Source organism: Streptomyces sp. NRRL F-2580 (assembly GCF_000720115.1).
In the GTDB taxonomy this organism is placed as follows: domain Bacteria; phylum Actinomycetota; class Actinomycetes; order Streptomycetales; family Streptomycetaceae; genus Streptomyces.
The window spans coordinates 112979-170245 of sequence record NZ_JOIR01000009.1 but is presented as its reverse complement, the minus strand read 5'-3'; the positions used below and the strand labels follow the sequence as shown (position 1 = coordinate 170245).

The 57267-nt window shown below is 73.1% G+C and carries 51 protein-coding genes (2 of these 51 only partly in view); 35 read left to right on the top strand and 16 right to left on the bottom strand.

From position 1 onward, the window contains the following. Together IF88_RS0111650 and IF88_RS0111645 are read right to left on the bottom strand one after the other, a co-directional pair. Positions 1-480, bottom strand: the 5' portion of a protein-coding gene (locus tag IF88_RS0111650; RefSeq protein ID WP_030710017.1) for a hypothetical protein. The gene continues 36 nt to the left of window position 1, outside the view; 480 of the gene's 516 nt are visible here — the first part of the coding sequence; its start codon is at positions 478-480; its stop codon lies off the left edge, out of view. A 31-nt stretch (positions 481-511) separates the two neighbouring features. Continuing rightward, positions 512-1627 (bottom strand): magnesium and cobalt transport protein CorA, encoded by a 1116-nt coding sequence (locus IF88_RS0111645; protein ID WP_030710015.1) that lies wholly within the window; start codon positions 1625-1627, stop codon positions 512-514. A 374-nt stretch (positions 1628-2001) separates the two neighbouring features. On the opposite strand from IF88_RS0111645, the gene IF88_RS0111640 reads away from it, so the two are divergent. The 4 genes from IF88_RS0111640 to IF88_RS0111625 all read left to right on the top strand — a co-directional run bounded on the left by IF88_RS0111640 (position 2002) and on the right by IF88_RS0111625 (position 4916). Beyond that, on the top strand, positions 2002-2586 hold the full coding sequence (locus IF88_RS0111640; protein WP_030710013.1) for a suppressor of fused domain protein: 585 nt from the start codon (positions 2002-2004) through the stop codon (positions 2584-2586). 60 nt (positions 2587-2646) lie between these two features. Beyond that, entirely contained in the window at positions 2647-3291 is a 645-nt protein-coding gene (locus tag IF88_RS0111635) for a DUF6758 family protein (protein WP_030710010.1), read from the top strand. Between the two features lie 82 nt (positions 3292-3373). Beyond that, positions 3374-4237 carry a PHP domain-containing protein gene (locus tag IF88_RS0111630; RefSeq protein ID WP_030710004.1) on the top strand — a complete coding sequence of 288 codons (864 nt, stop codon included), beginning with the start codon at positions 3374-3376 and terminating at the stop codon, positions 4235-4237. Between the two features lie 73 nt (positions 4238-4310). Next, the gene (locus IF88_RS0111625) at positions 4311-4916 is read left to right on the top strand and encodes a MarC family protein (protein WP_030710003.1); all 606 of its coding nucleotides are present in this window, start codon (positions 4311-4313) and stop codon (positions 4914-4916) included. A 72-nt stretch (positions 4917-4988) separates the two neighbouring features. Here the strand turns inward: IF88_RS0111625 and IF88_RS47215 are convergent, their stop codons facing one another. The 3 genes from IF88_RS47215 to IF88_RS0111610 all read right to left on the bottom strand — a co-directional run bounded on the left by IF88_RS47215 (position 4989) and on the right by IF88_RS0111610 (position 8268). After that, positions 4989-5141 (bottom strand): hypothetical protein, encoded by a 153-nt coding sequence (locus IF88_RS47215; protein ID WP_199808063.1) that lies wholly within the window; start codon positions 5139-5141, stop codon positions 4989-4991. Positions 5142-5241: 100 nt separating this feature from the next. Continuing rightward, on the bottom strand, positions 5242-6096 hold the full coding sequence (locus IF88_RS0111615) for an alpha/beta fold hydrolase (RefSeq protein WP_030710001.1): 855 nt from the start codon (positions 6094-6096) through the stop codon (positions 5242-5244). Between the two features lie 120 nt (positions 6097-6216). Further along, the gene (locus tag IF88_RS0111610) at positions 6217-8268 is read right to left on the bottom strand and encodes a DEAD/DEAH box helicase (RefSeq protein ID WP_030709999.1); all 2052 of its coding nucleotides are present in this window, start codon (positions 8266-8268) and stop codon (positions 6217-6219) included. 447 nt (positions 8269-8715) lie between these two features. Here IF88_RS0111610 and IF88_RS0111605 point away from each other — a divergent pair, with 447 nt between their 5' ends. Next, positions 8716-9474, top strand: coding sequence for a ferritin-like fold-containing protein (locus tag IF88_RS0111605; RefSeq protein ID WP_030709997.1), 759 nt, complete (start codon positions 8716-8718; stop codon positions 9472-9474). A gap of 104 nt (positions 9475-9578) precedes the next feature. Here the strand turns inward: IF88_RS0111605 and IF88_RS0111600 are convergent, their stop codons facing one another. From IF88_RS0111600 to IF88_RS0111585, 4 genes are all read right to left on the bottom strand, one after another. Further along, on the bottom strand, positions 9579-9881 hold the full coding sequence (locus IF88_RS0111600; RefSeq protein WP_199808062.1) for a hypothetical protein: 303 nt from the start codon (positions 9879-9881) through the stop codon (positions 9579-9581). A gap of 109 nt (positions 9882-9990) precedes the next feature. After that, positions 9991-10218, bottom strand: a complete 228-nt coding sequence (locus IF88_RS0111595) for a DUF3107 domain-containing protein (protein ID WP_030709995.1) — start codon at positions 10216-10218, stop codon at positions 9991-9993. 142 nt (positions 10219-10360) lie between these two features. Next, on the bottom strand, positions 10361-11014 hold the full coding sequence (locus tag IF88_RS0111590) for a TetR/AcrR family transcriptional regulator (protein ID WP_030709994.1): 654 nt from the start codon (positions 11012-11014) through the stop codon (positions 10361-10363). Between the two features lie 149 nt (positions 11015-11163). Beyond that, positions 11164-11379: a hypothetical protein gene (locus IF88_RS0111585; protein WP_030709992.1), complete on the bottom strand. Its 216-nt coding sequence runs from the start codon at positions 11377-11379 to the stop codon at positions 11164-11166. A 144-nt stretch (positions 11380-11523) separates the two neighbouring features. On the opposite strand from IF88_RS0111585, the gene IF88_RS0111580 reads away from it, so the two are divergent. The 12 genes from IF88_RS0111580 to moeZ all read left to right on the top strand — a co-directional run bounded on the left by IF88_RS0111580 (position 11524) and on the right by moeZ (position 25973). After that, positions 11524-12525, top strand: a complete 1002-nt coding sequence (locus IF88_RS0111580; protein ID WP_030709991.1) for an alpha/beta fold hydrolase — start codon at positions 11524-11526, stop codon at positions 12523-12525. A 5-nt stretch (positions 12526-12530) separates the two neighbouring features. Continuing rightward, positions 12531-13907, top strand: a complete 1377-nt coding sequence (locus IF88_RS0111575; RefSeq protein ID WP_078892844.1) for a DUF3152 domain-containing protein — start codon at positions 12531-12533, stop codon at positions 13905-13907. 70 nt (positions 13908-13977) lie between these two features. Continuing rightward, a complete protein-coding gene (locus IF88_RS49320; RefSeq protein WP_319729120.1) occupies positions 13978-14073 on the top strand; it encodes an Ms4533A family Cys-rich leader peptide in 96 nt (31 codons plus the stop codon). Positions 14074-14251: 178 nt separating this feature from the next. After that, positions 14252-15991, top strand: coding sequence for an ABC transporter substrate-binding protein (locus IF88_RS0111565; protein WP_030709989.1), 1740 nt, complete (start codon positions 14252-14254; stop codon positions 15989-15991). Continuing rightward, positions 15988-16971: an ABC transporter permease gene (locus tag IF88_RS0111560; RefSeq protein WP_030709988.1), complete on the top strand. Its 984-nt coding sequence runs from the start codon at positions 15988-15990 to the stop codon at positions 16969-16971. The genes IF88_RS0111565 and IF88_RS0111560 overlap by 4 nt, the downstream gene beginning before the upstream one ends. Beyond that, on the top strand, positions 16968-17960 hold the full coding sequence (locus IF88_RS0111555; protein WP_030709987.1) for an ABC transporter permease: 993 nt from the start codon (positions 16968-16970) through the stop codon (positions 17958-17960). The genes IF88_RS0111560 and IF88_RS0111555 overlap by 4 nt, the downstream gene beginning before the upstream one ends. Further along, complete coding sequence (locus tag IF88_RS0111550; RefSeq protein ID WP_030709984.1) at positions 17957-19651, top strand: dipeptide ABC transporter ATP-binding protein; 1695 nt, start codon at positions 17957-17959, stop codon at positions 19649-19651. The genes IF88_RS0111555 and IF88_RS0111550 overlap by 4 nt, the downstream gene beginning before the upstream one ends. 184 nt (positions 19652-19835) lie before the next feature. Further along, a complete protein-coding gene (locus tag IF88_RS0111545) occupies positions 19836-21446 on the top strand; it encodes a DUF3492 domain-containing protein (protein WP_030709982.1) in 1611 nt (536 codons plus the stop codon). A gap of 500 nt (positions 21447-21946) precedes the next feature. Beyond that, complete coding sequence (locus IF88_RS0111540) at positions 21947-22846, top strand: hypothetical protein (protein WP_234323490.1); 900 nt, start codon at positions 21947-21949, stop codon at positions 22844-22846. A gap of 131 nt (positions 22847-22977) precedes the next feature. Further along, positions 22978-23988: an NAD-dependent epimerase/dehydratase gene (locus tag IF88_RS0111535; RefSeq protein WP_030709979.1), complete on the top strand. Its 1011-nt coding sequence runs from the start codon at positions 22978-22980 to the stop codon at positions 23986-23988. Further along, positions 23976-24731 carry a spherulation-specific family 4 protein gene (locus IF88_RS0111530; protein ID WP_030709978.1) on the top strand — a complete coding sequence of 252 codons (756 nt, stop codon included), beginning with the start codon at positions 23976-23978 and terminating at the stop codon, positions 24729-24731. The genes IF88_RS0111535 and IF88_RS0111530 overlap by 13 nt, the downstream gene beginning before the upstream one ends. A 63-nt stretch (positions 24732-24794) precedes the next feature. Continuing rightward, on the top strand, positions 24795-25973 hold the full coding sequence (gene moeZ, locus IF88_RS0111525) for an adenylyltransferase/sulfurtransferase MoeZ (protein ID WP_030709977.1): 1179 nt from the start codon (positions 24795-24797) through the stop codon (positions 25971-25973). An 88-nt stretch (positions 25974-26061) separates the two neighbouring features. Here the strand turns inward: moeZ and IF88_RS0111520 are convergent, their stop codons facing one another. Together IF88_RS0111520 and IF88_RS0111515 are read right to left on the bottom strand one after the other, a co-directional pair. Beyond that, a complete protein-coding gene (locus IF88_RS0111520; protein WP_107050519.1) occupies positions 26062-27666 on the bottom strand; it encodes an alpha/beta hydrolase in 1605 nt (534 codons plus the stop codon). Between the two features lie 169 nt (positions 27667-27835). Further along, positions 27836-30730, bottom strand: coding sequence for a lysylphosphatidylglycerol synthase transmembrane domain-containing protein (locus IF88_RS0111515; protein WP_078892842.1), 2895 nt, complete (start codon positions 30728-30730; stop codon positions 27836-27838). Positions 30731-30849: 119 nt separating this feature from the next. Here IF88_RS0111515 and IF88_RS0111510 point away from each other — a divergent pair, with 119 nt between their 5' ends. From IF88_RS0111510 to nudC, 5 genes are all read left to right on the top strand, one after another. Continuing rightward, entirely contained in the window at positions 30850-31209 is a 360-nt protein-coding gene (locus tag IF88_RS0111510) for an MGMT family protein (protein WP_051836735.1), read from the top strand. A 174-nt stretch (positions 31210-31383) separates the two neighbouring features. Beyond that, positions 31384-34929, top strand: coding sequence for an ATP-dependent helicase (locus IF88_RS0111505; RefSeq protein ID WP_063754786.1), 3546 nt, complete (start codon positions 31384-31386; stop codon positions 34927-34929). A 44-nt stretch (positions 34930-34973) separates the two neighbouring features. Then, on the top strand, positions 34974-38789 hold the full coding sequence (locus tag IF88_RS0111500) for an ATP-dependent DNA helicase (protein ID WP_030709967.1): 3816 nt from the start codon (positions 34974-34976) through the stop codon (positions 38787-38789). Positions 38790-38799: 10 nt separating this feature from the next. Then, complete coding sequence (locus IF88_RS0111495) at positions 38800-40206, top strand: dipeptidase (RefSeq protein ID WP_030709965.1); 1407 nt, start codon at positions 38800-38802, stop codon at positions 40204-40206. A gap of 39 nt (positions 40207-40245) precedes the next feature. Then, the gene (gene nudC, locus IF88_RS0111490) at positions 40246-41202 is read left to right on the top strand and encodes an NAD(+) diphosphatase (protein ID WP_199808061.1); all 957 of its coding nucleotides are present in this window, start codon (positions 40246-40248) and stop codon (positions 41200-41202) included. Between the two features lie 76 nt (positions 41203-41278). Here the strand turns inward: nudC and IF88_RS0111485 are convergent, their stop codons facing one another. Beyond that, entirely contained in the window at positions 41279-41539 is a 261-nt protein-coding gene (locus IF88_RS0111485; protein WP_030709961.1) for a mycoredoxin, read from the bottom strand. 170 nt (positions 41540-41709) lie between these two features. On the opposite strand from IF88_RS0111485, the gene IF88_RS0111480 reads away from it, so the two are divergent. From IF88_RS0111480 to IF88_RS0111460, 5 genes are all read left to right on the top strand, one after another. Then, the gene (locus IF88_RS0111480) at positions 41710-43884 is read left to right on the top strand and encodes an ATP-dependent DNA helicase UvrD2 (protein ID WP_199808060.1); all 2175 of its coding nucleotides are present in this window, start codon (positions 41710-41712) and stop codon (positions 43882-43884) included. 167 nt (positions 43885-44051) lie between these two features. Continuing rightward, on the top strand, positions 44052-44378 hold the full coding sequence (locus tag IF88_RS0111475) for a hypothetical protein (protein WP_107050518.1): 327 nt from the start codon (positions 44052-44054) through the stop codon (positions 44376-44378). Between the two features lie 186 nt (positions 44379-44564). Next, positions 44565-44936 carry a WhiB family transcriptional regulator gene (locus tag IF88_RS0111470; RefSeq protein ID WP_030709957.1) on the top strand — a complete coding sequence of 124 codons (372 nt, stop codon included), beginning with the start codon at positions 44565-44567 and terminating at the stop codon, positions 44934-44936. After that, on the top strand, positions 44933-45262 hold the full coding sequence (locus IF88_RS0111465; protein WP_030709956.1) for a hypothetical protein: 330 nt from the start codon (positions 44933-44935) through the stop codon (positions 45260-45262). The genes IF88_RS0111470 and IF88_RS0111465 overlap by 4 nt, the downstream gene beginning before the upstream one ends. A gap of 100 nt (positions 45263-45362) precedes the next feature. Beyond that, entirely contained in the window at positions 45363-45569 is a 207-nt protein-coding gene (locus IF88_RS0111460; protein WP_030709955.1) for a hypothetical protein, read from the top strand. 25 nt (positions 45570-45594) lie between these two features. On the opposite strand, the gene IF88_RS0111455 is transcribed toward IF88_RS0111460, so the two are convergent. Together IF88_RS0111455 and IF88_RS0111450 are read right to left on the bottom strand one after the other, a co-directional pair. Beyond that, the gene (locus tag IF88_RS0111455) at positions 45595-46923 is read right to left on the bottom strand and encodes an ABC1 kinase family protein (RefSeq protein ID WP_030709954.1); all 1329 of its coding nucleotides are present in this window, start codon (positions 46921-46923) and stop codon (positions 45595-45597) included. A gap of 55 nt (positions 46924-46978) precedes the next feature. Next, positions 46979-48121, bottom strand: a complete 1143-nt coding sequence (locus IF88_RS0111450; RefSeq protein ID WP_051836731.1) for a TOMM precursor leader peptide-binding protein — start codon at positions 48119-48121, stop codon at positions 46979-46981. Positions 48122-48248: 127 nt separating this feature from the next. Between IF88_RS0111450 and IF88_RS0111445 the strand changes: the two genes are divergently transcribed. The 4 genes from IF88_RS0111445 to IF88_RS0111430 all read left to right on the top strand — a co-directional run bounded on the left by IF88_RS0111445 (position 48249) and on the right by IF88_RS0111430 (position 52140). Then, on the top strand, positions 48249-48887 hold the full coding sequence (locus IF88_RS0111445) for a M48 family metallopeptidase (protein WP_030709950.1): 639 nt from the start codon (positions 48249-48251) through the stop codon (positions 48885-48887). 139 nt (positions 48888-49026) lie between these two features. Then, on the top strand, positions 49027-50667 hold the full coding sequence (locus IF88_RS0111440; RefSeq protein ID WP_030709948.1) for a TerD family protein: 1641 nt from the start codon (positions 49027-49029) through the stop codon (positions 50665-50667). A gap of 20 nt (positions 50668-50687) precedes the next feature. Next, positions 50688-51368, top strand: a complete 681-nt coding sequence (locus IF88_RS0111435; protein WP_030709946.1) for an AIM24 family protein — start codon at positions 50688-50690, stop codon at positions 51366-51368. A 16-nt stretch (positions 51369-51384) separates the two neighbouring features. Next, the gene (locus IF88_RS0111430; RefSeq protein ID WP_030709943.1) at positions 51385-52140 is read left to right on the top strand and encodes an AIM24 family protein; all 756 of its coding nucleotides are present in this window, start codon (positions 51385-51387) and stop codon (positions 52138-52140) included. A gap of 100 nt (positions 52141-52240) precedes the next feature. On the opposite strand, the gene IF88_RS0111425 is transcribed toward IF88_RS0111430, so the two are convergent. Both IF88_RS0111425 and IF88_RS0111420 read right to left on the bottom strand, forming a co-directional pair. Beyond that, positions 52241-52771 (bottom strand): NUDIX hydrolase, encoded by a 531-nt coding sequence (locus IF88_RS0111425; protein ID WP_030709941.1) that lies wholly within the window; start codon positions 52769-52771, stop codon positions 52241-52243. Next, positions 52768-54246 carry a zinc-dependent metalloprotease gene (locus IF88_RS0111420; protein WP_030709939.1) on the bottom strand — a complete coding sequence of 493 codons (1479 nt, stop codon included), beginning with the start codon at positions 54244-54246 and terminating at the stop codon, positions 52768-52770. The genes IF88_RS0111425 and IF88_RS0111420 overlap by 4 nt, the downstream gene beginning before the upstream one ends. Before the next feature lie 192 nt (positions 54247-54438). Between IF88_RS0111420 and IF88_RS0111415 the strand changes: the two genes are divergently transcribed. From IF88_RS0111415 to IF88_RS0111400, 4 genes are all read left to right on the top strand, one after another. Further along, positions 54439-55596 (top strand): SDR family oxidoreductase, encoded by a 1158-nt coding sequence (locus IF88_RS0111415; protein WP_030709937.1) that lies wholly within the window; start codon positions 54439-54441, stop codon positions 55594-55596. A gap of 206 nt (positions 55597-55802) precedes the next feature. Further along, complete coding sequence (locus IF88_RS0111410; protein ID WP_030709935.1) at positions 55803-56264, top strand: molybdenum cofactor biosynthesis protein MoaE; 462 nt, start codon at positions 55803-55805, stop codon at positions 56262-56264. A gap of 189 nt (positions 56265-56453) precedes the next feature. Beyond that, on the top strand, positions 56454-56651 hold the full coding sequence (locus tag IF88_RS0111405) for a hypothetical protein (RefSeq protein ID WP_030709934.1): 198 nt from the start codon (positions 56454-56456) through the stop codon (positions 56649-56651). A 98-nt stretch (positions 56652-56749) separates the two neighbouring features. Beyond that, positions 56750-57267: the start of a PDZ domain-containing protein gene (locus tag IF88_RS0111400; RefSeq protein WP_030709933.1), read on the top strand. 574 nt of this gene lie beyond the right edge of the window; 518 of the gene's 1092 nt are visible here — the first part of the coding sequence; its start codon is at positions 56750-56752; its stop codon lies off the right edge, out of view.

The following is a 57267-nucleotide window of genomic DNA, read 5'->3' as shown; positions in this document are numbered from 1 at the left end:
CTTCGGGAGGCCCGCCGGGATCGGCTTGCGCGTGGTCGCGGGGGAGGCGAGCGGGGCCGCGGCCAGCGAGCCGTCCGGCAGTTCGGACCGCGCCGACTCCGGCTCCAGCCGCAGCAGCCGGCACTCCCGCGCCCACCGCTCCGTCATGTCCTCGGAGTCGGGCGCGTTCAGCCGCTTGCCCTTGAGCTCCGCCACCGCCGCCGTCCACTCCTCGCCGCGCGGCGGGAGCTCGCGCACGGTCGCCGTCCAGGCCACCAGCCGGCCGCCCTTGTCCTTGCTCCGCACGGTCACCTCGGCCGCCGCGCCGTCCGCCAGCCCCGGGAACGGCTGCTCACCGGGCCCGTCGCCCACGACGTGCGCCGCGCCGTCCACCCAGGCGTGCCACAGGGCGCGGTCCGCCCCGGCGCCGCGGACCCAGATCAGGCCGGACTTCTTGGTGGCCTCCTCGACGAGGGCCAGGTCGAGCGTGCTGAGAGTCATGCGGACAGGGTAGGCGGTCCCTCCGCCCGCCCTACAGCCAGCCGTGGCGGCGCAGCGCGCGGTGGATGGTGAAGCAGGAGGCGGCGATCGTGGCCATGACCAACGGATAGCCGTAGCGCCAGTGCAGCTCGGGCATGTGGTCGAAGTTCATCCCGTACACCCCGCAGATCATCGTCGGCACGGCGATGATCGCCGCCCACGAGGTGATCTTGCGCATGTCCTCGTTCTGGGCGACGGTCGCCTGCGCGAGGTTGGCCTGAAGGATCGAGTTCAGCAGCTCGTCGAAGCCCATCACCTGCTCGTGCACCCGCGCCAGGTGGTCGGCGACGTCCCGGAAGTACTTCTGGATGTCCGGGTCCACCAGCCGCATCGGCCGTTCGCTCAGCAGCTCCATCGGGCGCAGCAGCGGCGATACCGCCCGCTTGAACTCCAGCACCTCGCGCTTGAGCTGGTAGATGCGGCCCGCGTCGCCGCCGCGCGTACTGCCCTTGGCGGGGGCGGCGAAGACGTCGCTCTCCACCTCGTCGATGTCGTCCTGCACGGCCGCCGCGACCGCGATGTACCCGTCGACGACGTGGTCGGCGATGGAGTGCAGGACCGACGAGGGGCCCTTGGCGAGGAGGTCGGGGTCGTCCTGGAGCCGGTGGCGCAGCCCCTTGAGGGAACCCTGGCCGCCGTGCCGCACCGTGATGACGAAGTCGGGGCCGGTGAAGCACATCACCTCGCCGGTCTCCACCACCTCGCTGGTGGCGGTCAGTTCGGCGTGCTCGACGTAGTGGATCGTCTTGAAGACGGTGAAGAGCGTGTCGTCGTAGCGTTCCAGCTTCGGCCGCTGGTGGGCGTGGACCGCGTCCTCCACGGCCAGCGGGTGCAGTCCGAAGGTGGCGGCGATCCCGGCGAACTCGGCCCCGGTGGGCTCGTGCAGGCCGATCCAGGCGAAACCGCCGTCCTCGCGGACCCGGCGGATCGCCTCACGCGGCGTCAGACACGCCGGCCCCAGCATCCGCCGGCCGTCGCGGTACACGGCGCAGTCGACCACCGCGCTGCTCGCCGACGGGTCACGGGTGGTGTCGTAGCCGGGCTGGGCGGGGCTGGACTTGCGCAGCGACGGGCGGACGGCCGCACGCAGGTAGGGCAGCATCGACATGGCAGGCTCCTTCGCACGCACGGCTGCGGACCGTACGGGTGGGAGACCCTCCACGACCGCGGGCGGGCACGCCCGGGCTCGGGGGAGGGAACAGGACGGGAGGACAAAGTTCTGCCGTCGCTCTTCTACTGATCAGGAGATCAAACGGAGCGGGAGGCGTCCGTCACAGATGCGGAAGAGCGATTGGTACTGCACGATCGACTTCGATCCACTGCAGCCCCACCTCCTCCGGCCGGTCCCCCGTGGGGGAGGTCCTGTCTCCGGGATGCCAGGCATGCTTCGGCATGCGGCCCCGAACAGCTGTCAACACTATCAGCCGACGGATGGTCAAGACCCGCCCTTTACCCGCCTGATACGAGTTCTATGCTCGCTCCATGGCAGAAATTCTGGCCCTCGTCGAGGCCCGGCTGCGCACCGCGTTCGGTGAACCCGACGCCCGCGCCGCCGTCACCTTCCTGGGCACCGACCGCATCGAGGTACTCCGTTTCGCCGAGGGCGACCTCGTGCGGTACGCGACCCTCGGGATGTCCGCGCACCCGATGACCGATCCGACCGCCGTGGTCGCCGACCCCGTACGGGGCCCGCGCGCCGAGCTCGTGCTGACCGTACGGGCAGGACTGGCGCCCACCGACAAACTGCTCAGGCCGCTCGCGGTGCTGGCCGCGTCCCCGCAGGTCGAGGGGCTCGTCGTGGCTCCCGGGGCCTCGCTGGACGTGGGCGATCCGCTCTGGGACGGGGCCCCCTTCAGCTCCGTCCTCGTGGCGGAACCCGGCGGTCTGGTGGAGGACCTTGAGCTCGACGAGCCCATGGATCCCGTGCAGTTCCTGCCCCTGCTCCCCATGACGGCGAACGAGGCCGCGTGGAAACGGGTCCACGGGGCGGCCGCCCTCCAGGAACGCTGGCTCGCGCGCGGGACGGACCTGAGGGACCCTTTGCGTACCGCCGTCGCGCTGGACTGACGGCCCGGACGGGTGACCGCGCCTTGACTGGCGGCCGGGCGGGGAGGAGCGTGGCTTCCTATGAGGGGTGAACCAAGTTGCCCGAAGTGCGGTGGCCGGGTCAGGGCGCCCGGACTCTTCTCCGACTCCTGGCATTGTGCGCTGCACGGCGCCGTCCACCCCCTCCAACCCGTCATCCCGCCCAGTGTCGAAGGCCTGGGCGTGGTGGTGCACCGGTCCCGGGTGCCGGTGTGGATGCCGTGGCCGCTGCCGGTGGGATGGCTGTTCACCGGGATCGCGTCCGCCGGTGACGACCGCAGCGGCGGCCGGGCGACGGCCGTGGCCTGTTCGGGCCCCGGCCCGCTGGGCGGCATCGGCGAGCTGGTGCTCGTCGCCGAGGAACTGGGCGTCGGACTCGGTGCGCGGTACGCGGGCATCGACGGACCCGACCCCGGCTCCCACATCGACGTCTCGTCGCAGCCGCACACCAAGGTCGTCGCCGCGGGCCGCCCGACCCCGCTGTGGCACCTGAACGGAGCCCCGGACGACCGGGCCGTCTTCGCGGGGGAGGCGAGGGGCCTGTGGCTCTGGGCCATCGTCTGGCCGGAGCAGTCCGGCCTCCTCATGTACGACGAGCTCGTCCTCACCGACCTCCGCGACGCGGGAGCGGAGGTCGAGCTCCTTCCTTGCGGGGCCCTGAGCCCGCGCATCCTGGGCCCGGCGTAGATCCCTCCGGGGAGGGGCGCCCCTTCCGCCCGGTTATCCTGGAGCGTCCCCCACCTGTCCGTACGACCTCTGGAGCTCGGCTGTGCGCATCGACCTGCACGCCCACTCCACGGCGTCCGACGGTACGGACACCCCCGCCGAGCTGGTGCGCAATGCCGCCGCCGCGGGGCTGGACGTGGTCGCGCTGACCGACCACGACACCGTGGGCGGATACGGGGAGGCCCTCGCGGCCCTTCCCGCCGGACTGACCCTCGTGACCGGGGCCGAGCTGTCCTGCCGGCTCGACGGGATCGGCGTGCACATGCTCGCGTACCTCTTCGATCCCGAGGAGCCCGAGCTGGCCCGCGAGCGGGAGCTCGTCAGGGATGACCGCACCCCCCGCGCCCGGACCATGGTCGACAAGCTGCGGGCGCTCGGCGTCGACGTCACCTGGGAGCAGGTGGCGCGGATCGCCGGGGAGGGCTCGGTCGGGCGGCCGCACGTCGCCACCGCCCTGGTCGAGCTGGGTGTCGTGCCCACCGTCTCGGACGCCTTCACGCCCGACTGGCTCGCCGACGGCGGCCGCGCCTACGCCGAGAAGCACGAGCTTGACCCCTTCGACGCCATCCGCCTGGTCAAGGCGGCCGGCGGCGTCACCGTCTTCGCGCACCCCGCCGCCGTCAAGCGCGGCCGCTGCGTGCCCGAGTCCGCGATAGCCGAGCTGGCGGCCGCGGGCCTGGACGGCATCGAGGTGGACCACATGGACCACGACGCCGGCACCCGCGCGCGGCTGCGCGGCCTGGCGGCCGACCTCGGCCTGCTGGCCACCGGGTCCAGCGACTACCACGGCAGCCGCAAGACCTGCCGCCTCGGGGAGTGCACGACCGACCCCGAGATCTACGGCGAGATCACGCGCCGCGCGACCGGGGCCTTCCCCGTGCCCGGCGCCGGCGGACGCGAGCGCTGACCGGCCCCTCCCGGCCCGCTCCACCCGTCCCCGCCTTTCTTCGCGACACCCCTCTCTCCTGCAAGGCATCACTGTGTTTGATTTCGCCGTCTTCGGATCCCTTTTTCTCACGCTTTTTGTGATTATGGACCCCCCGGGGATCACGCCGATCTTCCTCGCCCTGACCTCCGGCCGCCCCGTCAAGGTGCAGCGCCGGATGGCCTGGCAGGCCGTGTGCGTGGCCTTCGGTGTCATCGCCGTCTTCGGCATCTGCGGTCAGCAGATCCTGGACTACCTGCACGTCTCCGTCCCGGCGCTGATGATCGCCGGTGGTCTGCTGCTCCTGCTCATCGCCTTGGACCTGCTCACCGGCAAGACCGACGAGCCGAAGCAGACCAAGGACGTGAACGTGGCCCTGGTGCCGCTGGGCATGCCGCTGCTCGCCGGGCCCGGTGCGATCGTGTCGGTGATCCTGGCCGTGCAGAAGGCGGACGGGGCCGTCGGCCAGGTCTCCGTCTGGGCCGCGATCATCGCCATGCACGTCGTGCTGTGGATCACCATGCGCTACTCGCTGGTGATCATCCGGGTCATCAAGGACGGCGGCGTCGTCCTCGTGACGCGGCTCGCCGGCATGATGCTCTCGGCGATCGCCGTCCAGCAGATCATCAACGGCGTGCTCCAGGTCGTACGGGGCGCCTGACCCGACGGCCCCGCGCATGCGAACGCCCCCGCACCGGATCGGTGCGGGGGCGCGAACGGTTTCGTGCGGGCGTCAGATGGACGCGCTCTCGGCCGGTCGGATCAGAATGCGCTGGCCGACGGCTGCGGCCTGCTGCACGATCCGGTTGACGGAGGCCGCGTCCACGACGGTGCTGTCCACGGCGGATCCGTCGACGTCGTCCAGGCGCAGAATCTCGAAGCGCATGGGGCTTCTCCCTTCGTCAGTGTTCTCCTTGCAGAGGGTTCAACGAAGTGTAGGCCGCAATCATTCCCTACGCTAAGGAAATTTTTTCACTGGCTAAGTACTAGCCGGTGCAGGTGTCCCAGAAGGCGGCCAGCGCGGCGGCCGTGACGGCCGGATCCTCGGCGTTCGGCGAGTGCCCCGTCCCGGGGACGACCACCCGCTCGGCGCCCAGGCGCCGGGCCATCTCGTCCAGCAGCGGGACCGGCCACGCGTCGTCGACGGCCCCCGACAGGACCAGCTTCGGCAGCCCGGTCCGGCTCAGCTCCGCCACCCGGTCGGGCTCGGAGATCAGCACCCGGCCCGTGACGATCAACTGCTCGGGAACGGTCGCCACCCACCGCCCCCGCAGGAACTCCGCCAGCTCGGCGGAGTCCGCGGCCGCGTCCTGCGGGTCGTGGGCGCGCATCGCCGCCCAGATGGCCGGCATGTCGCCACCCATCGCCTCCAACGCCGCCACCAGCAGCTTCGTACGCGCCTGCTGCTCCTCGGTGATCGCGGCGGGGCCGCTGCTCAGCAGGGTGAGCGAGGCGAAGGGCGCGGGGTCGCGGAGCACCGCGGCGCGCGAGATCAGCCCGCCGAGCGAGTGCCCGACCAGGTGCACGCGGTCCGAACCCAGGGCGCGGGCCTGCGCGAGCACGTCCTGCGCCAGCTCCTCCAGGGCGTACGGCGCCTCCTCGCGCGGACCCGGGCTCTCGTACTGGCCGCGTCCGTCGACGGCGACCACCCGGTATCCGGCCGCGGCCAGCGGCTCCAGGAGGCCGATGAAGTCCTCCTTGCTGCCCGTGAAACCGGGGACCAGCAGGGCGGTGCCGCGGACGGGCTCACCGGCTTCGTGTACGGCGAAGGCGCCGCGATCGGTGGTGAGGAGGTACGCGCGGGCGGCGGAGGGCAGGGTCAGGCGCGGCGGCTTGCTCATGCGCCAGAGGTTACCGGCCCGTAGATTCCGGGCGCAGCCTCCCCCGGGCGACCCCGGGTACGCCGACGGCCCCGGCCCCCTCGGAAGGGGGACGGGGCCGTCGGTGCGGTGCTCGGGTGCTTACGCCTCCGGGGCGGCCGCGACCTTGCGGGTCCGGGTGCGCTTCGGCTTGACCGGCGCCTCCTCGGCCACGGCGGCGGCCTCGGCGACCGGAGCGGCCTCGGCGACCTTGCGCGTACGGGTCCGCTTCGGCTTGGCCGGAGCCTCCTCCGCCACGGCCACCGCGCCGGCCTCGGCGGCGACCGGAGCCGCCTCCGCGACCTTGCGGGTCCGGGTGCGCTTCGGCTTGACCGGCGCCTCCTCGGCCACGACGGCGGCCTCGGCGACCGGGGTCACCGGGGCGGCCGCGACCTTGCGGGTGCGCCGCGCCTTGACCGGCTCGACGGGCGGGGCCATCTGGAAGTCCGGCTCGGGGGCGCTCGCCACGATCTTGCGCGGGCGGCGCGCCCGGACGGGCGCGGGCTCGACGGGCGCGGCCGTCTGGAAGTCCGGCTCCGGTGCGCTCTCCACGACCTTGCGGGTGCGGGCGCGCCGCGGCTGGGCCGGGGCCTCCTCGACGACCGGGGTCACCGCGGCCACGGGAGCCTCGACCACGGAGGCCGGGGCGGCCTCCACGACCTGAGCGGTCTCCACGGCCTGAGCGGCCTCCACGGCCTGGGCCGGCACCGCGCCCACACGGGTGCGGCGGCGGCGCGGCCGGCGCGGCTCGTCGGCGGCCGGAGCGGCCGGCGCGTCCACCACGGGGGTGACGGCGGCGGCCTCGGCGCCCTCGGCCGGCTCCGCACCACCACGGGTGCGGCGGCGCTGACGCGGCGTACGGGTGCGCGCGGGGCGCTCCTCGGTCACCACGGCGGCAGCGGCCGGACCGGAGCGCCCGCCACGGCCACCGCGGCCGCCGGTCTCGCCCAGGTCTTCCAGGTTCTCGGCCTTCAGGCCGGCCCGCGTGCGCTCGGCGCGCGGCAGGATGCCCTTGGTGCCGGCCGGGATGTTCATCTGCTCGAACAGGTGCGGGGACGTGGAGTACGTCTCCACCGGGTCGTGGAAGTCCAGCTCCAGCGCCTTGTTGATCAGCTGCCAGCGCGGGATGTCGTCCCAGTCGACCAGGGTGACGGCGATGCCCTTGTTGCCCGCGCGGCCGGTGCGGCCCACGCGGTGCAGGAAGGTCTTCTCGTCCTCGGGCGTCTGGTAGTTGATGACGTGGGTCACGCCCTCGACGTCGATGCCGCGCGCGGCGACGTCGGTGCACACCAGCACGTCGACCTTGCCGTTGCGGAACGCGCGCAGCGCCTGCTCGCGCGCACCCTGGCCCAGGTCGCCGTGGACGGCGCCCGAGGCGAAGCCGCGCTTCTCCAGCTGCTCGGCGATGTCGGCCGCCGTGCGCTTGGTACGGCAGAAGATCATGGCCAGGCCACGGCCCTCGGCCTGGAGGATGCGGGAGACCAGCTCCGGCTTGTCCATGTTGTGCGCGCGGAAGACGTGCTGCTTGATGTTGGCGACGGTCACGCCCTCGCCCTCGGGCGAGGTGGCGCGGATGTGTGTCGGCTGCGTCATGTACCGGCGGGCGAGGCCGATGACCGCGCCCGGCATGGTCGCCGAGAACAGCATCGTCTGGCGCTTCGCCGGCAGGTAGTTCATGATCTTCTCGACGTCGGGCAGGAAGCCCAGGTCGAGCATCTCGTCGGCCTCGTCCAGGACGAGGGCCCGGACGTGCGAGAGGTCGAGCTTCTTCTGGCCGGCCAGGTCGAGCAGGCGGCCCGGGGTGCCGACGATGATGTCGACGCCCTTCTTGAGCGCCTCGACCTGGGGCTCGTACGCGCGGCCGCCGTATATGGCGAGCACACGGACGTTGCGGACCTTGCCCGCGGTCAGGAGGTCGTTGGTGACCTGGGTGCACAGCTCGCGGGTCGGAACCACCACGAGGGCCTGCGGGGCGTCGGTCAGCTGCCCGGGCGTGGCCCGGCCCGCCTCGACGTCCGCGGGGACGGTGACCCGCTCCAGCAGGGGAAGGCCGAAACCGAGCGTCTTGCCGGTTCCGGTCTTGGCCTGGCCGATGACGTCCGTGCCGGAAAGGGCGACGGGGAGGGTCATCTCCTGGATCGGGAAGGGGGACACGATGCCGACGGCCTCAAGGGCTTCGGCGGTTTCGGGAAGGATCCCGAGGTCTCGGAACGTAGTCAGGGTGCTGCCTCTTCTGTGAGACGCGGCGCGAGGCGGCGAGGGGGGTCGTACCGTGCCGTGCTTGCAGTACTGCTACGTACGAAGCTGCGCGGGACCACTAGCCTTCGCTCAGGCGCATCTGCCGCTGAGGGGGCCCCTCGTGGGAGGCGGTACGCATGAACGTACGCACCACACCGAGGGCGGTCGGTTGGAGCCGATCGGGCCACCGACCGGGCATCCTCATTCGGATGGCCCGCCGAGTATCCGGCAGGCGCTTTACCACTGTACCCCGGAATCGCGCAGGTGTGTCGGGTGAATTCACCGGGTAGACGCGTTTAGCTGGACGGGCGGTCAACCGGTGTGGTGCCTTGGAGGGCCATTCGGCGGGCTATTGTGCGGAGCATGTCGACCGTAGAAAACGCCTCGCCCGCCGACGACAGCGCACCCGACGAAGCCGTCGGCATCGCTTCCCAGGACTGGGCGACCGCCTCTGCCTCGCCGCAGTACCGGGCCGCCGTCGTGGACCTGCTCGGCGCGCTCGCGTACGGAGAGCTCGCGGCCTTCGAGCGCCTCGCGGAGGACGCGAAGCTCGCGCCCACCCTGGACGACAAGGCCGAGCTCGCCGCGATGGCATCCGCCGAGTTCCACCACTTCGAGCGCCTGCGGGACCGGCTCACGGCCATCGAGGTCGAGCCCACCGCCGCCATGCAGCCCTTCGCCAAGGGCGTCGACGACTTCCACCGCCAGACCGCTCCCTCGGACTGGCTGGAGGGCCTGGTCAAGGCGTACGTCGGCGACTCCATCGCCAGCGACTTCTACCGCGAGGTCGCCTCCCACCTGGACACCGACACCCGCGCGCTCGTGCTCGGCGTGCTCGACGACACCGGCCACGGCAACTTCGCCGTCGAGAAGGTGCGCGCCGCGATCGAGGCGGACCCGCGCTGCGGCGGCCGGCTCGCGCTGTGGGCCCGCCGGCTGATGGGCGAGGCCCTCTCGCAGGCGCAGCGCGTGGTCGCCGAGCGTGACGCCCTCTCGACCATGCTGGTCGGCGGCGTCGACGGAATGGCGGCCGGTTTCGACCTGGCGGCCGTCGGCGAGATGTTCACCCGGATCACCAAGGCGCACACCAAGCGGATGGCGGCCCTCGGCCTCGCCGCCTGATCGGACGGCCCCCTCCGCAGAGCCCGATGGGGCTTCGTACACCGGCCCCGGCGCGCACGATGCGCGCCGGGGCCGGTGTACGTCCGTCAGGAGATCCTCAGGGGTCAGCCTTGTGACGGGAGTGAAAACGGAGTCCTGCGGGCGGGCCTGCGGGGCCCGGCGGCCGGACGGAGCAACAGGGACAGGACCACCGCCGACACGAGCACCCCGCCGACGAAGGTCGCGGTCAGGGTGTTGTGCCCGGGACCCAGCGCGAAGTGGGTGAGATACGCCCCGAACAACGCCCCCAGCACACCGCTGACCAGCACCACTCTCCGGGACGGCAGGCGGCGTGCGAGCACTCGGGCGGCTGTTGCGGACAGGGCGAGGCCCAACAGAGCGGAGCCGAGCACTTCCATCAGCAGCATGAGGTCTCTCCCATACGTCAGGGCAAACCGGGTCACTGCCGTCCTACCCGAAGCGGAAGAAAGGGAAACGGCCCGGTGGAGGCAACCACCGGGCCGTTCGCGACAGTTCTCAGAGCGCGCCGAAGCCGACCTTGCGCACGCTCGGCTCACCCAGGTCGACGTACGACAGGCGGTCGGACGGCACCAGGACCTTGCGGCCCTTGTTGTCGGTGAGGCTCAGCAGCGGCTCGTTGCCGGACAGCGCCGCGGTGACGATGCTCTCCAGCTCCTCGGCGCTCAGGTCGCTCTCCAGCACGATCTCCCGGGGTGCGTGCTGCACGCCGATCTTGACCTCCACGGCTTTGTCCCTCCGACGATCCGGTTCGCGCGATCAGCCGCGCCGTACGCGGTCCACATTAGCCCGGTGAGGGGATGGGGACCGCGCGGAACGGACACGCTGGCAGCGAACAACGGCAGGTACGGGCCGTGGGCCGGTCGGCTCAGCCCAGTTCGGCACTCGGCTCGGCGCCGTGCAGCGGGAAGCCGGCGATACCGCGCCAGGCGAGCGAGGTCAGCAGGCCGACCGCCGTGTCACGGGCGACCGGGCTCTCGCTGGACAGCCAGTAGCGGGCCACGACCTGCGAGACCCCGCCCAGGCCCACGGCCAGCAGCATCGACTCGTCCCGGGACAGCCCGGTGTCCTCGGCGATGACCTCGCAGATGGCCTCGGCGCACTGGAGCGAGACGCGGTCCACGCGCTCGCGCACCGCCGGCTCGTTCGTCAGGTCGGACTCGAAGACCAGCCGGAAGGCGCCGCCCTCCTCCTCCACGTACGCGAAGTACGCGTCCATCGTGGCGGCCACGCGCAGCTTGTTGTCCGTCGTCGACGCGAGCGCGGTGCGCACGGCCAGCAACAGGGCCTCGCAGTGCTGGTCCAGCAGCGCCAGGTACAGGTCGAGCTTGCCGGGGAAGTGCTGGTACAGCACCGGCTTGCTCACTCCGGCACGCTCGGCGATGTCGTCCATCGCCGCCGCGTGGTAACCCTGCGCGACGAAAACCTCCTGCGCCGCGCCCAGGAGCTGGTTGCGTCGGGCTCGGCGCGGCAGTCGCGTGCCCCGCGGACGCGCTGCCTCGGTCTGCTCGATGGCTGTCACGCCGCCTCCCACTTTCTCTAAGAACACAGTGCGCTCTGCGCCGCGCCCGCCATCGTACTTTTCGGTAACCGAATCTGGAGGGTTCAAGCCGAGTTTTCTCGCGGTACGGACGGCCCGGAGGCGCTGGTCAGCGGTCGGTCGGAGGTCGGTCAGCGGTAGTCGTCCTCGTCGAGCGGCACCACCCGCGCCTGCTCGGCCGCATCCCCGTCCGCGGCCTCGCCCACCTCCGCACCGGTCATCGGGTCGTCCTCGTCCGGCCGGAGGTCGGCCTGCTGCTCCGCCACATCCGCCTCGGGCGCCTCAGGGTCGAGGGTTTCCGGGAATGGCTCCCGGAAGGTGTCCGGCTCCGCAGGGTCGACAGTCATGCCGCTCCCCTCGCTTCCTTGCTCTCACCTATGAGCCTAGGAGGATCGAGGATGCACCGCTATGCGGATCCGGATCCGGATCCGCATGTGTCTGTGACCGCGAACACAGGAAGTGGAGCGTGATCGTCTCGTAACATTGCCCGCATGTCTTCGACCGAGCTGCCGGGCGTACGGTCCACCGCCGAGCCGTCCTCCCTGGTGGGAGCCGTCCGGGTGGCCGAGGGAGAGCAGGTGGTCACCGCCGCGCTGCCCGGGCTGGAACTGGCCGTGCGGGTGCGCCCGCCCCTGCGCACGGGGCTGCCGCCGGCGCTCTTCGTGCACGGACTGGGCGGTTCCTCGCAGAACTGGTCGGACCTCATGGCGCAGCTGGCCGACACCGTCGACGGCGAGGCCCTGGACCTGCCCGGCTTCGGCTGGTCCCCGCCGCCCGCCGACCGCGACTACTCCGTCACCGCGTTCGCCCGCGCCGTCATCCGTCACCTCGACGCCGCCGGGCGCGGTCCCGTCCACCTGTTCGGGAACTCCCTGGGCGGCGCCGTCTCCACCCGGGTCGCGGCCGTCCGGCCCGACCTCGTGCGCACCCTCACGCTGGTCTCGCCCGCCCTGCCCGAACTGCGCGTGCAGAAGTCGGCCGTGCCGACCGCGCTGCTCGCCGTACCGGGGGTGGCGGGGCTCTTCAGCCGGTTGACGCGGGGCCTCAGCGCCGAGCAGCGCACCCGTGGGGTGACGGACCTCTGTTACGGAGACCCCTCCCGGGTGACACCCGAGGGATTCCGCCACGCCGTGGAGGAGATGGAGAGGCGCATGGCCCTTCCGTACTTCTGGGAGGCGATGACCCGCTCCTCGCGCGGCATCGTCGACGCCTACACCCTCGGCGGCCAGCACGGGCTGTGGCGCCAGGCGCAGCGGGTTCTCGCGCCGTCTCTGCTGGTCTACGGTGGCCGGGACCAACTGGTCTCGTACCGTATGGCGCACAGGGCCGCCGCCGCCTTCCGGGGTTCGCGGCTGCTGACCCTTCCCGAGGCCGGGCACGTGGCGATGATGGAGTACCCCGAGGTGGTCGCCGCCGCCTTCCGGGAGCTGCTGCACGACACCGGCACGGGCGAGGGCGAGACCGACCGAGATACCGAAGACGGCAGAGGCTGAGGACCGTGGGACGACATAGTCGCAAGGGCCCGAGCCCGGCCACGGCTCCTGCCGCGGCCCCCGCTCCCGCCCCGCCGCAGGCGGAGTACGAGTCGTGGCCGTACGAGGAACAGGCCGCCGCGCACCGGCCCGAACCCACCGTGAACCACCAGGGGTACGTCTCCCAGGACCCGCCGTTCGCCGGCGCCCGGGCCGGGGGGCACCCCCAGCAGTACGAGCCCGGCGGCGCCTGGGGGGCCCGCCCCGACTCCGTGTACGGGGACTGGCGCGGGGTCCCGCGCCCCCGCCGCGCCACCGGCGGCACGGCCCCGGCTGCGCCCGCCGCGGGCGCGGCCCTCCTGGACTGCGACACCCCGGCCTTCGGCACTCCCGCGGTGGGCTTCCCCCAGGTGGTCCTGGAGCAGCCGGCCCCGGCCCCGGCGCCTGCCCCGGCCCCGTCCCGGGCTCCCGAGCCCGACCCCTTCACCTCCACGGGCTCGCACCGCCGCGTGCCCGGGCCGCGCACACCGGTCGATCCGGTCGAGGAGCCGCCGCCCGGCTCCGGCCGCGGCCAGAAGGTCCGTACGTACACCGGCATGGCCGCCGCGGCCGTCACCACCGTCCTCGCCGTCGTCGTCGCGGGCCAGGTGATCGCGGACGGAGACGGCGCCAAGACCGGTACCGCGGCCGCCCCCGGCGAGGGCCGGTCCGACACGGCCGCCTCCCGCTCGGACGGCCGCCCCACCCCGGGCGCGGCGGCGGCCGCGCCCGCGGCGCCCTCCGCCGCACCCGCACCGGAGCTGACGTACGAGCAGCAGATGGCCCAGCAGCTGCCGATCGACGCGAAGCTCACCGGCCCCGGGACCTTCGACACCGTGCCCGGTGTGGCCAAGGCCCCCGGCAAGGGCAGGCTCGTGCGCTACCGCGTCGACGTCGAGCAGGGCCTGGGCCTGGACCCGCAGCTGTTCGCCGAGGCGGTCCAGCGCACCCTCAACGACCCGCGCAGCTGGGCCCACGGGGGCACGATGACCTTCGAGCGGGTGCCGGGCGGCGAGGCCGATTTCGTGATCACGCTGGCCAGCCCCGGGACCACCGGGGTCTGGTGCGCCAAGTCCGACCTCGACACCACCGTGGACAACGTCTCCTGCGACTCCGCGTCGACCTCCCGGGTCATGATCAACGCGTTCCGCTGGGCGCAGGGATCCGCGACCTACGGTCCGGACCAGATGTTCGCCTACCGCCAGATGCTCATCAACCACGAGGTCGGCCACCGGCTCGGACACGGGCACGTGAACTGCCAGACCCCGGGCGCGCTCGCGCCGATCATGCAGCAGCAGACGAAGTCCCTCGACATCGGCGGAATCCAGTGCAAGGCCAACCCCTGGGTGTACCCCGGTAGTTGATGTCGTCAGGCAGCATCGGGGCCGGAACCCGCGTTGACAATCCGTCCGATCATCGGCGATGGTTCTCCGCATGTCGCAGCACCACACCATGACCGCGAGCGCCGCCATTGAGCTGGCGCTGCTTGGTGTGACCGCGCACAGCGTGGCCGACATCTTCTGTCGCTGACGCTCGCCTGAAGCGCCGCGACCCTTTTCCGTATTTCGCCGCGCCCGGGTGTACGCATGCCCGCAGGCGCGGCTCTTTTCGTCATCGGTGACCCCTCTCCGGCGCCGATCGCTGCCCCTGGCGTGGCCTTCTCCCGCTTCTCCTCCTTTCCTCCTTCACGCCGAGAGGTCCTTCTCCGATGTTGCGTCAGTCCCACATATCGCGCCGCGTGGCCGCGGTCGCCGTCAGCCTCGTACTGGCCGGGGGCGCCGCCGCCTGCGGGCCCAAGGACGGCGCGGACAAGGCCGGTTCGGGCGACAAGCCGGGCGCCGCCGGGGGTGCGCCGCAGAAGGGCGGCACCCTGACCGTCCTCAACTCCGAGCCGCAGAGCGACTTCGACCCGGCCCGCCTCTACACCTCGGGCGGCGGAAACGTTCCCTCGCTGGTCTTCCGCACGCTGACCACCCGCAACCGCGAAGCCGGGGCGGCCGGCACCAAGGTCGTGCCCGACCTGGCCACCGACACGGGCAGGCCCAACGCCGACGCCACCGAGTGGACGTACACGCTCAAGGACGGGCTGAAGTACGAGGACGGCTCCCCGATCACCACCGCCGACATCAAGTACGGTATCGAGCGGTCCTTCGCCGGCGAGCTGTCGGGCGGCGCCCCCTACCTGCGCGACTGGCTGGTCGGCGGGGAGACGTACGAGGGCCCCTACAAGGACGGCGGCAAGGGCCTCGACTCGATCGTCGTGCCCGACGCGAAGACGATCGTCTTCAAACTGCGCAAGCCCGAGGGCGAGTTCCCCTTCGTCGCCACCCAGACGCAGTTCGCGCCCGTCCCCAAGGCCAAGGACACCGGGGTCAAGTACGAGGAGCATCCCGTCTCCTCCGGCCCGTACAAGGTCGTCAAGAACGACAACGACGGCGAGCACCTCACCCTGGAGCGCAACGAGCACTGGGACGAGAAGACCGACGAGGAGCGCAAGGCCTACCCGGACAAGATCGACGTCCGCTCCGGACTGGACTCCGCCGTCATCAACCAGCGCCTGTCCACCAGCTCCGGCCCCGACGCGGCGGCCATCACCACCGACACCAACCTCGGGCCCGCCGAACTCGCGCAGATCGGCAGCAACAAGGAGCTGGAGGGGCGCATCGGCACCGGCCACTTCGGCTACGTCAACTACCTGGCCTTCAACCCGAAGGTGGCCCCCTTCGACAACCCGAAGGTGCGCCAGGCCGTCTCCTACGCCATCAACCGCACCAGCGTGATCAACGCCGCCGGCGGCTCCGCGCTCGCCGAGCCCGCCACCACCTTCCTGCCCGAGCGCGAGGCCTTCGGCTTCACCCCGTACGACCACTTCCCGGCGGGCAAGACCGGCGACCCGGCCAAGGCCAAGCAGCTGCTGGCGGAGGCGGGCTTCCCCGACGGCCTCACCGTCACCCTGACCCACTCCACCGCGCAGAACCGCCAGACCAGCCCCGAGGTCGCCACCGCCGTCCAGCAGTCCCTCGCCGCCGCCGGCATCACCGTCAAGCTGGAGGGACTGGAGAACAACGCCTTCAACGAGAAGCGCTGGGACGCCAAGGACACCCCCGGCTTCTTCCTCTCCCGCTGGGGCGCCGACTGGCCGTCCGGCGGCCCCTTCCTCGCCCCGATCTTCGACGGCCGGCAGATCGTGACCAACGGCTCCAACTACAACCACGCGCAGCTGAACGACCCGGCCGTCAACGCCGAGATCGACGAGATCGCCAAGCTGACCGACCTCGCGGCGGCAGGCAAGCGCTGGGGCGCCCTCGACAAGAAGATCGGTGAGCAGGCCCTCGACGTGCCGCTCTTCCACCCGGTCTACAAGCGGCTCGTCGGCAAGGACGTCAAGAACGTCGTGATCAGCGACTGGACGGGCGTCCTCGACATCTCGCAGGTCTCCGTCAAATGACCGTCACCGCCGAACGATCGGTGCCCGCGCCCGGGATCGTCACCTCGGGCGCGGGCGCCGGCCGCCAGATCGGGCGGCGCCTGCGCCGGCGCCCCGCGGCCCTCGCGGCCGGCGGCGTCCTCGCCCTCCTCGTCGTGGTCGCCCTCACCGCACCCCTGCTCGCCCAGCTCACCGGCCAGGACCCGAACGCGTACCACGACGACCTCGTCGACTCCGCGCGCGGCGGCGTCCCGTACGGCTCCTTCGGCGGGATCTCCGCAGACCACTGGCTCGGCGTCGAACCGGGCACCGGCCGCGACCTGTTCACCCGGCTCGCCTACGGCGCCCGGGTCTCCCTGCTCGTCGCCCTCGGCGCCACCGTCGTACAGACCGCCGTCGGGGTGGCCGCCGGGCTCGCCGCCGCGCTCGGCAACCGCTTCGTGGGACAGCTCATCGGCCGGTTCACCGATGTGATGATCGCCCTGCCCATGCTGGTGCTCGGCATCGCCCTCACCGCCGTGGTCCCGCCCGACTTCCCGCGGCCGCTACTGCTGATCCTGATCATCGGACTGCTCGACTGGGGCGGCGTCGCCCGGATGGTGCGTGCCCAGACCCTCGCCCTGCGCGGCCTGGACTTCGTGGACGCCGCCCGGCTCTCCGGCAACAGCACGCTGCGCATCGCCCGCCGCGAACTGCTGCCCTCGCTGGCCGCGCCCGTCATCACCTACGCCGCGATCAAGGTCCCCACCGCCATGGTGGCCGAGGCCTCGCTGTCCTTCCTCGGCGTCGGCGTGAAACCGCCCACCCCCTCCTGGGGACAGATGCTGTCCAGCGCCCAGACCTGGTTCCGCGCCGACCCCGCCTACGTCCTCCTCCCCGCCGGGCTGCTCTTCGTCACCGTGCTCGCCTTCACCGTGCTCGGCGACGCCGTCCGCACGGCCCTCGACCCGCGCGAAGGCTCCCGCCTGCGGGTCGGCACCAGAAAGGAGCGCGAGCAGTGACCCGGTTCGTACTCAAACGGACCGGCGGCGCACTGCTCGTGCTGCTCACCCTGTCCGTCCTCATCTACGCCCTCTTCTACCTCGCCCCCGGCGACCCCGCCCGGCTCGCCTGCGGGGAGCGCTGCAACCCGGCGCAGATCGCCCAGGTGCGCGAACAGCTCGGACTGAACGAGTCGGCGCTCACCCAGTACCTGCACTTCCTCCAGGGACTGCTGGTGGGCCGTGACTACTCCGGCGGCGCCGGGCTCGTCCTGCACTGCGACGCGCCCTGCCTGGGATTCTCGTACCAGAACGACCAGCAGGTCACCGAGCTCATCCTGGAACGGCTGCCCGCCACCCTCTCCCTCGCGCTGGGCGCGCTGGTGATCTGGCTGGTGGTCGGCGTCGGCACCGGACTGCTGTCCGCGCTGCGCCGCGGCGGCATCACCGAACGGGCCCTGACCGTCCTCACGCTCGCCGGGACCGGCACCCCCGTCTTCATCCTGGGCCTGCTGCTGCTCATGAGCGTCTGCGCCTACCTCCAGTGGCTGCCCTTCCCGACGTACGTGCCGTTGACCGAGGACCCCGAGCAGTGGGCCTGGAACCTGCTCCTGCCGTGGGTGACGCTCGGCCTCTTCGAGAGCGCCAAGTACGCCCGGCTCACCCGAAGTTCGACCCTGGAGACACTCGCCGAGGATCACATCCGCACCTTCCGTGCCTACGGGGTGGGGGAGCGGGCCGTCGTCACCCGGCACGCGGTGCGCGGCGCCGTGGCCCCCGTGATCGCGCTCAGCGCCGTGGACTTCGGCACGATGATCGGCGGCGCCGTGCTCACCGAGTCGCTCTTCGGGATCCCCGGCCTCGGCAAGACCCTCATCGACGGGGTACGGGTCGTGGACCTGCCCGTCGTGGTCGGCGTCGTCCTGGCCATCGGCACCGCCGTGGTCCTCGCCGGCGCCATCGCCGACCTGTTGTACGCCGCCGCGGACCGAAGGGTGACCCTCGCATGACGGAACCACTGGTGGAGGTCGACGGCCTCGTGGTCGACTTCCCGGTCGGCGGCGCGGGGGAGTACGTACGGGCCGTGGACGCGCTCTCCTTCACCCTGGACGCGGGACGCGCCCTGGGCCTCGTGGGCGAATCCGGCAGCGGCAAGTCCACCGTGGCCGCGGCCCTGCTGGGACTGCACCGCGGCACGGGCGCACGGCTGACCGGCACCGTCCGGGTGGACGGCACCGACGTGGCCGCGGCCCCCGCCGCGGAGCTGCGCCGGCTGCGGGGCGGGACCGCCGCGATGGTCTTCCAGGACCCGCTGAGCTCCCTCGACCCGTACTACGCCATCGGCGACCAGATCGCCGAGGTGTACCGGGTCCACGCGGACGTCACCCGGCGGGCCGCGCGGGCGCGGGCCGTCGAGGTGCTGGACCGGGTCGGCATCCCGGACGCGGTACGCCGCTCCCGCGCGCGGCCGCACGAGTTCAGCGGCGGCATGCGGCAGCGGGCCCTCATCGCGATGGCGCTGGCCTGCGAGCCGCGGCTGCTGATCGCCGACGAGCCGACCACCGCGCTGGACGTCACCGTCCAGGCGCAGATCCTGGACCTGCTGCACGGGCTGCGGGAGGAGCGGGGGCTCGGGCTGCTGCTGGTCACCCACGACGTGGGGGTGGCGGCGGAGAGCGTGGACGAACTGCTGGTCATGCGGGGTGGCCACGCCGTGGAGCGGGGGGCGGTGGCTTCCGTGCTGGCCGCACCGGCGGAGCCGTACACGCGGGCCTTGCTGGCGGCGGTGCCGAGGCTGGACGGGCCGCGGGCCTCCCGGGCTCTGCCCGGACCCGCGCCTCAATCGCCGGCGGGGCTGGGTTTGGCTGCGGCGGGGCCGGGTTCGGCGTCGGCGGGGCTGAAGGATGCCGGAGAGCCCGTTGTCGAAGTGTTCGGGCTGCGGCGGGAGTTCGGGCGGGGGAAGCGGCGGGTCGTGGCCGTGGACGGGGTGTCGCTGGCCGTGCGGGCCGGGGAGACGCTGGGGATCGTGGGGGAGAGCGGCAGCGGCAAGAGCACGCTCGGGCGGATGCTCGTCGGACTGCTGCAGCCCAGTTCCGGGCAGGTGCGCCGGGACGGCGCCGAGGCCGTCGGGATCACCGACGGCGTGCAGATGGTGTTCCAGGACCCGGTGTCCTCCCTCAACCCGCGCCGCTCCGTCGGCGAGTCCATCGCCGACCCGCTGCGCGCGGCCGGGGAGCGGGACGAGGCGGCCGTGCGCGCCCGGGTCGGGGAGCTGCTGTTGCGCGTCGGGCTGGAGCCGGGGCACTACGACCGCTACCCGCACGAGTTCAGCGGCGGCCAGCGCCAGCGGGTCGGCATCGCCCGGGCCCTGGCGCCCCGCCCCCGGCTGATCGTCTGCGACGAGCCGGTCTCCGCCCTCGACGTGACCACGCAGGCGCAGGTCACCGCCCTGCTGGCGGAGCTCCAGCGGGAGCTCGGCATCGCCCTGGTCTTCATCGCGCACGACCTGGCGGTGGTCCGGCAGGTCAGCGACCGGGTGGCCGTCATGCGGGCCGGCGAGATCGTGGAGGAGGGCCCGGTGGACGAGGTCTACGACCGCCCGGTCCACGCGTACACCCGCCGGCTGCTGGCCGCGGTCCCGGCACTGGACCCCGTACTCGCCGCCGAGCGCCGCACCTCGCGACAGGAGGCCTTCGCCTAGTCGTCAGGCCGTACTTCTAGCGTGCTCGAACGCGAACCGTACGGGAAAGTTACGACTCTTCACCCCTTCCGGTGGCGCGACGGACAACCGTCCGTCGCGCCTTCGGCATATCCGCTTGAGTTCTCCCGCGGCGGGTCGCCTGACCGACGGCGACCGCCTGAACGGGAGATCGGGGGTGCCACTCGTGCGGATCGGACTGGTCACGGAAGGTGGTTATCCGTATGCGACGGGAGAGGCGAGGCTGTGGTGCGACCGGCTCGTGCGCGGGCTCCCGCAGCACGAGTTCGAGCTCTACGCACTGAGCCGCACCGCCGAGCAGGAACGCGCACGGGTCCCGCTGCCCGAGCACGTCACCAGCGTCCGGACGGCCCCCCTGTGGGCCCCCGCCGACGACGGGCGCAGCTACTCCCGGCGCGAGCGCCGACGGTTCGGCGAATGCTTCCGGGAGCTGGTCCAGGGGATCTGCGCCGGCGCGCCCGACCCCTTCGCCTCCGGGCTGTACGGACTCGCCGAACTCGCCCGCGAACGGGGCGGGCTGTATGCGGCACTGCGCTCCGAGTCCGCGGTGCGCGCGCTGGAGTCCGCCTGCCGGGCGCCGGGCGCGAGCGGCACCGTACGGGCGGCGCAGGTGACCGACCTGCTGGAGTTCGTGGACGAACTGGAGCGACTGCTGCGGCCGTTGTCCCTCGACTGGTACGAGGACCCCGGCGGTCTCGGCGCGGCCGACATCTGCCACGCGGCGGCGGGCGGGGTGGCGGCCCTCCCGGGCCTGCTGGCCAAACGCTTCTGCGGAGTCCCGCTGCTGGTGACCGAGTACGGCGTCCAGCTCCGGGCCCACTACCTCGCCCAGCTCGACGCACGGCGCGAGCCGGCCGACCGCCCCGCCGTACGGGCCCTGCTCGCTGCCTTCCACCTGCGGCTGGCCGTCGAGATCTACGCCCGGGCCGACTTCCTGACCCCCGGCAACGCGCACGCCCGGCGCTGGCAGGAGAAGTGCGGGGCCACCCGCGAACGGCTGCGCACCGTCTATCCGGGAATGGAGGCGGACCGATTCGCCTCCGTCGGGGAGGCCGCGGACTGCGGGGATCCCGACACGCTCGTGTGGGTCGGCCGGGTAGAGCCCACCAAGGACCTCATCGCCCTGCTGCACGCCTTCGCCGAGGTCCGCCGGGCCGCGCCCGGCACCCGGCTGCGGATCTTCGCCACCGCCGCGGCCCCCGGCTACCTCGCCGACTGCCGCTCGCTGGCCGCGCAGCTCTTCCCCGACGAGGCCGCCGACGCGGTCACGGTCGGGGAGAACCCCGTCACCTTCGAGGAGATCGGCGGGCCCGACGCGCCGTCCCCGGCCGAGGCGTACGGCGCCGGGCGAGTCGTCGTGCTGTCCTCCGTCATCGAGGGCTTCCCGGTGACCCTGGCCGAGGCGATGTTGTGCGGCCGGGCCACCGTCTCCACCGACGTGGGCGCGGTGTTCGAGGTCATCGGCGGCACCGGGCTCGTCGTGCCGCCGCGCAACCCGCGGGCGCTGGCCGACGCCTGCCTGTCGCTGCTGCGCGATCCCGAGCGCGCGCAGCGGCTCGGCGCCGCCGCGCGGGCGCGGGCCCTTGAGCTCTTCACCGTCGAGCAGAACGTGGCCGCCTTCCAGGAGATCTACCTGCGGCTGTTGGCGAAGGGCTCCGCCCGGCCGGCCGGGGAGGTCCCCTTCGCCCGGCCCCCGGAGGCGCGCGTCCCGGGCCACTGGACCAGCCCGACCTGGGCCGAGCCCCTCCCGGACCCCAGCTCGGAGGCCGCCGTATGACCACCGTCGACCCGCAGACCGCCCCCCCGGCACATCCGGCTCCCCTGACGCCCCCCGAGCCCTGGCCCCTCGCAACCTCGCCGACGGCACCTGCGGTCTGGCACCTCGCAGCCTCGCCTCTTCCAGCCCCGTCGGCGGCACTTCCGGCCGGGGATCTCGCAGCCTTGGCCGCGCCAAATCCAGCCTCGCCGATGGCACCTTCGGCCCGAGATCTCGCAGCCTTGGCTGCGCCAACTCCAGCCTGGCCGGCGGCACCCCCGGCCCGGGATCTCGCAGCCCTGGCCGCGCCAGAATCAGCCCCGCCGGCGTTTGAGGCGCGGGGTCCGGGGCGGCGCCCCGGCAGCGGCGCCGCAGGTGCGATGCCGTCCTCTGGTGCACGGTCCGGCGCGGCGCCGTCGCCGGGGGCGCTGCCCCCGGACCCCCGCGCCTCAAACGCCGACGAGGCTGGATTGGCCCCCGGCGAAGCCGGAAGTGGCGAGGCTGAGTTCGCCCTCGGCAGGGTGGGAGACGGGGCCGGGCCGCGCGCAGCCGGGGCGGACGCGACGCCCGGGCGGCGGCGGGCCGGTGGGGATCCGGTCAAGGCGTTGCTGCACCGGCACCGGGAGCTGTGCGAGCGGGCCGTGGACCCGCTGGAGATCGCCGCCGGCCTGGAGGCGCACGGCATCACCGACCGCACCGCCGCCCGCTTCCGCCACCGCGACGTCTTCTCCCTCGCCGAGGAGCTGTACGCCCGGAGCCCGCGCGGGGAGCACCCCGCCGGCCGGCCCGGCCGAGCCCCCGCAGGGGCCCCGGCCTTCCGGGGCTTCGGCTACGCGCTGCTGCCCGGGGCCCTCGCCTTCGGCGCGGCCGCCGTCGGGCCGGCGTGGGCCGGGCCCGTCGCCGTGGCCGTCACCGTCGCCGCCCTGGTGTGGCCGGGGCGGAGCGCCGGGGGCCGGTTCCCGTACACCGCGCACCTGCTGGCCGCGGCCCTCGTGGGCTGGGCCGCGCACCGGCACGGCGCCGCCCTCGCGGTCGGCCTCGCGCTGGCCGTCGCCCCCGGGCACCTGGCCGCCGCCGCGTTCGCCGCGGGGGCCCGGGCCCGGCTCGGCGGGAGCCGCGCCCTGGAGGACTTCGCGGACCGGGCCCGGCCCCTGCTCTTCGCGGCCGTCGCCCTGTTCACCGCGGCCGCCGCGGGGGCGGCCGCGCTCGCCGGCACCGCGCTCCCGGTGGCCGTGCCGCTCGCCCTGCTGCTGTTCCTGACGAGGCTCCTGCTCCGGCACGGCGCCCACCGCGGCCCCGTCGGCGCCGCCCTCGCCCTCGCCCTGATCCCGGTCCCGGCGGCGGCGATCGCCGCCGCGGCCGGACTCCTCGTACACGCCCTCCTCGCCCTGTCCCGTGCATCCGCGCACGCGCGGCCCTGACGGGGCAGGGACGACCACCGACCTTCGGAGCCGACGCCGAGGCGCTGTACCCGTACCCCGCCCCATCCACCCACCCGTCCGCAAGGAGAAACAGACATGACCGGCCAGCCAACCAACCAAGGGGTCTCGCCATGAGGGTGCTGCTGATCGGAGCCAACGGATACCTCGGCCGCTACGTCGCCGACCGGCTGCTCGCCGACCCCGCCGTCCAGCTCACCGCGCTCGGCCGCGGCGACGACGCCGACGTCCGCTTCGACCTCGCCACCGGCAGCCCCGGCGCGCTCACCCGCTTCCTCGACGCCGTCCACCCGGGCGTCGTCATCAACTGCGCCGGCGCCACCCGGGGCGGGGCCCGGGAACTGACCCGGCACAACACCGTCGCCGTCGCCACGATCTGCGAGTCGCTGCGCCGCAGCGGCTGCGGGGCGCGGCTCGTGCAGCTCGGCTGCGCCGCCGAGTACGGGCCCAGTCAGCCCGGGTCCTCCACGGCCGAGGACGCCGTGCCGAGACCCGGCGGGCCGTACGGCGTCAGCAAACTGGCCGCCACCGAGCTGGTGCTCGGCTCCGGCCTGGACGCCGTCGTCCTGCGGATCTTCTCGCCCGTCGGCCCCGGCACCCCCGCCGGATCCCCGCTCGGCCGGCTCGCCGAGGCAATGCGCCGCGCGATGCAGTCGGGCGACGGCGAGCTCAAGCTCAGCGGGCTCGGCGTGCAGCGCGACTTCGTGGACGTACGGGACGTGGCCCGGGCCGTGCACGCCGCCTCCCTGTCGGCCGCCCAGGGCGTCGTCAACATCGGCACCGGCCGCGCGGTCCGGCTGCGCGACGCGGCCGCCGTCCTGGCCCGGGTCGCCGGGTACGGGGGCGCCCTGCACGAGCTGGACGTCCCGCACGGCGGAGCCCAGCAGGGCCATCCGCACCCGGGCCGGCCGGGCGGGCTGGCCTCCATCGGAGCCCCCCGCTCCGAGGCCACCGCGGAGCAGCTGTCCGGCGCGGCCCCCCAGCCGTACCCGTACCCCGACGGCTGCGGGACCTGGCAGCAGGCGGACGTCCGTACCGCCCGCGACCGGCTCGGCTGGCGGCCCCGGATCAACCTGGAGGAATCCCTCGCGGACATCTGGATGGAGGCGGCGTGCCGCATCTGACCACGCCGCCGGGGCCGGTGACCGCCGCCGCGGCCGAGGCCGGCCGCCTCGGCCTCGGCATCCCCGGCTACGCGCACCCGCTGCTCGCCCCCGTCGAGTGGGCCGAGCTGACCCGCCCCGGCACCCCGCTGCACTGGGCCGTGCTCAACGTCACGGACGGCCCCGGCGGGCGGCCCGACCCGCACTGCACGGAAGCGGCGGCGAAGCTGCGGGGCGCGGGCGGCACGGTCCTCGGCCATCTCGCGATGCGGGACGGATCGCGGTCGTTCGGGGAGCTGGTCTCCGACGCCCACCGCTTCCGCGACTGGTACGGGGTCGGCGGTTTCTACCTCGCCGAGACCCCGGCCGACAAGGCGGACCTGGCCTCCGTGTGCCGGGTCGTCGAGACCCTGCGCGGTCTGGGGGAGGACCTGCGGATCGTGCTCGGGCACGGGACGCACCCGTACGAGGGCTACGCGGAGGCCGCCGACCAACTGGTCACCTTCTCCGGGCCCTGGGCCGACTACCGCTGGTCGCAGGTGGCGGAGTGGACCGCGGACCATCCCCCGGAGCGGTTCTGCCACCTGGTCCACGGGGTGCCGCGCACGCACCTGGAGGAGGCGATGCGGATCGCCCGCTGGCAGGGCGCGGGCACGATCTGGTTCACGGACCGGCGCGCCGTCGGGGACTGTGAGCCGTGGGCCTCGATGCCCGGGTACTGGGACGAAATCGTCTCAAGAATTGGGACAGGTGTCTTGGAATGAAGACGGGCGTGGCAGTGTTACGGAGAGAACCACCGTTAAGACGTCACCATCTACGGAGTCCCCGTGTCGCTGCCACCCCTGGTCGAGCCAGCTGCTGAGCTCACCGTTGACGAGGTCCGTCGGTACTCCCGCCACCTGATCATCCCCGATGTCGGGATGGACGGCCAGAAGCGCCTGAAGAACGCCAAGGTGCTGGCCGTGGGCGCGGGCGGCCTCGGCTCGCCCGCCCTCATGTACCTGGCCGCGGCCGGCGTCGGCACCCTGGGCATCGTGGAGTTCGACGAGGTCGACGAGTCGAACCTGCAGCGCCAGATCATCCACAGCCAGGCGGACATCGGCCGTTCCAAGGCCGAGTCGGCCCGCGACAGCGTGCTGGGCATCAACCCGTACGTGAACGTGGTCCTGCACGAAGAGCGGCTCGAAGCCGAGAACGTGATGGAGATCTTCAGCCAGTACGACCTCATCGTCGACGGCACGGACAACTTCGCCACGCGCTACCTGGTCAACGACGCCTGCGTACTGCTGAACAAGCCGTACGTGTGGGGCTCGATCTACCGGTTCGACGGCCAGGCCTCGGTCTTCTGGTCCGAGCACGGCCCGTGCTACCGCTGCCTCTACCCGGAGCCCCCGCCGCCGGGCATGGTCCCGAGCTGCGCCGAGGGCGGCGTGCTGGGCGTGCTCTGCGCGTCCATCGGGTCCATCCAGGTCACCGAGGCCATCAAGGTGCTCACGGGCGTCGGCGAGCCGCTGGTCGGCCGCCTGATGATCTACGACGCCCTGGAGATGCAGTACCGCCAGGTCAAGGTCCGCAAGGACCCCGACTGCGCGGTCTGCGGTCCGAACGCGACCGTCACCGAGCTCATCGACTACGAAGCCTTCTGCGGCGTCGTGTCGGAGGAGGCCCAGGAGGCCGCGCTCGGTTCGACGATCACCCCCAAGCAGCTCAAGGAGTGGATCGACAACGACGAGCCCATCGAGATCATCGACGTCCGCGAGATCAACGAGTACGAGATCGTCTCGATCCCCGGCGCGAAGCTGATCCCCAAGGGCGAGTTCCTGATGGGCACCGCCCTGCAGGACCTGCCGCAGGACAAGCGCATCGTCTTGCACTGCAAGACGGGTGTCCGCAGTGCGGAAGTCCTCGCGGTCCTGAAGTCCGCGGGCTTCGCGGACGCCGTGCACGTCGGCGGCGGCGTCATCGGCTGGGTCCACCAGATCGAGCCCGAGAAGCCGGTCTACTGAGACGTAGCGGTCTGAAGAAGGGGTGTCCCGTACGGGGCACCCCTTCTTCATGGCCCTACGATCACGCCGTCGGCCCGGCGGGCCGGGGTTAGGCTCCGAGGGGTTCCGTCGGGGCCGACGGTTGCGCGGGGGGCTGCGAGGCGTCCGGTGTCGGGGCGCAGACGGTGTTGGCGCCCGGCACCTTCCCGTCCAGCAGGTAGGAGTTCACGGCCTCCTGCACGCAGGTGTCACCGCTGTTGTACGCGCCGTGGCCCTCGCCCTTGTACGTGAGCTCCACGCCCACCCCGGGGCCGAGCCGCTCGACCATCTTGCGGGCGCCCTCGTACGGGGTGGCCGGGTCGCCGGTGTTGCCGATCACCAGGATCGGGGCGGAGCCGGGGGCGGACACGTCCGGGGTCTCCCAGGTGCCGGGCACCGGCCAGTCGGTGCAGCTCATCATCGCCCAGCCGAGGAAGTCCCCGAAGACGGGCGAGGCCGAACGGAACGCCGGCAGGCCGGCCTTGGTCTCCTCCAGGGTGTAACGGTCCTTGGAGTCCACGCAGTTGATGGCGGTGTTCGCGGCGCCGATGTTGCTGTAACGCCCCTGCTGGTCACGGCCGTTGAGTGCGTCGGACAGGGCCATCAGCAGCTGCCCCTGCCCGCCCTCCGCCTCGTCGAGGCCCTGCTCCAGCAGCGGCCACAGCTCCTTGGAGTACAGGGCCTGCGCGATGCCGTTGGTGGCGGCGCTCTCGGTGAGCTGCCGGGCCCCGCTGCCCGGGATGGGCTTCGCGGCCAGCTCCTTCTGGAGCTTGATGATGTTGGCCTCGATCTCCTTGGGCGTGCTGCCCTGGAGCCGGCACTCGTCGCCGCGGTCCACGCAGTCCTGGGCGAAGTTGTCGAGGGCGAGCTGGAAGCCCTTGGCCTGGCCCATCGCCCCCTCTTCGGAGTTCTTGGTCGGGTCCACGACGGCGTCGAAGACGGCCCGGCCGACGTTCTTGGGGAAGAGGTGGGCGTAGACCCCGCCGAGCTCGGTGCCGTAGGAGACACCGAAGTAGTTCAGCTTCTCGTCGCCGAGGGCCTGGCGGATGCGGTCCAGGTCGCGGGCGGCGTCGGGGGTGCCGACGTGGGGGAGGAGCTTGGCGGAGTTCTTCTTGCAGGCCTCCTGGTACTTCCTGATGTTGTCGACGTAGGCCTTCTCCTCCTGCGGGGTGTCCGGTGAGGAGTCCTGGGAGTAGTACACGTCGAGCTGCTTGTCGTCCTCGCAGCGGACGGGGGCGCTGGCGCCCACCCCGCGGGGGTCGAAGCTGACCAGGTCGTAGCGGGCGCGCAGGGCCTCGTACTCCTTGGCGGCGCCGGGGAGGGTGGCGACGCCGGAGCCGCCGGGGCCGCCGAAGTTGAAGACCAGGGAGCCGAGACGATTCTTCTGGTCGCGGGCCTTGGCGCGGATCAAGGCGATCGGGATGGTCTCGCCGCCCGGGTCGGCGTAGTCGCGGGGAACGTCGAGGGTGGCGCACTGCCAGTCCTTGGGCGGGACCGGGCCGCTGCCCTGGGCCGGGGTGGGGGCGTCGCAGTCGCCCCACTTCAGGGGCTTGGCCGGCTTGGTGCCGTCGGCTTTCGGCTGGCTCCCTTCGCCGTCGTCGGAGCACGCGGCCGTGGTGAGCAGGGAGGCGGCGAGCGCGGCGGCGGCGGTGACCCGCCAGGCGTTTCTCGGCATGCCTCCATCCTGGGCGCCCTCCGCCACCCCCGCCCCCGCGCTGACCCAAACGGGTCCCCCGCCGCGGCTGCGCCATTCCAGCCCCGCCGGCGTTTGAGGCGCGGGCGCGGAGCACCGTAGGGGGTGCGGGGTGCACCCCGCACCCGGAACCCGCATTCCGAGCCGGAGGCTAAATGGCCTCTTTGCGGGTCAAGAAGTTGAACGAGATCCACCCCGGCAGCACCGGCAGCCAGAAGGTCATCAGCCGGAACAACAGCACCGCCGAGATCGCGACCTCCTTCTCCAGCCCGGCCGCGATCAGTCCCAGCGTCAGCGTGGTCTCCACCGCGCCCATGCCGCCCGGCGTCGGCGCCGCCGAACCCAGCGCGTTGCCCGCCAGGAAGACCACCGCGATGCTCGCGTAGCTGATGGCCTCGCCGCCCCCGAACGCGCGGATCGACGCGTCCAGGCACATCACGAAGCAGCCCGTCAGCAGCAACATCCCGCCGATGCCGGTCACCAGCTTCTTCGGCCGCTGCAACACGTCCAGCATGCGCGGCACCACACCCGCGAACAGCGCCCGTACCCGCGTCACGACGAACTTCCGCATGAACGGGACCGCCGTCACCACCAGCACCAGCACGGCCACCGTCAGCAGCCCCGCGATGACCGCCCGGGACGGGGTCATCTCGGGGGTCTTCTCCGTCCCGGTCAGGTAGCCGAAGGACAGCAGCAGCAGGATGTGGCTGGCCAGTCCGAAGAGCTGGGAGGCGCCCACGCTCGCGACCGCGAGCCCGGGCCGGACCCCCGCCCGCTGCAGGAAGCGCGTGTTCAGCGCGACACCGCCGACCGCCGCCGGAGCCACCAGCTTCACGAACGATCCGGCCACCTGCGCGATCACCGTCCGCAGGAAGGGCACCCGCTCCGGTACGAAGCCCAGCAGGCTCATCGCCGCCGCGAAGTACGTCAGCGCCGAGAAGGCGAGGGCCGCACCGACCCAGCCCCACTGCGCGTCGCCGACGATGGTCGCGAAGTCCACGTGGGCGAGCTGGGTGAGCAGGTAGTACGCACCGAACGCGCCCGCGATGAACGACACGAGCGTGCGCGGCCGGATCCGCTCCAGCCGGGCCGGCTCCACCGGCGCCTGCGGGCGGATCAGCAGCACCTGCTGGCGGATCTGGCTCAGCAGATCCTCCTCGCGGGCCCCGTCGAGCGCGTCGTCCAGGGCCTTCTTCTCCGCCTTCCGGTCGGCGGCCGCCGAGGAGGCGGCGGGCGTGGCGGCCGGGCCGGCCGCGGCCGCGGACTCCGCCTCGCGCGCCGCCTTCGCCGCCCGCGAGGACTCCAGTACGGCCTCCCGCTGCCGCTCCGCCCGCTCGCGGGCCAGCCTGCGCAGCGTCGCCCGGGTGGAACGGCTCAGCGCGATCGGCTGGAGCAGCGGCAGACAGTCCGCCACCGCGTCCGGGCCGAGCACCGACACCGCCGAGGCCACCGCCCGCTCCGCGCCGACCCGCAGGCCGAGCGTGGTGAGCATCTGGGCGATGTCCATCCGGAGCACCAGATCGCCCGCGGCGATCTCGCCGCCCCGCAGGTCGGTGAGGATGACGTTGCCGGAACGATCCACCACCAGGGCGTCCCCGGTGAGCCGCCGGTGCGCGATCCGCCGCGACTGGAGGGCCCGTACCTGCTCCCACGCGTTGCGGATCAGCTCGTCGGTGATCTCCTCGTCGGGGACCGAGTCCATGGTCCGGCCGTCCAGGTGCTCGTACACGAGCATCACGGCGTCCGGACCGAGCTCGGAGGTGGCGATCAGCTTCTGCGCGTTGGCCCCGGCCGCGATGGCCGCGTACGCGAGGAGCGCCTCCTGCTCCAGCGCCTGGCGCAGCGACAGCAGGCTGCGTCCCGTGGTGATGCCGCGCAGGGTGAGCCGGCGCCAGACCCGGTAGAAGAAGCCCTGGGCCTGCTGCTCGCGGTCGACGACGGTCACGTCGAGCGGCGGGCCGTCCTCCAGGGTGACGTGGTAGCGCCGGCCCCGGTCGCTCACCTCGGACGCCTCGGGGCCCTCGGGCATCTCGGCGCGCATCGCGCTGACCGGCTGGAAGCCGACCCGGCGCAGCCCGGCGAGGAGGTTCTGCCCGGTGGGGCGCACGTTGGGCGAGCCGACGGCGTAGAGGGTGCCGTAGGCGACGCTCCAGCCGATCAGCACGGTGAGGATGATCGAGAAGGGCGTGGTGTACCCGTTGACCAGCATGGTGAGGGCGTTGAGCAGCAGGACCACCCACAGCGCCACGCGCCAGTGGGGTCTGCGGGTCATGCCGACTGCGGTCATGTACGCGATGACGGGCGCGAGGTAGCCGTGCACCGGGTCGGTGAGGGCCCCACCGCCCGCCGACCGGGTGAGGGCGTCCTGGATGGTGCCGGGGGCCGCCTGGGAGACCCACAGGTCGGTGGCGAGGGTGACGCCGTGCGCGAGGACGGCGGCGAGCACGCCGTCGGCGATGCGCAGCCCGTCGCGTTTGATCAGCCGCTCGATGGCGAAGGCGACCGGCAGCAGCAGCACCGCGATGCTGGACACCAGCGCCGCGACCTTGATCAGCAGGTCCGGTGCCTGGCCGGTGCCCTTGTTGATGTCCTCCTCGAGACCGACCGTGGTGCCGTGGGCGAAGGCGGCGATGGCGAGCAGGACGGCGATGCCGAGGATGCCGACGAGGAGGCGTACGAGGTCGGACGGCCGGTGCACGCGGGCGGCGAGCAGCGGCTCGTCGACCTCGACGCGGTCGGCCGCCGTGGGCGCGTGGCCGTGCGGCCCCTCCGCGTCGCCGCCGCTCGCGCCGTCCGTACCGCAGCCGCCGGCGGTGCCGGGGGCACCCTCGGCGCGCGGGGTCTTCGGCGGGACATCCGGCGTGGCCTTCGGTGCGGCCTCCGGCGGGGTCTCCGGTGCGGCCTCCGGGCGGGTCGCCGGAACGGGTTCGGGGCGGGAGGCGGCGCCGTCGTCTGGGCGCGCGCCGTCGTCCGTCGCCGCGCCGTTCGGAGGGCTCACACCCTGCTCCTTCGTCGTCACATCCGTCTCTTCTTGATCACGTATCACCAGTCACCGCCCGGAAGATGGTGGCACGGACCGACGGGCCAGCGGGGCATCAGGGTGCGCGCCGGTCCGGAACCCCGACTTCCGCCGGCGGGCCTCCGGCGTACTGCACCATGTGCTGAATGAGTGAGGAGCTGCCCGCGTACGCGGAGCACGTGCTTGAGGTGGCCGAGCGTATTCCGCCCGGCCGGGTGATGACATACGGCGACGTCGCCGAATGGCTGGGCGAGGGAGGTCCGCGCCAAGTCGGGCGTGTCATGGCCCTGTACGGGGGAGCCGTGCCCTGGTGGCGCGTGGTGCGGGCGGACGGCGTACCACTGCCCGGCCACGAGCTGCGCGCCCTGGAGCACTACCGTGCCGAGGCCACCCCGCTGCGCCTGACGGCGGGCGGCGAACCGCGGCTGGACATGCGCCGGGCGCGCTGGGACGGGGCCCCGGGAGACCCCGGACGGGACGGCACGCGCGACGAGGCTCACACCTGACAGCTTCGGCCATGTGCGGCCCGGACGGGCGATCGGGCAGCCGTGCGAACGTCCGTACGGGGTACCCGGGGGGACTGCGCGGCGTCGGCCGGTTGCCGTAGCGTTGCCTCTTCGGCTTCTCCGCGAGCCGTCACGGCAACACCCGCAGACCCACCAGGACCGGCACCCCACGTGATCACCTCTTCCTCCGAAAGCCACCGCGCCGAGCGGCGGCGTACGCGGACCCCCGACGCGTACCGCCTGGTGCGCACCGGGCCGGAACGGGTGGATCCCCCTGTGCTGGACGCAGCGCAACGGGCGGTGGTTGACCACACCGGCGGACCACTCCTCGTCCTGGCCGGGCCGGGCACCGGCAAGACGACCACGCTGGTCGAGGCGGTCGCCGCCCGGGTGGAGGCGGGGGCGGACCCCGCCCGCGTCCTCATCCTCACCTTCAGCCGCAAGGCGGCGGTGGAACTGCGCGACCGGGCCGCCCTGCGGCTCGGCGGTGCGCGGGCTCCGCAGGCCACCACCTTCCACTCGTTCTGCTACGGCCTGGTCCGCGCCCACCAGGACACCGACCTCTTCGCCGACCCGCTGCGGCTGCTGTCCGGCCCGGAGCAGGACGTGATGGTCCGCACCCTGCTGGACGGCCAGCGCCGGAGCCGCTCCATCCGCTGGCCCGACGACCTGCGGGCGGCGCTGACCACGCGCGGCTTCGCCGACGAGGTCCGTGCGGTGCTGGCCCGCGCCCGTGAACTGGGCCTCGGCCCGCAGGCCCTCTCCTCCTTCGCCGACCGCATCGGCCGCCCGGACTGGAAGGCCGCGGCCGCCTTCCTCTCCGAGTACCTGGACGTCCTGGACCTGCAGGGCACGCTGGACTACGCGGAACTCCTCCACCGTGCGGTCCTCCTGGCGGAAGGCACCCCCGCCCTGGCCTCGGCCTACGACGCGATCTTCGTGGACGAGTACCAGGACACGGACGCCTCGCAGCTGCGGCTGCTGCGGGCCCTGACCGGCCGGGGCGGCACGCTCGTCGCCTTCGGCGACCCCGACCAGTCGATCTACGCCTTCCGCGGCGCGGACATCAACAACATCCTCGACTTCGAGTCCGCCTTCCCGGGCGCGCGGGTCAAGGCCCTGACCGTCGGCCGCCGCTCCGGCGCGGCCCTGCTGACGGCGACCCGTCTCCTCACCACCCGGATGCCGGTCCCGCGCCTGCCGTCCGAGGCGGTCCGCGCGCACCGCAACCTCGCACCCGTGCGGGAGGGCGGCCGGGTGGAGGTCTTCACGTACCCGACGGCGGGCGCCGAGCTGGACAACATCGCCGACATCCTGCGCCGGGCCCACCTGGAGGACGGCGTCCCGTGGCAGGACATGGCCGTCCTGGTCCGCGCCGGCGGCCGCACCCTCCCGGCGATGCGCCGCGCCCTGATCTCCGCCGGCGTCCCCACCGAAACCGACGGCACGGACACCCCCCTGCGCCACGAACCCGCCGTCACCCCCCTCCTGACCGCCCTCCGCCTCATCGCCACGGCGACCCTGCCCCCGACGGCCGAAGCGGAAGCCGCAGACGCCGCCGCAGGCGACGCGGGACCGGGGCCGGGCCCCGACCCCGCCGGAGGCGTGACGTCGGGGCCGAGCCTCGCCGAGGCCGTCCCCGGCCCCGGAGCCGGCGACGCCCGCACGGGTGCCGCCGTGAACGGCGAGGAGTCGAGGCCCGGTGCGCCCGACGGGGCGGCCGCAGGTGATGAGCAGGGCGAGCCTGCTCGCGGCTTCGGGGTGGGCGGGCGGGAAACATCCCCCCACGCCGACGCGGACCCCGCAGGCGAGGCGGGACCGGGGCCCGGTCCCGACACCGCTGACCCCGCCGGAGGCGTAGAGGCGGCGATCGCGCTGCTCACCTCCCCCCTCGGCGGCATGGACGCCGCCGACCTGCGGCGGCTCGGCCGGGCCCTGCGGGACGAGGAGCGCGCCGCCGGCGTCAAGGTGCCCGCGCCCTCCGACGTACTGCTCGCGCGCGCCCTCGCCGAGCCGGAGCGGCTCACCGCGCACGACCCCGTCTACGCCCGCGGAGCGCAGCGCCTCGGCCTGCTCCTGCGCAAGGCCCGCGAGCTGCTCCAGGGCGGCGGCACCGCCGAAGAGGCCCTGTGGATCCTCTGGGACGGCACCCCCTGGCCCCAGCGGCTGGAGCGCAGCGCCCGCCGCGGCGGCGCCGCCGGCCGCAACGCCGACCGCGACCTCGACGCCGTCTGCGCCCTCTTCGACACCGCTGCCCGCGCCGAGGAACGCACCGGCGGCCGCGGCGCGCTCAACTTCCTCGAACAACTGGAGGCGGAGGACATCGCCGCCGACACGTTGACGGCCCGCGCCACCCGCTCCGAAGCCGTCCGCCTGATGACCGCCCACCGTTCCAAGGGCCTGGAATGGTCCCTCGTCGTCGTCGCCGGCGTCCAGGAGGGCCTGTGGCCCGACCTCCGCCGCCGCGGCTCCCTCCTGGAGGCCGACCGCATCGGCCGCGACGGCCTCGCCGAGCCCCTCACCCCCGGCGCCCTCCTCGCCGAGGAGCGCCGGCTCTTCTACGTCGCCGCCACCCGCGCCCGCGACCGCCTCGTCGTCACCGCCGTCAAGGCCCCCGCCGACGACGGCGACCAGCCCTCCCGCTTCCTCACCGAGCTCGGGGTCACCCCCAAGGACGTCACCGGCCGCCCCCGCCGCCCCCTCGCCGTACCCGCGCTCGTCGCCGAGCTGCGCGCCACCACCGTCGACCCGGACGCCTCGCCCGCCCTGCGCGAGGCCGCCGCCCGCCGCCTCGCCCGCCTCGCCGCGCTCACCGACGACGAGGACCGCCCGCTGGTCCCCGCCGCGCACCCGCAGCGCTGGTGGGGCCTGTACGAGCCCACCCGCAGCAGCGTCCCGCTGCGCGACCGGGACCGGCCCGTCGCCCTGTCCGGCAGCGCCCTGGAGCAGCTCGCCAACACCTGCTCCCTCCAGTGGTTCCTCGGCCGCGAGGTCAAGGCCGACACCCCCGCCACCGCCGCCCAGGGCTTCGGCAACGTCGTCCACGTCCTCGCCGACGAGGTCGCCTCCGGCCGTACCCCCGCCGACCTGGCCGTCCTCATGGAACGCCTCGACTCGGTGTGGGACGCCCTCGCCTTCGACGCCCCCTGGAAGTCCCGCCAGGAGAAGGACAACGCCCGCGCCGCCCTCGAACGCTTCCTGCGCTGGCACGCCACCGACCGCGGGGGCCGGGCGGCCGTGGCCACGGAGCACGAGTTCGACGTCACACTCGAAGCCGGCGAGGTCGCCGTCCGCATCCGCGGTTCCATGGACCGGGTCGAAGCGGACCCGCAGGGACGTGCGTACGTCGTCGACTTCAAGACCGGTAAGTCCGCGCCCACGCGCGACGAGGTCGCCCGCCACCCCCAGCTCGCCGTCTACCAGCTCGCCGTCCGCGAGGGCGCCGTCGACGAGGTCTTCGACGGCCTGCGCCCCACCCCCGGCGGCGCCGAGCTCGTCCAGCTCCGCCAGGGCGCGGCCCAGCGCGACGGCGGCGACGCGGTCCCCAAGGTCCAGGCCCAGCAGCCGCTCGACGGGGAGTGGGTCGGCGACCTGCTCGCGACCGCCGCCGGCCGGGTGCTGGACGAGCGGTTCGCGCCCGCCACGGGCAAGCACTGCGACCACTGCTCCTTCCGCAACGCGTGCAGCGCCCGCCCCGAGGGCCGCCAGACGGTCGAGTGAGCGGGACGGTCGGGGCTGTCGGTGGGGGCGGCTAGCCTTTTTACGTGTCCGCGCGTGCGTCCGTCCTCACCGATCCCGAGCAGCTCAAAGAGCTCCTCGGGATCCCCTTCACGCCCGAACAGATGGCCTGCGTCACCGCCCCGCCCGCCCCTCAGGTCATCGTCGCCGGCGCCGGCTCCGGCAAGACCACCGTCATGGCCGCCCGCGTGGTCTGGCTGGTGGGCACCGGCGCGGTCGCACCCGAGCAGGTCCTCGGCCTGACCTTCACCAACAAGGCCGCCGGCGAGCTGTCCGAGCGCGTGCGCACGGCCCTCGCGCGGGCCGGGATCACCGACCCGGACCCGTCCCCGGCCGAAGCCTGGGCCGAAGCCGGGGCCGAGGGGACCGGCGGGGAGCCGCGCATCTCCACGTACCACGCCTTCGCCGGCCAGCTCCTGAAGGACCACGGCCTGCGCATCGGCCTGGAGCCCAGCTCCCGCCTCCTCGCCGACGCCACCCGCTTCCAGCTCGCCGCGAAGGTGCTGCGCGAGGCCCCCGGCCCGTACCCCTCGCTCACCAAGTCCGTCCCCGACCTGGTCGGCGACCTCCTCGCGCTCGACGGCGAGCTCTCCGAGCACCTGGTCGAGCCGGAGCGGCTGCGCCTGTACGACACCGCGCTGCTGGACGTGCTCGCCGGCACGAAGCTCACCAACGAGGACCTGCGCAAGGTCCCCGAGGCCGTGCGCGGCCGCCTCGAACTGCTGGAGCTCGTCGTCCGCTACCGCGCCGCCAAGCGCGCCCGCGACCTCTTCGACTTCAGTGACCAGATAGCCCTCTCCGCGCAGCTCGCCACCACCCGCCCCGAGGTCGGCGCCCTGCTGCGCGAGGAGTTCAGGGTCGTGCTCCTGGACGAGTACCAGGACACCTCGGTCGCCCAGCGGCTCCTGCTCTCCGGGCTCTTCGGCGCGGGCTCCGGCCACGCCGTGACCGCCGTCGGCGACCCCTGCCAGGCCATCTACGGCTGGCGCGGTGCCTCCGTGGCCAACCTCGACGACTTCCCCGAACACTTCCCGCACGCCGACGGGTCCCCCGCCACCCGGCTCTCCCTCAGCGAGAACCGGCGCAGCGGCGGCCGGCTCCTCGACCTGGCCAACGGGCTCGCCGCCCCGCTGCGCGCCCTGCACGAGGGCGTGGAGGCGCTGCGCCCCGGCCCGGGGGCCGAGGGCGCGGGGCAGGTCCGCTGCGCCCTGCTGGAGACCCACGCCCAGGAGCTCGACTGGCTCGCCGACTCCGTCGCCCACCTGGTCCGCACGGGCACCGAGCCGCGCGAGATCGCGGTCCTGTGCCGCTCGGCCGGGGACTTCGCGCGGATCCAGGCGGTACTGGTGGACCGGGACGTCCCGGTGGAGGTCGTCGGCCTCTCCGGGCTGCTGCACCTCCCCGAGGTCGCGGACCTCGTCGCGGTCTGCGAGGTCCTCCAGGACCCGGGCGCCAACGCCTCCCTCGTCCGGCTCCTCATCGGCCCGCGATGGCGGATCGGTGCGCGCGACCTGGCCCTGCTGGGCCGCCGGGCGCGGCTCATGGTGGGCCGTGCGCCGGCCGGGGCGGACCCGGACGAACGGCTCGCGGCGGCCGTGGAGGGCGTGGACCCGGCGGAGATCGTGTCGCTGGCCGACGCGCTGGAGACCTTCCTCGACGGCGCCGGACAGGCCCCGGACGACCTCCCCTTCTCGGCGGAGGCCCGGGTCCGCTTCGCACACCTCGCCCAGGAACTGCGCGACCTGCGCCGCTCCCTGGCCGACCCGCTGATGGACGTCCTGCACCGCGTGCTGTCCGCGACCGGCCTGGAGGTGGAGCTGTCCGCCTCCCCGCACGCGCTGGCGGCCCGCCGCCGCGAGACGCTGTCGAACTTCATGGACGTCGCGGCCGGTTTCGCCGCGCTGGACGGCGAGGCCTCGCTGCTGGCCTTCCTGGCGTTCCTGCGCACGGCGGCCCAGTACGAGAAGGGGCTGGACCACGCCCTGCCGGGCGGGGAGAACACTGTCAAGGTCCTGACCGCCCACAAGTCGAAGGGCCTGGAGTGGGACGTGGTCGTCGTTCCGGACCTGTGCGCGGGCTCCTTCCCGAAGGAGAAGGCGCCGGAAGCCTGGACCTCGTACGCGAAGGTGCTCCCGTACGCGCTGCGCGGCGACGCCCCCACCCTGCCGGCGGACCCGGACTGGACCTCGGCCGGCCTGAAGGCGTTCAAGACGGCCCTGAAGGACCACAAGGCCACGGAAGAGCTCCGCCTCGGCTACGTGACCTTCACCCGCCCCCGCTCGCTCCTGCTGGCCTCGGGCCACTGGTGGGGCCCGACCCAGAAGAAGCGCCGCGGCCCTTCGGCCTTCCTCCAAGCCCTGTACGACCACTGCGAGGCGGGCCACGGCGAGATCGAGGCCTGGGCCGAAGAGCCGGAAGCGGCCGCCGAGAACCCGTCCCTCGCCGACGACTCCGCCCCGGACCACTCCTGGCCCCTCCCGCTCGACCCGCACTCCCTCGCCCTGCGCCGTGCGGCGGCCGCCCTGGTGGAGTCCTACCTGGCGACCCCGCCCCCGCCGGAGGACGAGTCCTACCTCTGGCCCCCGGACTGCGAGGACCCGTCCTACGACGAAGAGCCCTGGCCACCCGACGAAGCCCGGCCCGAGGGCGCCGCCGCAGCCACGCCCGACGGACTCCGGGGCGAAGCCCCGCATCCGGCGGAGCCGCACCCCGGCTCGTGGCCGGATGCTGCCGTACGCGTGCCCGCGCCACGGGCCGCAGGCTCGACCCCCGACGGGGTCCGGGGCAGCGCCCCGGTTCCGGGAAGGGGCGGGGTGGGGGAAGAATCCGCCCCGGCCGACCCCACCGCGCCGCTCGACGACGACCTCTGGCCGGAGGCCGAAGCCCGGCCCGCGCCCGGCGGCGCAGCCGTGCCCGTGCACCCGGCCCGGTCCACCGGCTCGGCTGACGACGACCTTTGGCCGGAAGCGGCCCACTGGGCCGACGCCGAGGGCCCGGGCGGAGCCCGCCGGGCGGCGGAGCCGCGCACCGGTGCCACCGTCCCGGACGGTGATGACCCCTGGGCCGGCGAGGCCTGGGCCGGCGGGGGCCGACACGGCGGCGGCGCAGCCCGACTCGCACCGGAGGACGCCCGCGCCATCGCCTCCTGGGACCGGGACCTCGACGCCCTGGAGGGCGAGCTCCGCCGCGCCCGCGCCGCCGTCCGCGACGTCGAGCTGCCCGCCGCCCTCTCCGCGAGCCAGCTGCTCCGGCTCGCCGCCGACGAGCAGGGCTTCGTACGCGACCTCGCCCGCCCCATGCCCAAGCCCCCCCAGCCCGCTGCCCGCCAGGGCACCCGGTTCCACGCCTGGGTCGAGTCCCGCTTCGACGAGCTCCCGCTCCCCTTCCTCGACGTCCTCGACCCCGTCACCGACCTCCCCGGCGCCGGCTCCGACCAGGAGATCGCCGACGAGGCCGACCTCGACTCCCTCAAGGCTGCCTTCGAGCGCAGCCCGTACGCCGACCGGCCGCCCCACCGCATGGAGGCCCCGGTCCAGCTCACCCTCGCCGGCCGCGTCATCCGCGGCAGGATCGACGCCGTCTACCGGAACCCCGACGGCTCGTACGAGATCGTCGACTGGAAGACCGGCCGCACCACCGAGGCCGACCCCCTCCAGCTCGCCGTCTACCGCCTGGCCTGGGCCGAGGCCACGAACACCCCGCTCAGCCAGGTCACCGCGGCCTTCCTCCACGTCCGCAGCGGCCGCGTGATCCGCCCCCGCAACCTCCCCGACCGGGCCCGCCTTGAGCGGATCCTCCAAGGCAAATCGGGCACCGGCGGTGACCATCAGGCGGACAGCTAGGCTCGTGGGCATGAGCGACACCCCGCCGGACAACGTCGTCCGCACGTACATCGACACCCACCGCGACGCCTTCCTCGACGACCTCGCCGAGTGGCTCCGCATTCCCTCCGTCTCGGCGCAGCCCGAGCACGCGGGCGACGTACGCCGCAGCGCCGAATGGCTGGCGGCGAAGCTCAAGGAGACCGGTTTCCCGGTGGCCGAGGTCTGGGAGACCCCCGGCGCCCCCGCCGTCTTCGCGCACTGGCCGAGCGAGGACCCGCAGGCCCCCACCGTCCTGGTGTACGGGCACCACGACGTGCAGCCCGCCGCCCTCGCCGACGGCTGGCACACCGACCCCTTCGAGCCGGTGGTCCAGGGCGGCCGCATGTACGGGCGCGGCGCCGCCGACGACAAGGGGCAGGTGTTCTTCCACACTCTCGGCGTACGCGCGCACCTGGCAGCGACAGGCGCCGCCGCCCCCGCCGTGAACCTCAAGCTGATCGTCGAGGGCGAGGAGGAGTCCGGCTCCATCCACTTCCGCGAGCTCGTCGAGGCCCGCGCCGCCGAACTCGCCGCCGACGTCGTGATCGTCTCCGACACCGGCATGTGGTCCGAGACCACCCCCACCGTCTGCACCGGCATGCGCGGCGTCGCCGACTGCGAGATCGACTTCCACGGCCCGGACCAGGACATCCACTCCGGCGCCTTCGGCGGGGCGGTGCCCAATCCGGCCGCCGTCGCCGCCCGCCTGGTCGCCGCCCTGCACGACGACGACGGGCGCGTGACGATCCCCGGCTTCTACGACGGCATCGCCGAGCTCACCGAGGCGGAGCGCGCGCTCATCGCCGAGCTGCCCTTCGACGAGTCCGAGTGGCTCCGTACGGCCAGGTCCCACGCGGCCTCCGGCGAGGCCGGCTACTCCACCCTGGAGCGGGTCTGGGCCCGCCCGACGGCCGAGGTCAACGGCATCGGCGGCGGCTACCAGGGCCCCGGCGGCAAGACCATCGTGCCCGCCAAGGCCCACCTGAAGCTGTCGTTCCGCCTGGTCTCCGGCCAGGACCCGTACGAGGTCGAGGCCGCCGTCAGGGACTGGGTCGCGGCCCGGATCCCGGACGGGATCCGGCACTCCATCACCTTCGGCGCCCCCACCCGGCCATGCCTGACCCCGCTGGACCACCCGGCCCTGCAGTCCGTCGTACGGGCCATGGGCCGCGCCTTCGGCCAGAAGATCCGCTTCACCCGCGAGGGCGGCTCAGGACCGGCCGCGGACCTCCAGGACGTCCTGGACGCGCCCGTCCTCTTCCTCGGCATCTCGGTGCCGTCCGACGGCTGGCACTCGCCGAACGAGAAGGTCGAACTGGACCTGCTCCTCAAGGGCGTCGAGACGACCGCCTACCTCTGGGGAGACCTGGCCGCCACCCACCGCGCAACCGCCTGACACCCGACGCACGCCTGCCTTGTCCCACCACCGGGGGAGTTGGAAGTACCTGTGAGCACCCATACCGAGCGCCCGCTCGCCGAGCGCCCGCTCTCGCTCGCCGCGCCCAGCGGAATCGACCGCGCCGCGCACCACCGCCTCGACGAGGCGTGGCTCGCCGCCGCCTGGAGCCACCCGACGACCCGTGTCTTCGTCGTCTCCGGCGGCCAGGTATTGATCGACGACACCCCCGACGGGGGCACCGGCATCGTGATGACCCCGGCCTTCGAGGCCCCGGTCACCGAGACCCACCGCTATTTCCTGGGCACGGACGAGGACGGCGTACGGTACTTCGCGCTGCAGAAGGACGCGCTGCCCGGCCGCATGGACCAGTCGGCCCGCCCGGCCGGCCTGCGCGAGGCCGGACTGCTGCTCTCCCCGCGCGACGCCGGGCTGATGGTGCACGCCGTGGCACTGGAGAACTGGCAGCGGATGCACCGCTTCTGCTCCCGCTGCGGCGAGCGCACGGTGGTCGCGGCCACCGGGCACATCCGGCGCTGCCCGGGCTGCGGCGCCGAGCACTACCCGCGCACCGACCCGGCCGTGATCATGCTGGTCACCGACGAGCACGACCGCGCGCTGCTGGGCCGCCAGGTGCACTGGCCGGAGGGCCGCTTCTCGACCCTCGCCGGGTTCGTGGAGCCGGGCGAGTCGATCGAGCAGTCCGTCGTCCGCGAGGTGTGGGAGGAGGCGGGCGTCAGGGTCGGCGAGGTCCAGTACGTGGCCAGCCAGCCGTGGCCGTTCCCGTACAGCCTGATGCTGGGCTTCACGGCCCGCGCCACCACCTCCGAGATCACCGTGGACGGCGAGGAGATCCAGGAGGCCCGCTGGTTCTCCCGCGAGGAGCTGCGCGCCGCGTTCGAGACGGGCGAGGTGCTGCCCCCGTCGGGGATCTCCATCGCCGCCCGGCTGGTCGAGCTCTGGTACGGCGAGCCGCTGCCGAAGATGGCGGCGTAACGTTCGTCACAGCAGAAGGCCCCCGCCTCGGCGGGGGCCTTTCCGGTGCTCGCGGGTGCGCACGGGTGAGGTTTCCTCAGACGGCGAGGGCCTGCTTGACCTGGGCCAGGCTCGGGTTCGTCATGACGGACTCGTTCCCGGCGACGGACTTCACGAGCACGGTGGGAACCGTCTGGTTGCCGCCGTTGGCCTTCTCCACGAACGCGGCGGACTCCGGGTCGAGCTCGATGTTGATCTCGTTGTACGCGATGCCTTCCCGGTCCAGCTGGGTCTTCAGCCGACGGCAGTAGCCGCACCAGGTCGTGCTGTACATCGTGACGGTGCCCGTGTCCTGCATGCTGCGCTCTCCTTCGTGAGGGCTCGGTGGTCCGAGTACTCGAACGTACGCGACCCCACCGCCATTCCCGTACGGGCGTCCCCGCCCGGCCGGTGTGACTGATACGACGGATACGTGCCGCCTGTGGACGGTTTTCCCGCCCGCCCCACGAGACCTGGCAGCATGGCGGGGTGACATCAGCAACGCACTCCCCATCGTTCCCGGGTGGCCCCGGCTCCGCCGACTCGGCCGACGCGGTGCTCCTGGGCCTGGACCCGGAGCAGCGCGAGGTCGCGACGACCCTGCGCGGGCCGGTGTGCGTGCTGGCGGGCGCCGGTACCGGCAAGACCCGCGCGATCACCCACCGCATCGCCTACGGCGTCCGCTCCGGCCAGCTCATGCCGGCCAGTGTGCTGGCCGTCACCTTCACCAACCGCGCCGCCGGGGAGATGCGCGGACGCCTGCGCGCCCTCGGCGCGGGCGGCGTGCAGGCCCGGACCTTCCACTCCGCCGCCCTGCGCCAGCTCCAGTACTTCTGGCCCAAGGCGGTCGGCGGGGACGTGCCCCGGCTCCTGGAGCGCAAGATCCAGCTCGTCGCCGAGGCCGGCGCGCGCTGCCGGATCCGGCTCGACCGGGGCGAGCTGCGCGATGTCACGGGCGAGATCGAGTGGGCCAAGGTCACGCAGACGGTGCCCGCCGACTATCCGGCCGCCGCCCTCAAGTCGGGCCGCGAGGCACCCCGGGACATGGCCGAGATCGCCCAGATCTACGGGACGTACGAACAGCTCAAGCGCGACCGCGGCATGATCGACTTCGAGGACGTGCTGCTCCTGACCGTCGGCATCCTCCAGGACCGCCACGACATCGCCGAGCAGATCCGCACCCAGTACCAGCACTTCGTGGTCGACGAGTACCAGGACGTCAGCCCCCTCCAGCAGCGGCTGCTGGACCTCTGGCTCGGCGAGCGCGACAGCCTCTGCGTCGTCGGTGACGCCAGCCAGACGATCTACTCCTTCACCGGCGCCACCCCCGACCACCTGCTCAACTTCCGCACCAAGTACCCGCAGGCCACCGTGGTCAAGCTGGTCCGCGACTACCGCTCCACCCCCCAGGTGGTGCACCTCGCCAACGGGCTGCTGAACCAGGCCAAGGGCCGCGCCGCAGAGCACCGGCTGGAGCTGGTCTCCCAGCGCGAGACCGGCCCCGACCCGGTCTACGCCGAGTACGCGGACGAGCCCGCCGAGGCCGAGGGCGTCGCCCACCGGATCCGGGACCTGATCGCCGCGGGCGTCCCGGCCGGCGAGATCGCCGTCCTCTACCGGATCAACGCCCAGTCCGAGGTCTACGAACAGGCCCTCGCCGACGCCGGGGTCCCCTACCAGCTGCGCGGGGCCGAGCGGTTCTTCGAGCGGGCCGAAGTCCAGAAGGCGATCCTCGCGCTGCGCGGAGCCGCCCGCTCCGGCGGGAACGACCCGCTGCTCGACGACGTCGTGGAACTGGGCTCCCAGGTCCGGGCGGTGCTCAGCTCCACCGGCTGGACCTCCGAGCCGCCCGCCGGCTCCGGCGCCGTGCGCGACCAGTGGGAATCCGTGGCCGCGCTGGTCCGGCTCGCCGAGGACTTCGCCCGGACCCGGCCGGGAGCCACCCTGGCGGACCTCACGATCGAGCTGGAGGAGCGCAAGGCCGCCCAGCACGCCCCGACCGTCCAGGGCGTCACCCTGGCCTCGCTGCACGCGGCGAAGGGCCTGGAGTGGGACGCCGTGTTCCTCGTCGGGCTCACCGACGGCATGCTGCCGATCACGTACGCGAAGACCGACGAGCAGGTCGAGGAGGAACGCAGGCTGCTCTATGTCGGCGTCACCCGGGCGCGGCTGCACCTGACCCTCTCCTGGGGCCTCTCCCGGGCTCCGGGCGGCCGGGCCTCCCGTCGCCCCAGCCGCTTCCTGAACGGCCTGCGGCCGGGCTCCGCGGTGCCTCGCAGCGGCCCGGGCTCCGCGACCGAGAGCGGGCCGCGCAAGCGGGGCCGCCGCGGCCCGGTCCTGTGCCGGGTCTGCGGCAAGACCCTGACCGAGGCCGGCGAGCTCAAACTGATGCGCTGTGAGGACTGCCCGTCCGACATGGACGAAGGGCTCTACGAGCGGCTGCGGGAGTGGCGTGCGGGCCAGTCGAGGGAGCAGGGGCTGCCGGCGTACTGCGTCTTCACGGACAAGACGCTGATGGCGATCGCGGAGGCCGCGCCCACCGAGCCGCGCGAGCTCTCTATGATCTCCGGAGTGGGCGGCCGCAAGCTCGACCGCTACGGAGCCGAGGTCCTGGCCATATGTGCAGGTCAGGAGCCCGTGCCAGAAGATCCTGCCGACGCGTAGAAACTCGTCGGAAAAATAGTTTGCACATGCCCAGCGAAGACCCATAGGTTCTTAGCAACGGAAACGGTGGCTTCTCCGAAGCCCTGGATCCGTGCTGTACTTATCCGAATACGCATGGGACAGGCCCCCGGGCCACGTCCCCGAGACGCCGAGAGGAGGCGAGATCAGTGACCAGCTTCATGACCTTCACCAAAATGACCGATCGCTCGGTCGACGCTTCCTGCCTGCTCGGTTCCGTCTCCCTTCTGGGTACCGGTGTGTTCGCGATTTCCGCCGACCGCCCCGCCCTGCTGGCGACCCTTCCGGTCAGTGAGCGCAACGAGCGACCGACCCTGGCACCGGTGGCAGTACTGGCAGCAGAAGCTCAGGCGCATGGCGCCTATGGCTTCGCGGCCGCAGCCGGTGCCGGAGCCAAGACGAAGCAGACGAAGAAGCAGCAGCACCACCTGATGTGGGCCTTCCGTGGGCTCGAACCCTGGAGTGATCCAGTCTGATCGCATGATCAGGCCGGCGCCTTCAGGGCCGCGGAACCCCACCCGGGATCCGCGGCCCTTCTGTTTGTCCCCGAACAGGGGGCAAGGCAGCGAAGGAGCCTCGGGACTGGCAGAACCAGGTGACAGCCGAACCCGGCCGACCGGCCGGAACGACTAGCCGACCAAGACGACGAGGAAGAAACCACCGTGCAACTCGAAGCGCACGCCCCGTCCGTAACGCAGACCCACACGATCTCCCCGCCCGCAGTCCCGGAGGACCACACCTTGACCCCGCTGACCGCGCTGACCGCGCTCGACGACGCCATCGAGAACCTCGGCGTACCCGTTCCCTGCCGCACCTTCGACCCCGAGGTCTTCTTCGCCGAGTCCCCGGCCGACGTCGAGTACGCCAAGTCGCTCTGCCGCACCTGCCCGCTGGTCGAGGCCTGCCTCGCCGGAGCGGTCGAGCGCCGCGAGCCCTGGGGTGTCTGGGGTGGCGAGCTCTTCGTCCAGGGTGTCGTCGTCGCCCGCAAGCGGCCCCGTGGCCGCCCGCGCAAGAACCCGGTTGTCACGGCATGACCGCCATCGGAACCATCGACCGCCCCCTGACGCACGACCCCCTGAAGCAGGCCCTCATGACCCCCCACATCACGAGCGAGCAGCCCCACGGCGCCGCCCACGCAGACTTCATCACCGCCGGCGCGAACACCTCGCGTCAGAACAGGACCCGCGAAATGCAACTCATCCCAGAAGCCCTGGCTCGCGCCCATATGGACGAGCTCATGCGTGAGGTGGACGTCGAACGTCACGCCGTACGCCTGGTCGCGGCCCGCCGCATGCAGCGGCGTGCCGAGCGCGTCTCGATGCGCGCCCGCCGCGCGCTGGCCATGGCCGTCATGCACTAAGAGCCGAAAACGGCATCCCCGGGGGGACCGGTCCGAACGGACCGGTCCCCCCGGTGCGTTGCGGACGGCAGTCCACCCCTCACGGGGATATCGTCTGGAGGTGGACCAGCCGACTCCCCACCCCACCCCGTCGGGATCCGAGGCCCAGCCCGTTGTCTGCGCGCGCTGTGGCACAGAGTCCCCCGACGGCGCCCCGCCCACCTGGACCTGCTCGGTGGAGAACGGGACCAGACAGTACTTCTGCGTCGACTGCGCGCGCGCCAACCTCCGGGCGATCGAAGGCAGGCTCGACTCCTCCTGGTGGTGACGCCGGGGATCCGGGTCCTACGGAGTCACTCGGCGGAGGCGAACCCCGGCAGCCAGGCGTCCAGTTCGTCCCGCAGCCGCACCGTCGCGCCCAGCTGACACAGCACCCCGATCGTGCTCAGCGTCACCCGGTGGATCAGCAGGTACGAAGGCGGCAGGTTGATCTGCCGGCCCAACTGGTGTGCGGGGGAGCGCGGATCGGCGATCCGCGCCGCCTGGCCGCGCAGCCACGGCCGGGTGAAGGTGAACTCCTCGGCCTCGGCCGGCTCGATGATCGGCTTGAGGTAGTCCAGCACCGCGTCGGGGTCCAGCTCGATGGACTCCTTCACGAACCCCTCGGCGCGCAGGTGCCCGTAGACCCCCTCGGCGTCACCGTCCAGCGTCATCCGCAGCGACCTGCCGATCGGCTTGGGCCAGCCGCCCGGCAGCCGGTCGACCGTGCCGAAGTCCAGCACGCCCAGCCGCATCCGGCCGTCCGCCCCCGGTATCAGCCGGAAGTTGCCCGGGTGCGGATCCGCGTGCAGCAGACCCGTGCGCGCGGGACCGGAGAAGAGGAACCGGGCCAGCAGCTGTCCGGCGCGGTCGCGTTCCTCCTCGGTGCCGTCGGCTATCACCTCCGACAGCGGCGTCCCCTCCATCCACTCGGTCACCAACACCTGGTCGCCCTGGTGCACGACATCCGGCACGACCACGTCCGGATCGTCCTCGAAGGCGTCCGCGTGGGTCCGCTGGGCCTCGGCCTCCAGCTCGTAGTCGAGCTCCTCGGCGACCCGGTCGCGCAACTCCTTGATCAGCGGCTTGATCTCCATGCCGGGGATCAGCGGCCCCAGCAGCCCCGCGAACCGGCCCAGCTGCTTCAGGTCCGACAGCAGCGCCTCACCGGCCCCCGGGTACTGGACCTTGACCGCGACCTGCCGGCCGTCGTGCCACACCGCCCGGTGCACCTGCCCGATCGAGGCCGCCGCGGCCGGCTTGTCCTCGAACTCCTCGAACAGCTCCCGCCAGTCCGCACCGAGACGGTCCGCCAGCACCCGGTGCACCGTCGCCGCGGGCAGCGGCGGAGCCGCCTCCTGGAGCTTGGTCAGCGCCGCCCGGTAGGGCCCGGCGACCTCCTCGGGCAGCGCCGACTCGAAGACCGACAGGGCCTGCCCGAACTTCATGGCACCGCCCTTCAGCTCCCCGAGCGTGCGGAACAACTGCTCGGCGGTGCGCTTCTGGAGCTCGCCCGCGACGATCTCCGCGGACTTGCCCCCGATCCGCTTGCCCAGGCCCCAGGTGGCCCGTCCCGCGAAGCCGAGCGGCAGCGCGGCCAGCTTGACGGTGCGGGTGACCGCCTTCCGGGGAAGATCAGACATACGCCCCTCCATTTCCCAGACAGCTGGGCCGCGAACAGCGGTTCTCCGCATCCTGTCATGACCTCCTCGCGGCTCGGAGGAGGGCACCTTCCCCGGCTTCCCGCGGGGTGGCCGTGCGTTCCGTGTGCGCGCCGCAGGGGCAGTCGGGATGGGGGAGGACCGGGGCGGATTCCCAGTGGAGGGAGGGGAGGGCGGCCTCCCAGCGGGTGGCGGTGGACGCGGGCAGTTCACCGTCGAGGAAGGAGAGCGCGTGGGCCGCGGCCAGGCCGGCCACCGCCGTGGACAGGCCCAGGTCGCAGGCGGCGCTCGCGCGGCGGCGGTGGGCCGAGCGCCACTGGACCAGCATCCGGGGCCAGGCCGCGTCCCGGTCCACGCGGTCGCGCTCCATGCACCCCGCACAGGCCGTCGCCCCCGGCAGGACCAGCGGCCCCACCAGTCCCGTCCCCTCCAACACCCCCGCGTACAGGTGCGGGACGCCCGCGGCGACCCAGTCGGCCGCGGTGTCCGGATCGGGTGCCCAGGCGTGCAGCCCGTCCCGCGGCGCGACCACCACCAGGGCCAGCCGCGGCTCCGCCCCCTCCTCCTCCCCGGCCCGAGGGGCGCGCCCCGGGGCGGACCCGCGCACCAGCTTCCCCGCGGCCTCCGCCCGCAGCCGGCCCACGCTCCCGGGATCCAGCCCGCCCGGCGCCACGTCCGCCGGTTCCACCCGGCCCCCGTCGAGCACCTCGACCCGGCCCACGCCGGCTCCCGCCAGGACCGCGGCGATCACGGCGCCCACCCGTCCGCTCCCGCGCACCCGGACCCGTATCGCCCGGCGCGCGGCGACACCCCGCAAGTCCCCGCCCGGCTCCCGGTGGACCAGGGAGAGGGAGCCCAGATCGGGCCCCAGCCGCTCCAGGACCTCCGGATGACCGCGCACGGCCTGGGCCCGCGGGCCGCCCGCCGTGGCGTCGTCGAGCAGACCGGCCCCCGCCAGCCGCCTGACGAGCGCGTCGGCCTGGCCGTCCGGCAGCCCCATGCCCGTGGCCTCGGCCCGCAGCAGCTCCATCCCCCGCGTCCCGTCGATCCGGTCGATGAGCGTGCCCGTCGCCGTGTCCACCGGGCCGAGCACCACCGCGTGGGCGGGGGTCACCCCGAACTGCACCGTCTCCCGGTCCCGCCAGGCCCGCGCCAGCGCGGGCTTCACCTTCGGATACATGACCGATCCCCCTCGATTTCCCGTGCGGACTCGAGCCGCCCCTTTTTCCGGCTCTCCCACAACACTGCCCGTCCGCCGGAATCCCTGCGTGAATTTGTCCACAGGCGAGGGGTATTAGGCATATGAGATGAAGGGAAATGCCGTTCCTGATATCGGCTCCGCATCGCTCACGTTCGAACCCCGGACGGGCGGGACTTCAGCCGCCGCCACCGGGTACCGTCGTGGCGTGTCCGCCGATCCACCGCAGCGCGCCGTCGAAGTCCGCCGGAGCGCGCGCCGCCGCAGGACCGTATCCGCCTATCGCGAGGGTGACCGTACGGTCGTCCTCATCCCTGCCCGGATGTCCGAGGCGGAGGAGCAGCGCTGGGTGGGTGTCATGCTCGACAAGCTCGCCGCCCAGGAGAGCAAACGCACCCTCGGGGACGCGGAACTCACCGAGCGCGCCGAGCGTCTGTCCGAGCAGTACTTCGGCGGCCGCGCCCGCCCCCGCTCGGTCCGCTGGGTCACCAACCAGAACACCCGCTGGGGCTCCTGCACCCCGGCCGAAGGCAGCATCCGGCTCTCGCACCGCATCCAGGGCATGCCGGAGTACGTCGTCGACTACGTGCTCCTGCACGAGCTGGCCCACCTCCTCGTGCCCGGCCACGGGCCCAGTTTCTGGGAGCTGCTGGAGGCGTACCCGCGCACCGAGCGGGCCCGCGGGTACCTGGAGGGAGTGGTGGCGGCCGAGCGCCTTCCGAAGGTTCCCGCCGCCCGCGACGAATGAGCCGGAAGATCCTGTACCCGCCCGTCATGTCACACAGCGTGATATGTACCGGGTCGGTACCGACTTGGCCGGATGTCGGCAGTTGCCGTTAGCCTGAGCGGCACGCATTCACAGTCGGGATGGGGGACGGTCGTTACGTATGGCCAGGGAATTCCAACGCGGCCACAAGGCCAAGATCAGTGATCTCACGGCGGGCACCGATCTGTACGTAGGCGTCCAGATCGCCGGGCCCGGACTCACCTTCGACATCAGCTGTTTCGGGCTCGACGTCAACGAGCAGCTGTCGGACGACCGCTACTTCGTCTTCTTCAACCAGCCGAAGTCGCCGGAAGAGTCCATTCAGCAACTCGGCGCGCAGTCCGGTGACACCGAATCCTTCCGGGTGACCCTGGACCGCATTCCGGCGTCCATCCACAAGCTGTCCTTCACCGCCACCATCGACGGCGCCGGACAGATGTCGCAGATCGGTCCGGGTTACATCCGGATCGTGGCCGGCGGCGAAGAGGTCGTCCGGTACGCCTTCACCGGCTCGGAGTTCACGACCGAGCGGGCCGTGATGCTCGGTGACCTCTACCTCAAGGACGTGTGGCGCTTCGCCGCCGTCGGCCAGGGCTTCGACGGCGGCCTCGACGCGCTGCTGAGGAACTTCGGCGGCGAGGTCGCCGAGGAGGCGCAGCCCGCGCAGCAGGCGCCCGCCGCGGCCGCGCCCGGGTTCGCCCCGCCGCCGCAGGCTGCCGCCCCGGCTCCGTCCTTCGGCGCCCCGGCGCCCGCCCAGGCTCCCGCGCCCGCGCCGTCCTTCGGCGCCCCCGCGCCCACCCCGGCTCCGCAGCCGCAGTACCAGCAGCCCGCCGCCCCGGCCCCGGTGCACGCCGCACCCACCATGGCCGCGCCGCTCGCCCCGCCGGCCCCCGCCCCGTACGGGCAGCCGCAGCCGCAGCAGCCCTCGTACGGCCAGGTCCCCGGACAGGTTCCCGGCCAGTACCCGGGCCAGGTCCCGCCGCCCGCGCCGGCCCCCGCGCCCTACGGGCAGCAGCCGGGCTACGGCCAGGTCCCCGGGCAGGTCCCCGGCCAGGTCCCGGGCCAGCAGCCCGGCTACGCCCCCCAGGCCGCCCCCGTCGGCGCCGGGCTCGCGGCCGCCCTCCAGCCGTACAAGGAAGCCCCCACGGGCGCCCGCTGGACCCCGCAGAACGCGCAGCTCATGCGCGTCGACCTGGCGATGGGCGGCCAGGCCGTCCTCGCCCGCCAGGGCAGCATGGTCCTGTACCAGGGCAAGGTCGACTTCAGCTACAAGGGAGCGGGCTTCGCCGGCCGCATCGTCGGCAACGCCACCGGCCAGGAGATGCAGCTCATGCGCTGCACCGGCCGCGGCCAGGTCTTCCTCGCCGAGGACGGCTCCCACCTGCACGCCATCGAGCTCCAAGGCGACGGGATCTGCGTCTCCGCCGAGGCCGTCCTCGCCTTCGACGAGTCGCTCCAGCACGAGGTCCGCCGCATCGAGGGCCACGGCATCCCCGGCGGCGCCCTGTTCACCATGCAGTTCCAGGGCACGGGAACGGTCATCGTCAAGACGCACGGCGTCCCGGTGGTCCTGCCCGTCACCCCGACCACCTTCGCGGACAGCAACGCCATCGTGGCGTGGTCCTCCGCCTCGCAGGTGATCCTGTCCAGCCAGGTCCGGCTGCGGCGCAACGCCTACCCCGGCCACAGCGGGGAGACCGTGAACCTCCAGTTCCGCGGCGCTCCCGGCAACTTCATCGTCGTCCAGCCGTACGAGGTCTGAGGGAGCCCGACATGAACGCAATGAACCAGCAGCTCGCGGGCTTCGCCCCGACGCCCGTCACGGCCCGCATGGAGAACCACGGCCGGGCCATGCTCAAGGTCGCCATGCAGAGCGGCCAGGACCTCTTCGCCCGCACCGGCTCGATGGTCGCCTACGAGGGCTTCGTGCAGTACGAGCCCAACCCGCCGGCCGTCCGCCAGATGGCCTCGCAGTGGATCACCGGCGAGGGCGCACCGCTGATGAAGTGCACCGGCGACGGCCTGCTCTACCTCGCCGACTACGGCGCCGACGTCGTCGTCATCAACCTCCAGAACGACTCGCTCTCGGTCAACGGCACCAACCTGCTCGCCTTCGACGCGCACCTCCAGTGGGGCGTCGAGCGGGTCAAGGGTCTTGCCAAGTTCGCCGGCCAGGGCCTGTTCAACGTGCAGGTCGCGGGTACCGGCTGGGTCGCCCTGACCTCCCGCGGCACCCCGATCGTGGTCGACTGCGGCCGCGGCGAGGACGAGACGTACGTCGACCCGGACGCGCTCGTCGCCTGGTCGCCGAATCTCAAGGTCAAGGGCAAGCGCAGCTTCAAGGCCTCGTCGATGATCGGCCGGGGCAGCGGGGAGGCCTACCAGATGGCCTTCTCCGGCCAGGGCATCGTCGTCGTACAGCCCAGCGAGGACAGCACCGACCGGCTCCGGGCCCGGGGCTGAGGGGAGGGGACACATCATGCAGAGCTCACTTTTCGCCCACGCCGAGGCCCAGTCCCAGGACCGGTACGCCATCCAGAACCCGCAGCTGCTGCGGGTCTCGCTGACCGGCTCCGACGACGTCCTCGCCCGCAAGGGCGCGATGGTCGCCTACCAGGGCCTCATCGACTTCGACGGCGAGTACCAGAGCGCCGGCCAGCGGGGCGCCCGCCGCCGCACCGGCGAGGGCCTGGACCTCATGCGCTGCTCCGGGCAGGGCACGGTCTACCTGGCCAACCTGGCCCAGTACGTCCACGTCGTGGACGTGGACCAGGAGGGCCTCACGGTCGACAGCAGCTACGTGCTGGCCCTGGACTCCACCCTGCACACCGAGGTCATCGCGGTGGACAGCCAGTACGGGATCTCCGGTTCCGGCAAGTACCAGCTCAACATCACCGGCCGCGGCAAGGTCGCGCTGATGACCTCCGGGCAGCCGCTGATGATGCACGTCACGCCCGACAAGTACGTCAACGCCGACGCGGACGCCATCGTCGCCTGGTCGACCTCGCTGCGGGTGCAGATGCAGGCCCAGACGCACTCCAGCGGAGTCTGGCGGCGGCGCGGCAACACCGGAGAGGGCTGGGAGCTCAGCTTCCTCGGCACCGGCTTCGCGCTGGTGCAGCCCAGCGAGGTGCTGCCGCCGCAGAACGCCCAGCTCGGCCAGGGCGTCGCGGCCCAGTTCGGCATGGGCCAGCACGGCGCCCACGCGCAGAACCAGAACAACGCCTGGAACTGATCCCGGACGTCTGATCCCGGTCGACTGATCCCGGGCGGCGGTTCGCAGGCAGGCGAAAGGGGCGGCCCCGCGAGGGACCGCCCCTTCGTCGTGCCCGGGATCAGCCCCCGAGCCGCGCCAAGGTCGCCTCCAGCAGCCGCACCACCGACGTGTCGGCCACCGCAGCCACCTCCTCGTACGGGAACCAGCGCAGGTCCAGCGACTCCTCGCTGATCTCCGCCTCCGCACCGGCCGGAGCCAGCGCCGCGTACTGCACGTCCAGGTGCCAGTGGCACGGCGCCGGGATCGGATGCCGGTCCAGGCGCACCGGGCCGCCGGGCAGCAGGCTCAGCCCGGACGCGATGCCCGACTCCTCGGCCGCCTCGCGCAGCGCCACGGCCTCAAGGGTGTCGTCGCCGGGCTCGCAGTGGCCGCCCATCTGCAGCCACATGCCCAGCTTCTTGTGCAGGGTCAGCAGTACGCGCCGCCGCGGCGGGTCGATCACCAGCGCGCTGCCGGTGAGGTGCCCGGCCGTGCACGGTTTGTACACCCCCTCCGGATGGGCGGCGAGGTGCTCCAGATAGACGTCGCGCAGCTCGGGCTGACCCTCGTAGCCCTTCAGGACCAGGACCGCGTCTTCGTGCAGGCTCACTTCTTCTCTTCGCCGTCCTCGTCGTTCCGGTCACGCTGGTCGCGCTTGTCGCGCTTCTGGGCGGCCTCGCCGAGCATCTTGTCGATCTCGGAGAAGTCCAGCTGCTCGCGGTGCACGAAGCCGTCGGGGTCGTCCAGGTCGGAGGCCGTCGGCAGCATGTCCGGGTGCTCCCACAGCCCGTCACGGCCGTCCACACCGCGCGCGTCCGTGAGCGAGGCCCAGAGCCGGGAGGCGTCCCGCAGCCGGCGCGGGCGCAGCTCCAGGCCGATCAGCGTCGCGAAGGTCTGCTCCGCCGGGCCGCCCGAGGCGCGCCGCCGGCGCATGGTCTCGCGCATCGCGTCCGCCGAGGTCAGCCGGGGCTTGGCGGCCTCGTGCACCACCGCGTCGACCCAGCCCTCGACCAGCGCGAGCGCCGTCTCCAGGCGGGCCAGGGCGGCCTTCTGCTCGGGGGTGTCCTGCGGCTGGAACATGCCGCCCTGCAGCGCTTCCTGCAGCTGCTCCGGATTCGACGGGTCGAGCTGGCCGACCACGTCCTCCAGCTTCGAGGTGTCGACCTTGATGCCGCGGGCGTAGCCCTCGACCGCGCCGAACAGGTGCGAGCGCAGCCACGGCACGTGCGCGAAGAGCCGGGCGTGGGCGGCCTCGCGCAGGGCCAGGTACAGCCGCACCTCGTCCGCGGGGACGCTCAGGTCCTTGCCGAAGGCCTCGATGTTCAGCGGCAGCAGCGCGGCCTTGCCGGCCGGGCCGAGCGGCAGCCCGATGTCCGTCGAGCCGACGACCTCGCCCGCGAGCGTGCCCACGGCCTGGCCGATCTGCTGGCCGAACATGGCCCCGCCCATGGAGCGCATCATCCCGAGCAGCGGGCCCGCCATGGCCTGCATCTCCTCGGGCAGGACGCCGCCCATGGCCGCGCCCACGCGCTCGGCGACCGGGTCCACGAGCTCCTTCCACACCGGGAGGGTCGCCTCGACCCACTCGGCGCGGCTCCACGCCACGGCGGTCGTGGCGCCCGACGGCAGCGAGGTCACGCCGTCCAGCCAGTGGTCGGCCAGGCGCACGGCCTCCTGGACGGCCGACTTCTCGGCGATGCCGACGCTCGTGTCCTTCACGCCGTCCGCCGTGCCCTGCGCGACGGTCTGGCGGGCGATGTCCTTGGCCATGTCCCAGTTCACGGGACCGCCCTCGTAGCTCAGCATCTGGCCGAGCTGCTGGAAGGCGGCACCGAGGTCGTTCGGGTTCATGGCACCGAACATCGCGGCGAACGGATTGTCCGCGCCGCCCGCGCCGCCCGCGCCGCCCGCGCCGCCCGCGCCGCCCGCGCCGCCGGCACCGCCCGCGCCGCCCGGCAGGCCCATGCCGGGGAACCCGAACGGATTCGGGCCGCCCTGACCGCCCTGACTGCCCTTCTTCTTGCCTTCGTCGCCGTTGTCCGGCTCCTCCGGCGGAAGGCCGAATCCGAATGGGGTGTCGCTCACGGGTTTCCTCGGCTCGTAGGGCCGCCGGCGGGTGCCGACGGGCAATGGTCCGACAACACCACCCAGCGTAGACACCCGGCCCGCATACGGGCTCGGTGCTCCGCCGACTCCTGGGCTGCGGCAGGATGGACATCACCTGGTGGGTACGCGTCACGGCGCGTCCCTACTGAAGACAACCGCTGGAGACGCCCGGTGAGTTCCCCAGATCCGCAGTTTCGCGCGATGAACGACGACGAAGACCGCCCCGAGCACGGCGACAGCCCCCAGGGCGTTCGCCAGCCGCGAAACCCGGCCGTGCGAGGCCCCGTGATCGCCGTGACCGGCGCCGCGTCGGGGGTCGGCGCGGCCCTGGTGAGCCGGCTGGCCGCCTCCGACGAGGTCAAGCAGGTCGTCGCCATCGACGAGCGGCGGGGCGACTGCGCGGCCGCGCAGTGGCACATCCTGGACGTACGGGACCCCGCGATCGCCGAGAAACTGCGCGGCGCGGACGTCGTCGTCCACCTCGCCCTCGACCTGGATCTGGAGACGGATCCGGCGGCCCGTACGGCGTACAACGTGCGCGGGACCCAGACCGTCCTCACGGCGGCCGCCGCGGCCGGCGTGCACCGGGTCGTGCTCTGCACCTCGGCGATGGTCTACGGCGCCCTCCCGGACAACGACATCCCGCTGTCGGAGGACTCCGAGCTGCGGGCCACCGCCGAGGCCACCGGCGTCGGCGACCTGCTGGAGATCGAGCGCCTCGGCCGCCGGGCCCCGCGCGCGCACCCGGGCCTGAACGTCACCGTGATCCGCCCGGCGGTCCTCGTCGGCGGCACCGACACGGCCCTGACCCGGTACTTCGAGTCCCCCCGGCTCCTCGTGGTGGCGGGATCCCGTCCGACGTGGCAGTTCTGCCACGTCGAGGACCTGGTCAGCGCGCTGGAGTACGCGGCCCTGGAGAAGGTCGAGGGCGAGCTGGCCGTGGGCTGCGAGGGGTGGCTGGAGCAGGAGGAGGTCGAGGAGCTGAGCGGCATCCGCCGCATGGAGCTCCCCTCGGCGGTCGCGCTGGGCGCGGCGGCCCGGCTGCACCGGATCGGCCTGACCCCGTCCCCGGCCGGGGACCTCGCGTACACGATGCACCCCTGGGTGGTCAGCGTCAGCGGGCTGCACGCGGCGGGGTGGCGGCCGCGCTGGACCAACGAGGAGGTGCTCGCCGAGCTCCTCCAGGAGGTCTCGGGGCGCCACACGGTCGCGGGCCGCCGGCTGGGCCGCCGGGACGCCGCCACGGCCGCGGGTGCGGCGGGTGCGACGGTGGCGCTGCTGGGCGCGGCCGCCGCCGTCCGCTTGGCGCGGAAGCGGCGCGGTATCTGACCTGCGGTCGGCCGTCGGCCCGGTGCGGCGCCGTTGCCGGGGGCGCCGCCCCCCGACCCCCGCGCCTCAAACGCCTGCGGGCTGGACTGGAGTGGTGGGCCGGGCTGGATGGCGGGGCCCGATTGGTAGGAGGCTCCCAAGGGTGTGGGTCCGGCACGGGCGAAACTGCTATTTCGCCTCGTCAGCCACTAGGGCACGATGAAGGCATGGCACCGCACTTCGACCACCCCGGCGAGCAGGCCGCTCAGGACCCGATCCGGCTGCTCGAGATCCGTGAAACCCCGCTCTCGATCGACGAGGTCTTCCAGGCCGTCGGCGACGACGCGACGGGAGGGACGACGCTCTTCGTCGGCACGGTGCGCAACCACGACAGCGGGGCGGACGTCGACTCGCTCGGCTACTCCTGCCACCCGACGGCCGAGGCCGAGATGCGCCGGGTCGCCGAGCGCGTCGTGGCCAAGTTCCCCGTCCGCGCGCTGGCCGCCGTGCACCGCGTGGGCGACCTCGCCGTCGGCGACCTGGCCGTCGTCGTCGCCGTCTCCTGCCCGCACCGCGGCGAGGCCTTCGAGGCCTGCCGCATGCTCATAGACGACCTCAAGCACGAGGTCCCGATCTGGAAGCACCAGACGTTCGCCGACGGCACCGAGGAGTGGGTCGGCGCCTGCTAGGGGGCGTTCGCCGACGGCACGTAGGAGTGGGTCGGCGCCTGCTGAACCCCGGTCGCGGAGCGGCACCCGCATGGGGGTAGCCTCGCACCCGTTCGGCCGCGCAACACGCCCTCGATTTGCGTAACCCCCCCGCGGGCACGAGCGTTGAAGCCACCAACGAAACGTAGTTCGGGGTAGGGAGGCACGCCCATGGCGTCTTTGGCGTGGTTGCTGATTCCGCTGTTCGCCGCGATAGGTGCGGCGATATGGGGCAGCTGGGCGGCACGCGACCGCACGCAAGGTGACATATCCGAGCTCGCCGGCTACGCGCGCTTCCGCGAGGCCATGGGCAACGCCGATCAGGCCAGGGCGAAGGCAGAGGCCCGTTCCGGTTCCGACGCCGTCTGACGGGCCACGCTGAGAATCCCCTGAGAGTTTTGCGCGCGGACCCCGTACGGAGCGGCCCCGAGGGCTGCCCGCCGAGGCCGTCCCGTACTGTCGGATCCATGCCACGCCGCACTGCGACGATGCTCGCTTCCGTCCTCGTACTGTTCGCGCTGCTCTGCGCAGGGCTGTTCATCAAGGTCCCGTACTCCGAGATGAGCCCCGGCCCGACCGTGAACACGCTCGGCGACTCGCACGGTGCGCCCGTCCTCAACGTCGCGGGGCGCAAGACGTACCCGACCAGCGGCCACCTCAACATGACGACCGTGCGCGTCACCGGCGCGGACTACGACATGAGCCTGGTGGAAGCGGTGTACGGGTGGCTGTCGGGCGACAACATCGTCGTGCCGCACGAGAACCTCTACCCGGACGGCAAGACCGACGCGGAATCCACCCAGGAGAACGCCGAGGAGTTCAGCCAGTCGCAGCAGAGCGCCAAGGTGGCGGCCCTGAAGCAGCTCGGCATCCCCGTCACCGCCCGCGTGATCGTCGCGTCCGTGGTCAAGGACAGCCCCGCCGAGGGCAAGCTGCACGCCGGTGACGTGATCAAGGCCGTGGACGGCGCCTCCGTGACCGCCCC

Coding starts and splice junctions, on each gene's coding strand:
- IF88_RS0111645 (WP_030710015.1), bottom strand. CDS start 1,627: ATGTCGATGCTGCCCTACCTGCGTGCGGCCGTCCGCCCGTCGCTGCGC.
- IF88_RS0111640 (WP_030710013.1), top strand. CDS start 2,002: ATGGCAGAAATTCTGGCCCTCGTCGAGGCCCGGCTGCGCACCGCGTTC.
- IF88_RS0111635 (WP_030710010.1), top strand. CDS start 2,647: ATGAGGGGTGAACCAAGTTGCCCGAAGTGCGGTGGCCGGGTCAGGGCG.
- IF88_RS47215 (WP_199808063.1), bottom strand. CDS start 5,141: ATGCGCTTCGAGATTCTGCGCCTGGACGACGTCGACGGATCCGCCGTG.
- IF88_RS0111615 (WP_030710001.1), bottom strand. CDS start 6,096: ATGAGCAAGCCGCCGCGCCTGACCCTGCCCTCCGCCGCCCGCGCGTAC.
- IF88_RS0111605 (WP_030709997.1), top strand. CDS start 8,716: ATGTCGACCGTAGAAAACGCCTCGCCCGCCGACGACAGCGCACCCGAC.
- IF88_RS0111600 (WP_199808062.1), bottom strand. CDS start 9,881: ATGCTGCTGATGGAAGTGCTCGGCTCCGCTCTGTTGGGCCTCGCCCTG.
- IF88_RS0111585 (WP_030709992.1), bottom strand. CDS start 11,379: ATGACTGTCGACCCTGCGGAGCCGGACACCTTCCGGGAGCCATTCCCG.
- IF88_RS0111580 (WP_030709991.1), top strand. CDS start 11,524: ATGTCTTCGACCGAGCTGCCGGGCGTACGGTCCACCGCCGAGCCGTCC.
- IF88_RS49320 (WP_319729120.1), top strand. CDS start 13,978: ATGTCGCAGCACCACACCATGACCGCGAGCGCCGCCATTGAGCTGGCG.
- IF88_RS0111565 (WP_030709989.1), top strand. CDS start 14,252: ATGTTGCGTCAGTCCCACATATCGCGCCGCGTGGCCGCGGTCGCCGTC.
- IF88_RS0111560 (WP_030709988.1), top strand. CDS start 15,988: ATGACCGTCACCGCCGAACGATCGGTGCCCGCGCCCGGGATCGTCACC.
- IF88_RS0111550 (WP_030709984.1), top strand. CDS start 17,957: ATGACGGAACCACTGGTGGAGGTCGACGGCCTCGTGGTCGACTTCCCG.
- IF88_RS0111535 (WP_030709979.1), top strand. CDS start 22,978: ATGAGGGTGCTGCTGATCGGAGCCAACGGATACCTCGGCCGCTACGTC.
- IF88_RS0111520 (WP_107050519.1), bottom strand. CDS start 27,666: ATGCCGAGAAACGCCTGGCGGGTCACCGCCGCCGCCGCGCTCGCCGCC.
- IF88_RS0111510 (WP_051836735.1), top strand. CDS start 30,850: ATGAGTGAGGAGCTGCCCGCGTACGCGGAGCACGTGCTTGAGGTGGCC.
- IF88_RS0111495 (WP_030709965.1), top strand. CDS start 38,800: ATGAGCGACACCCCGCCGGACAACGTCGTCCGCACGTACATCGACACC.
- IF88_RS0111485 (WP_030709961.1), bottom strand. CDS start 41,539: ATGCAGGACACGGGCACCGTCACGATGTACAGCACGACCTGGTGCGGC.
- IF88_RS0111465 (WP_030709956.1), top strand. CDS start 44,933: ATGACCGCCATCGGAACCATCGACCGCCCCCTGACGCACGACCCCCTG.
- IF88_RS0111455 (WP_030709954.1), bottom strand. CDS start 46,923: ATGTCTGATCTTCCCCGGAAGGCGGTCACCCGCACCGTCAAGCTGGCC.
- IF88_RS0111450 (WP_051836731.1), bottom strand. CDS start 48,121: ATGTATCCGAAGGTGAAGCCCGCGCTGGCGCGGGCCTGGCGGGACCGG.
- IF88_RS0111445 (WP_030709950.1), top strand. CDS start 48,249: ATGAAGGGAAATGCCGTTCCTGATATCGGCTCCGCATCGCTCACGTTC.
- IF88_RS0111440 (WP_030709948.1), top strand. CDS start 49,027: ATGGCCAGGGAATTCCAACGCGGCCACAAGGCCAAGATCAGTGATCTC.
- IF88_RS0111435 (WP_030709946.1), top strand. CDS start 50,688: ATGAACCAGCAGCTCGCGGGCTTCGCCCCGACGCCCGTCACGGCCCGC.
- IF88_RS0111430 (WP_030709943.1), top strand. CDS start 51,385: ATGCAGAGCTCACTTTTCGCCCACGCCGAGGCCCAGTCCCAGGACCGG.
- IF88_RS0111410 (WP_030709935.1), top strand. CDS start 55,803: ATGGCACCGCACTTCGACCACCCCGGCGAGCAGGCCGCTCAGGACCCG.
- IF88_RS0111405 (WP_030709934.1), top strand. CDS start 56,454: ATGGCGTCTTTGGCGTGGTTGCTGATTCCGCTGTTCGCCGCGATAGGT.